This window comes from Streptomyces sp. NPDC001480 (assembly GCF_042894725.1).
Lineage (GTDB): Bacteria > Actinomycetota > Actinomycetes > Streptomycetales > Streptomycetaceae > Streptomyces.
The window spans coordinates 172589-228631 of record NZ_JBIAVX010000007.1 but is presented as its reverse complement, the minus strand read 5'-3'; the positions used below and the strand labels follow the sequence as shown (position 1 = coordinate 228631).

Below are 56043 nucleotides of genomic sequence, written 5' to 3'. Positions count from 1 at the left end.
GGCCTTCGTCCTGTGCGCGCTGCTGGTGATCGCCGCGTGGCACTCGCTCTCCTACGGCCCGCCGGACCGGCGCGCGCTGCTCACCGCGAGCGCCCTGCTTCTGCTGGTCGTGGCCGTCGCGAGCCGGAGCCATCTGGTACGCCCGTACGCCTGGCCGGTGCTCCTGCTCGCCGCCGTGGGCGCGCTGGGCGGGCTGGCCCTGCTCGCCGGCACGCACGGCGGGTGGCTCGCCGGCGGCACGCGCCGCACCGTGCTGACCGGGCTCACCGTCGCGCTGCTCGTCGGGGCACAGTTCGGGGAGGCCACCGCCAACTCCGCCGCGACCACCCGGCAGCGGTACGCGAGCATGGACCACTACGCCCCTTGGGGGAAGCGGCAGCGGCAGCAGTCGGAGGCGGTCACCAGGGCCGACGGCTGGCCCCGCTACCGCACGGACCCGGGCCGGGAACAGACCGTCGGCAACGACCCGTTGCTGCTGGGCGGCCAGGGCGCCCAGTACTACAGCAGCCACACCTCCGACGTCCTCTTCCGCACGCTCACCGCCCTCGGAGCCGGCTGGACCTCGGGCGGCCGTAGCCCGCAGAGCCTGGACAACGCCGTCACGGACGTGATCTTCTCCATCGGCGCGCGGGTGCACTCTCCGCCGGACCCGCACCACAAGTGGCCGCCCCAGGACGGCAGCCGGCTGACCGTGTCCCGACGGGACGTACCTCCCCTGGTCACGGTGCGACCGTCCGGCACCGCCGCACACCGGCACACAGGTGTGTCCGCCTTCGGGCCGTCGCCGTACCGCAACCAGGAACTACTGCTCGGCACCCGCGTCTACACCGTGCCCCGCCTCACGGTGCGGACCGCCGCCGGCGAGCCCCCGCACGGCGGCGACGCCGGGCATCCCGGACTGCTCGTCGGTGCCCCGGCCCCCGGGACCGCACGGAAGCCGACGATCACGGCCCGGTGCCCGGCCGGCAGCGAGGTGTACCTGTGGGCACCGCGCTACTCGGGCACCGCCCGGCTGGCCGGTGACTTCGCCGGACGGCCGGCCGCGCGGTTCAGGTCCGAGCCCTCCGGCGCCAGGATCGCCGCCATGCAGCCGCTCGGCAGGGTCCCGTCCTCCGGACGCCTCCGCGTCGACCTGGCACCCGAGCGGGCCGGCCGCATACCCGACGGCGCGGTCGGCTGCCTGGACACCGCCCGGCTGCACGACGCCGTCGCACGGCTCTCGACCACCGGCGCCACCCGGGTGCGCGTCTCCGACGGCACCGTGCGGGCCGAACTCCCCGCGGGCAGCACGGGCACCGCGGTCGTCGCGGTCCCCCGGACAGCCGGCTGGCGCTGCGCCCTGGGCGACGCCGCCGCCGTACCGGCCAGGAACTACTACGGCCTGATCGGCGTCCCCCTCGACGGCTCCTCGACGAGCCTCACCTGCACATTCCACCCGCCCGGCCTGCGCCTTGGAACGGCCGTCGGGGCCGCCTCGCTCCTCACCCTGGTCCTGCTCGCCGTCCTCAGCGCCATCCGCGGCCGGCGGCGTGCCACAAAACCGCCGTTGCCGACACCCACGCCCGCCCGACCGCGTGCGCCGATGGCCGACGCCCGCTGACGCCTTCCGGCTGCCGATGCCGCGGCGGTGGCGCCGGACCGGGTGGTGGCGATCAGCTGGATCGACGTGGCGGACGGTGAACACCGGGGGAAGATGTCATAGATTCGCCGGTTCATCCCGATTAGCATGCTGACTGCTCACGGGTTCCGCGGACAGGACGGGGTTGGCGAGGTGTCTTGCGCGGAATCGGCCGGTGGTCCTGAACCGGGGTCCCCGGAGCCGGACCCGGTGGCCGCGCGGCGCTCCGTGGCGCCGCTGCTCGCCGTGTGTGCCGGTTACTTCATGGTCATCCTGGACGTCACGGTCATCAACGTCGCCGTGCCCGCGGTGGGCCGGGACCTGTCGGCCTCGCTCACCGGCATCCAGTGGATCACGGACGGGTACACCCTGGTCTTCGCCGGGTTCCTGATGACCGGAGGCGCGCTGGGTGACCGGCTGGGCAACCGGCGGGTCTTCTGCTCGGGCGTGGTGGTGTTCACGGTGGCCTCGGCCGCGTGCGCGTTCGCGCCGAGCGCCCCCTTCCTCGTCGGGGCCCGTCTGGTCGAGGGGCTCGGCGCGGCGCTGATCGTCCCCGGCTCCCTCGCCCTGCTCCAGGAGGCCTATCCGGCGCCGGCGGCCCGCTCGCGCGCCTTCGGCCTGTGGGGGTCGATGGCGGGCATCGCGGCCTCCGCCGGGCCGCTGCTGGGCGGGCTGCTGGTGTCCACGGTGGGCTGGCGGTGGGTGTTCCTCATCAACCTGCCGGTCGGCGTGGCCTGCCTGGTGCTGACCTCGCGGCACGTCGCTCCCTCGCCGCGGCACCCCGACCGGGCCCTGGACTGGCCGGCCCAGTGCGCCGTGGTGGCGGCCGTGGCCCTGCTGACCGCCGCGCTGAACGAGGCCGGGCGGCGCGGCTGGTCCGACCCCGCCGTTCTCGCCGGGCTGGGCCTGGCCGTCCTGGCCGTCGCCGCGTTCGCGCTGCGCGAGCGGCTCGCCCGGTTTCCCGCCCTGCCCCTGCGTCTGCTGCGCTCACGCACGATGAGCGGCGGGGCCGCCATCGGCCTGCTGTTCAACTTCGGCTTCTACGGCATGGTCTTCACCGCCAGCCTGGACTTCCAGCACCAGCGCGGTTTCAGCGCCCTGAAGACCGGGCTGGCGCTGTTCCCGGCGGTGGCGATGACCACGTTCGCCTCCGTCCTGTCCGGGCGGCTGACCCGCCGCACCGGTGACCGTCCGCTGGTGGTCTCCGGCATGCTCCTGGGTGCCCTCGGGCTGGCCGGCTGGGCCGCGGCGGGCCTGGATCCCGCATATCCGCTGCTGGTGCTCCCGATGATGGCCACCGGCTTCGGTACGTCCTTCGCGCTCACCGGTTCCACCGCCACCGTGATGGGCGCCGCGCCCCCGGCGTACGCGGGGGCCGCCTCCGCCCTGTTCAACACCACCCGCCAGATCGGCAGCGCCATGGGCGTGGCCCTCGGCGGCAGCCTGCTCGCCACCAGCACCGACTACGGGGCCGGACTGCGCACCAGCATGATCATCGGGGCCCTCGCCTATCTGACGGCCGCCGCCCTCGCCTGGCGGTGCGTGCCGGCCGAGGCCCGCAGCGCGTGAACCCGCATCGCACGAACCCCCGCATTGCATAAACGTGCAGCGAAACGTATAGTCATGCCATCCAGAGGAGGGTGACATGGCGGTACGTGCGGCGGTGGCCGGAGCGAGCGGGTACGCGGGCGGAGAGGTCCTGCGGCTGCTCCTCGCGCACCCCGAGGTCGAGATCGGTGCCCTGACCGGCAACTCCAACGCCGGGCAGCGGCTCGGCGCGCTCCAGCCGCACCTGCTGCCGCTGGCCGACCGGGTGCTGACCGAGACCACCCCCGAGGCCCTCGCCGGGCACGACGTCGTCTTCCTCGCCCTCCCGCACGGGCAGTCCGCCGCTGTCGCCGAGCAGCTCGGACCCGAGGTGCTCGTGGTCGACATGGGCGCCGACTTCCGGCTGAAGGACCCGGCCGACTGGGAGCGGTTCTACGGCTCCCCGCACGCCGGAACCTGGCCCTACGGCCTCCCCGAACTGCCGGGTGCCCGCGCCGCGCTGGAGGGGTCCAAGCGCATCGCGGTACCCGGTTGCTACCCGACGGCCGTCTCCCTCGCGCTCTTCCCGGCCTACGCCGCCCACCTCGCCGAGACCGAGGCCGTGATCGTCGCCGCCTCCGGCACCTCGGGCGCGGGCAAGGCGCCCAAGCCGCACCTGCTGGGCAGCGAGGTGATGGGCTCCATGTCGCCGTACGGCGTCGGCGGCGGCCACCGGCACACCCCGGAGATGATCCAGAACCTCAGCGCGGCGGCGGGGGAGCGGGTCACCGTCTCCTTCACGCCCACGCTCGCGCCGATGCCCCGCGGGATCCTCGCCACGTGCAGTGCGAAGGCGGTCCCCGGCGTGACCGCCGAGTCCCTGCGTGCCGCGTACGAGAAGGCCTTCGCCGACGAGTCGTTCGTCCACCTCCTGCCCGAGGGACAGTGGCCCGCCACCGCGTCCGTCTACGGTTCCAACGCCGTTCAGGTGCAGGTCGCGTACGACGAGGCCGCCGGGCGCATCATCGCGATCAGCGCCATCGACAACCTGACCAAGGGCACCGCGGGCGGTGCCGTGCAGAGCATGAACCTCGCCCTGGGGTTCCACGAGACCACCGGGCTTTCCACGATCGGAGTCGCACCGTGAGTGTCACGGCAGCCAAGGGATTCACGGCAGCGGGCATCGCCGCCGGGATCAAGGAGAACGGCAACCCGGACCTGGCCCTCGTGGTCAACACCGGGCCACGCCGCGCCGCCGCGGGCGTCTTCACCTCCAACCGCGTCAAGGCGGCACCGGTGCTCTGGTCCGAGCAGGTACTCAAGGCCGGACAGGTGTCGGTGGTCGTCCTCAACTCCGGTGGCGCCAACGCCTGTACGGGGCCGAAGGGCTTCCAGGACACCCACGCCACCGCCGAGAAGGCCGCCGAGGTACTGGGAAGGGGCGCCATCGAGGTCGCCGTCTGCTCCACCGGGCTCATCGGTGTCCTCCTGCCCATGGACAAGCTGCTGCCGGGCGTGGAGAAGGCCGCCGCGCAGCTCTCCGAGCACGGCGGTGAGAAGGCCGCCATCGCCATCAAGACCACCGACACCGTCCACAAGACGTCGGTCGTGACCAAGGACGGCTGGACCGTCGGCGGCATGGCCAAGGGCGCGGGCATGCTCGCCCCCGGCCTCGCCACCATGCTGGTCGTCCTCACCACCGACGCCGACCTGGACGACGCCGGCCTGGACCAGGCCCTGCGGGCCGCCACCAAGGTCACCTTCGACCGCGTCGACTCCGACGGCTGCATGTCCACCAACGACACCGTGCTGCTGCTCGCCTCCGGCGCCTCCGGAATCACCCCGGAGTACGAGGAGTTCGCGGAGGCGGTACGACAGGTCTGCGACGATCTCGGCCAGCAGCTGATCCGGGACGCCGAGGGTGCCAGCAAGGACATCAAGGTCGAGGTGGTCAACGCCGCGACCGAGGACGACGCGGTGGAGGTGGGCCGCTCCATCGCCCGCAACAACCTCCTCAAGTGCGCCATCCACGGCGAGGACCCCAACTGGGGTCGCGTCCTGTCCGCGATCGGCACCACGTCCGCCGCCTTCGAACCCGACCAGCTGAACGTCGCCATCAACGGCGTCTGGGTCTGCAAGAACGGCGGAGTCGGGGAGGACCGCGACCTCGTCGACATGCGCTACCGCGAGGTGCACATCGTCGCCGACCTCGCCGCCGGCTCCCAGGCCGCCACCATCTGGACCAACGACCTCACTGCCGACTACGTCCACGAGAACAGCGCGTATTCCTCATGAGCAACGTGACCAGGAAACACACCGCTCTGCCCAAGGCCCAGATCCTCATCGAGGCACTGCCCTGGCTGGTCCGGCACAACGGCAGGACCGTCGTCATCAAGTTCGGCGGCAACGCCATGATCGACGAGGAGCTGAAGGCCGCGTTCGCCCAGGACGTCGTCTTCCTGCACCACGCCGGCCTCAGGCCCGTCGTCGTGCACGGCGGCGGCCCGCAGATCAGCGCCGCCCTCGACAAGCACGGCATCGTCAGCGAGTTCAAGGCCGGCCTGCGCGTCACCACCGAGGACGCCATGGACGTCGTACGCATGGTGCTCGCCGGACAGGTCCAGCGCGAACTGGTCGGGCTGCTCAACCAGCACGGGCCGCTCGCCGTCGGCCTCACCGGCGAGGACGCGCACACCATCACCGCCACCAGGCACCAGCCCGAGATCGACGGGGAGTTGGTCGACATCGGGCGGGTGGGCGAGATCACCGAGATCGACACGGGCGCCATCGAGGCGCTGCTCGCCGACGGCCGCATCCCGGTCGTCTCCTCGATCGCCCGATCCCAGGACGACGGACATGTCTACAACGTCAATGCTGATACGGCGGCTGCGGCTCTCGCTGCGGCACTGGGCGCCGAAACCCTCATGGTCCTCACGGACGTCGAGGGCCTCTACGAGGACTGGCCGCACAGCGACGAGGTGATCAGCCGCCTCACCGCTTCCCAACTGGAGAAGCTGCTGCCGGAGTTGTCCTCCGGCATGGTGCCGAAGATGGAGGGCTGCCTGCACGCCGTGCGGGGCGGGGTGCAGACCGCGCGCGTCATCGACGGCCGGGTCCAGCACTCGATCCTGCTGGAGATCTTCACCGACGAGGGCATCGGCACGATGGTCGTGCCCGACGAGCACGAGGGGGAGTCATGAGCAACGAGGAACTGACCGCACGGTGGCAGGGCGCGCTCATGAACAACTACGGCACGCCGCGACTGCCCCTCGTGCGCGGTGCGGGCGCGAAGCTGTGGGACGCCGACGGCAAGGAGTACGTCGACTTCGTCGGCGGTATCGCGGTCAACGCGCTCGGCCACGCCCACCCCGCCGTCGTCAAGGCCGTGAGCGAGCAGATCGCCTCCCTCGGCCACGTCTCCAACCTTTTCGTCGCCGAGCCGCCCGTCTCCCTCGCCGAGCGGCTGCTCCAGCTTTTCGGCCGGGACGGCAAGGTCTTCTTCTGCAACTCCGGCGCCGAGGCCAACGAGGGCGCCTTCAAGATCGGCCGGCTGACCGGGCGGACCCACATGGTCGCCACCCAGGGCGGCTTCCACGGCCGGACCATGGGCGCGCTCGCGCTCACCGGCCAGCCCGGCAAGCAGGAGCCGTTCCTGCCGCTGCCCGGCGACGTCACCCATGTGCCGTACGGCGACGCGCAGGCGCTGGCCGCCGCGGTCACCGAGGAGACGGCGCTCGTCGTCATCGAGCCGATCCAGGGCGAGAACGGGGTGGTCGTCCCGCCCGCCGGGTACCTGAAGGCGGCCCGCGCGATCACCGCGGCCACCGGGTCGCTGCTGGTCCTCGACGAGGTGCAGACCGGTGTCGGCCGCACCGGCAACTGGTTCGAGTACCAGGCCCACGAGGGCGTCCTGCCGGACGTCGTGACCCTCGCCAAGGGGCTCGGCGGCGGACTGCCGCTCGGCGCCACCGTCGCCTTCGGCCGCGCCGCCGACCTGCTCCAGCCGGGCCAGCACGGGACGACCTTCGGGGGCAACCCGGTCGCCTGCGCCGCCGGACTCGCCGTCCTCGACACCATCGCGAACGAGGGGCTGCTCCAGAACGTCAAGCGGCAGAGCGAGAAGTTGCGTGATGGAATCGAGGCGCTGGGCCACTCATTGATCGACCATGTCCGGGGTGCGGGCCTGCTCCTGGGTATCGTGCTCACCGAGCCGCTCGCGCCCCAGGTGCAGCAGGCGGCTCAGGAGGCCGGATTCCTGGTGAACGCGCCCGCCCCCGACGTCGTCCGGCTGATGCCGCCGCTGAACCTCGGCGACGACGAGGCGGACGCCCTTCTCCGGGCACTGCCCGGCATCCTCGACGCAGGTGACGGGGACGGACGAGCCGGAGAATGAGGCGACGATGAGTCAGGCGCAGGACCACGAGCAGCCCGGGGGGCCTGCCGTGCCGCAGACCCGAACCGCCCGCCACCGCCGGATCGTGGACATCCTCAACCGGCAGCCGGTGCGCTCGCAGAGCCAGCTGGCGAAGCTGCTCGCCGACGACGGGCTGAGCGTCACCCAGGCGACGCTCTCCCGGGACCTCGACGAGCTGAACGCGGTGAAGATCCGCAACACCGACGGTGACCTGATCTACGCGGTGCCGAGCGAGGGTGGCTTCCGCACGCCTCGCGCTCCGCTCGGGGGGTCGGCGAAGGAGGAGCGGATGCGGCGCCTGTCGCAGGAACTGCTGATCTCCGCGGAGGCTTCGGCGAATCTGGTGGTCCTGCGCACCCCGCCCGGCGCGGCCCAGTTCCTCGCCTCGGCGATCGACCAGGCCGAGCTGCACGACATCCTCGGGACGATCGCGGGCGACGACACGCTGCTGCTGATCAGCCGGGAGGCGACGGGTGGGCAAGCCCTGGCCGATCATCTGCTGAGGCTGGCTCAGAACGGCCACTGAGAGGGGTGGTGGCCTAGGTTTGCCGACTGCGGGTGCGTGGGGGCTGGTCGCGCCCACGCGGCGGAGCCGCACATCGGCACAGCCCCGCGCCCCTGGGTCGGCCTGGCTGCGGGCAGTCGTGCCGCTGACGGGCGAGTGAAACCCCCGGCCGGCTGGGAATCCCGCTCAGCCCAGCCGCGCCGCCAACCCCCCGGTGCACCGCACCTCGTCGCCCGCCGTGATGAGTAAGGCCTCCACCCCCGGCAGCGACTCCAGCCAGGCCAGCCCCTCCCGCGACCCCATCGCGAACGCGGCGGTGGCCCAGGAGTCGGCCCAGGTCAGCCGGCGCCCGACCACGGTCACCGCGACCAGGTCGGTGACCGCTGACTTCCCGGTACGCGGGTCGACGATGTGCGCGCCCCGCTCGGCCGTACCGGACGTGGCCACGGCCAGCTCCTCCACCCCGGTGGAGGAGATCACCGCCGCCAGACCACCGGGCCGCAGCGGGTCCGACACCCCGACCCGCCAGGGCCGGTGCGGCTCGGGCGCGCCGAGCATCTGGACGTCTCCGCCGCCGTTGACGCTGACGCCGGTCACCCCGGCCGCCTCGGCGATCCGCCGCGCGCAGCGCTCCGCGGCCCAGCCCTTGACGATCCCGGTCGGGTCCAGCCGACCCCCGTACGTCATGCTGAACCAGCCGCCGCTCTCCCGCTCCGCCACGGCGCCCAGTTCGAGCACCTCGGCGACCTCGGGGTCGCAGTCGGCCACGGTCACCTCGCCCCGCGCCAGCCGTGACACCTGGCTGTCCTCGCGGTAGGTGCTGAACACCTCGTCGACCCGGTGCAGCCCGGCGACCGCCTCGTCGAGGGCCGCGCGCACGGCGTGCGGTTCCCCGCCGCGGACGTCGAAGGAGAAGACCGTCCCCATGACCTCCTCCGCGTGACGCACCGCGGCGGGAGCTTCCGGTGATTCCGCCACCGTGTCAGCCACCGGCCTGGTCCAGCGCGGACTGGAGGGACTGTTTGTAGCCGGTGCTGGTGTACGTGGCCCCGGACACGGAGTCGATGTCGGCGTTCCCGGCCGCCACGGCCTCCTGGTTGAGCTTGGGCACGGACAGCGCGGTCTTCTGGTCGCTGGTGCCGCCCTTGGGCGCCTGCACCGCCTCCGCCTTGGTGATCTTGCCGTTCGCGACGGTGATCCGGACCTGGACCGGCCCGTACTGGGTCTGGGCGACCTTGCCGGTGAGCACACGGCTGGCCTGGGCCGCACCGCCGGACGACGACGACCCGCCGCCGCTCTGCGAGGAGGACGCCTTCACCTTGTCCAGCGCCGACTGGAGCGACTTCTTGTACCCGGTGCTGGTGTACGTGGCCCCGGACACGGAGTCGATGTCGGCGTTCCCGGCCGCCACGGCCTCCTGGTTGAGCTTGGGCACGGACAGCGCGGTCTTCTGGTCGCTGGTGCCGCCCTTGGGCGCCTGCACCGCCTCCGCCTTGGTCACCTTGCCGTTCGCGACGGTGAGGCGCACCTGCACCGGGCCGTACTGGGTCTGGACCACGTCACCCGTGACGGCGCCGGTCCCGGCGGCCGCCGCCCCGCCCTGCGGGGACTCCTGCCCCGCCGCGGTCTGCTGCGGCGCCGCGCCGGCCGCCGACGCGGAGGCCGGGTCCGAGGCCGGCTTCAGCGACAGCAGCAGCACGACGCCGGACACGGTGGCGGCGGTGGCGAGCACGACGCGCCGAATGGGGTGGCTCTTCCTCATCGTTCCTGAGCTCCTGATTTCCCGTGGGTTTCCCGACGATTCCCGTCGCTCACATCTCGAACGACTCGTGATGGATGCGGCGGGCGGGAACCCCCGCGCCGCGCAGTGCTTCGTACACTCCCTGCGCGAACCCGGGCGGGCCGCACATGAAGACGTCGTGGTTCTCGACGTCCGGGATCTTCCGCTGGAGGTTCTCCGCGGAGATGTCCGGCCGCTCGCCCTCGGGGCTGTTGACCGCGTACATCAGCCGGGCGCCGCGTTCCTGGGCGATGGCGGCCAGCTCGTCCCACAGGGCCAGGTCCTGGGTGGTGTTGGCGCGGTAGAGGAGCGTGATGTCCCCGGCGCCGCCCGGCAGCGTCTCGAACAGCGTGCGCATCGGCGTGATGCCGACCCCGCCCGCGACCAGCAGCACCTTGCCGCGGCTGCGGCGCTGGGCGGTCATCGCGCCGTACGGGCCCTCGGCCCACACCCGGGTGCCGGGCGTCAGCTCGCGCAGCCGGGCGGTGTGGTCGCCGATCGCCTTCACGGTGATCCGCAGCATGTCCGGGCGGGGCGGCGCGGACAGCGAGTACGGGTGGGAGCTGAACCGCATGCCCGGCGCCAGGAACCGCCACCGGAAGAACTGTCCGGCCTCGGCACCCATCCGGTGCAGCTTCCGCCCGCTGATCAGCACCGACACGATGCCCGGCGTCTCCTCGATGACCGCCTGCACCCGCATGCGGTGACGGAGGTTCAGCCGGATCGGGACGAGGATCCGGTACCAGATCACCAGCGCGGTGACCGTGCCGTACAGGCCGTACCAGAAGGTCTTCGCGGTGGGCTCGACGGCGAAGTCGTTGCCGGTGGTGATCTGGTGCCAGAACGTCAGGTACACCGCCGCGTACGTGAGCAGGTGCACGTGGTACCAGCCGTCGTACGGCAGCCTGCGGCGGACCACGCCGATCGAGGTCAGCCCGATGACCAGGAACAGGCCCGTGCCGATGGCGGCCTTGCCCATGTCCGGCAGCTGGTTGATGGAGTCGATGGTCTGCTGGACGATGTCGCCGAGCGACTTGCCCGCCTGGAGCGCGTAGCCCCACATGATCAGGAAGACGTGGGCGAAGACGAGGCAGAGCGTGTAGCGGCCGCTCATGGCGTGCCAGCGGGCCACCCGGTCGGACCCCACCCGGCGCTCCAGCGCGGGCACCCGGGCCATCTGAAGCACCACCAGGGCCATCAGGTACCCGGCGAGCATGCCGGTGATGCGGCCGGCGTTGAGGATCTTGCTGTTGTCGTCGGCGATGGACGGCGTGTTGTGCCACCACAGCCACAGCACGCCCGCCGCGCCCGCCCAGACGGCGAGCAACAGCGGGACGGCCGGGGAGCGGCGCGGACGGATGCGGCGCATCGTCTGGCGGCGGGCGGCACGTCCGCCTGCGATCGTGGTGGTCACGGTTCCTCCGTGGGGACTTGACCCTTGGCGCCCACAGATACGTGCCATGACACGGGATTGTTCAGAAACCCGCCGAGTCCAGTGCGGACTGGAGTGACTGGCGGTAACCGTCACTGGTGTACGTGGCTCCCGAGACGGTGTCGATGTCGGCGCTCTGCGCGGCCAGCGCCTCGCGCCGCAGCTGGGGGATGGCGTAGCTGTTGATCTCCTGGTCGCGCGGGTTCTCCGTCGGGTAGGTGACCGCGGTCACATCGCTGAGCTTGCCGTCCTTCACGGTGATCCGCACCTGGACGGGGCCCCAACGGGTCTGGATCGTGTCGCCGGTGGCGGACTTGGTGCCGGCGGAGCCCGATCCACCGGACCCGCCCGAGCTCGATCCGCCGGACCCGCCGGGTGCCGCGCTCGCGCTGCTCGACGGCGCCGGGGACGACGCGTTCACGGTGAGGCCGGGGCTCTCGTGCGGCTTCAGCGACAGCAGCAGCACCATCCCGGAGACGGTGGCGGCACTGGCCAGCACGATGCGGCGCAGGGGGCGGTTCTTCTTCAACGCGTGCACTTCTACTGCCTCACAGCTCTTTTGGCGCTCACAGTTCGAACGACTCGTGGTGGATGCGGCGGTCCGGCACCCCGGCGGCGCGCAGCTCCCGGTACAGCTCCTGGGCGAAGCCGTGCGGTCCGCAGATGTAGACGTCGTGCTCGGTCAGCCCGGGGACCGTCGCGGCCAGCGCCGCGGCCGTGAACCTCGGGCGCTCGCCCCGCGGCCCGTTGAGCGCGTACAGCACCTTCGCCCCGCGCCAGTTCGCGATCTGCTCCAGCTCGCCGCCCAGGGCGAGGTCCTCGGCCGTACGGGCCCGGTACAGGAGGGTGACGTCGCCGGGCAGCGTCTCGAACAGCGCACGCAGCGGGGTGATGCCGACGCCGCCCGCGATGAGCAGCGACCGGTGGGTGGTGGCCCGGTCGGCGGTCAGCGAGCCGTAGGGGCCCTCCGCCCACACCCTGGTGCCCGGACGCAGCAGGGGGACGGCCGCGCTGTGGTCGCCCAGCGCCTTGACCGTGATCCGCATCAGGTCCGGGCGGGGCGGCGCGGACAGCGAGTACGGCGTCGACGCCCAGCCCATGCCCTCGCCGAGGAACCGCCACCGGAAGAACTGCCCCGGCCGCGCGCCCAGTTCGTCCAGCCGCCGCCCCCGTACGACGACCGAGTACACGCCCGGCGCCTCCTTGTGCACCGACTCCACCCGCAGCCGGTGCCGCCGGTTCAGCCGTACCGGCGCGAGGACCCGGTACCAGACCACCAGCGCGGCCACGCCCAGGTACAGGACGTACCAGGCGGCCGTGGACACCGGCTTGCCGTTGAAGTCGTTCCCCAGCGACAGCTGGTGGAAGAAGGCCAGGAAGACGGCGGCATAGGTGAGCAGGTGCACGTAGTACCAGAACTCGTAGCTGGTCCGGCGGCGCACGGCCCGCGCGGAGGTGACGCCGACCGCGAACAGGATCACCGTGCCGGCCGTCGCCTTCAGCATGTCCGGATAGTCCAGGACCACGGTGAGCGTCTCGTGCACGAGCGAGGCGCGGTCCTGGGCGGCGTACCCGGCCAGGATCAGCACGACGTGCGCGACGAGCAGGCAGACCGTGTACCGGCCCGCCATCGCGTGCCAGTGGGCCACCCGGTCCGAGCCGATCCGCCGCTCCAGCAGCGGCACCCGGGCCATCAGCCCGACCAGCACCGCGCAGGAGTACCCGCACAGCAGCCCGGCGATCCGCCCGGCCCCGGTCAGCCACCCCTCGGTGCCGACCACCGAGCCGGTGTCCGTCCACCACAGGACCAGCACGGCCGCCGCCCCCGCCCAGAGCAGGGCGAGCAGCGGGCCCGCGGGGGAGCTGCGGGGAGCGGGCAGCACGGGCGGTGCCGTCCGCCGCTCGTACACGGTGGTCATGAGGGGGGTCCTTTCTGCCGTTCGGTACGCAACTGTGCGCCCCGGACCTCTGAGCCGGCTCTGAGCGGGCCCGCTCCCAGCCCACTCAGAGGAAACTCAGAGCTTCGGCGGACACCGGGCACCCTGGGCAGGGGTGATGCTGGAATGGCGATGAACACGACCCGTTCCGGCCGCCCGGCCCTCACCCGACCCGACGGCACTCCGCTGCGCGTCCTCGTCGTCGACGACGACCCCGACCTCGCCGAGGTGCTCACCGGCGCCCTGCGCTACGAGGGCTGGGAGGTGCGCGCGGCCGGGGACGGCGCATCGGCGCTCGCCGCCGCGCGCGAGCTGCTGCCCGACGCCGTCGTCCTCGACGTGATGCTCCCGGACACCGACGGCTTCGCCGTGCTGCGCAGCCTGCACCGGGTGAAGCCCGACGTCTGTGTGCTCTTCCTCACCGCCCGGGACGCCGTGGAGGACCGCATCGCGGGCATCACGGCGGGCGGCGACGACTACGTCACCAAGCCGTTCAGCCTGGAGGAGGTCGTCGCCCGGGTGCGCGGCCTGCTGCGCCGTGCCGGCATGGCCCGGCAGCTGGACGAGGGACCGCGGCTGATCGTGGGCGACCTGGTCATGGACGAGGAGTCCCACGAGGTGACCCGGGGCGGCGAGCTGATCGAGCTGTCCCCGACCGAGTTCGAGCTGCTGCGTTTCCTGATGCGCAACCCGCGCCGGGTGCTCAGCAAGGCGCAGATCCTCGACCGGGTGTGGTCGTACGACTTCGGCGGCCGGGCCCACGTGGTCGAGCTGTACATCTCCTACCTGCGCAAGAAGGTGGACGCGGGCCGCGAGCCCATGATCCACACGGTGCGTGGCGCGGGCTATGTGCTCAAGCCGGTGATCAAGTGAGGTACCCGCGCCGCCTGCCCCGTCCCCGAACCCTGCGGGCCCGGCTCACCGTCGGTCTGGTGGTGCTGCTGGCGGTCAGCTGCGCGGCGGTCGGGCTCGCCGCGGTGGTGGAGCTGAACGGCTTCCTCACCCAGCGCCTCGACGAACAGCTCGAACAGGTCGGCACCCGGTTCCCGCAGAGCCTGGAGCACGGCGGCAAGCTGCCGAACGATCACGATGGCGACAACGAGCACGGCGACGACCGCAGGCAGGCGACGGGCACCTTCGGCGCGCGTCTGGTGGACGGGAGGGTCACCAACGCGGCCGTCGTCCGTACCGGCGGCATCGAGAACGTGATGGGCAGGCTGACCGACAGGGACAGGAAGCAACTCGCGGCGGTCGACACCGACGGCAGAGCCCACAGCGTCGAACTCGCGCCGCTGGACGACTACCGGGTCCACGCGACCCAGGGCATCGACGGCGACGTCCTGATCACCGGCCTGCCCCTGGAGCCCGTGCAGGCCACCGTGCACCGGCTGGAACTGGTCGCCGGGATCGTCTTCGGCGCAGCCCTGGCCATCACCGGCGTGGCCGGCGCGCTCTGGGTGCGCTGGTCGCTCAGGCCGCTGAGCCGGGTCGCCGCGACCGCCGCCCGGGTCAGCGAACTCCCGCTCGCCAGCGGGGAGGTCACCCTGCCGCCGCGCGCCCCCGCGTCCGACCCGCGCAGCGAGGTGGGCCGGGTGGCGGCGGCCTTCGACCGCATGCTGGGGCATGTCGAGGACGCCCTGACCAAACGGCACGCCAGCGAGGAGCGGTTGCGGAGTTTCGCGGCCGACGCCAGCCACGAGCTGCGTACTCCGGTGGCCTCGGTGCGCGGCCACGCGGAGCTGGCCCTGCTGCACCCCGGGCCGGTGCCGGCGGAGGTCGAGCGGGCCCTGGTGCGCATCGCCGCCGAGTCCTCCCGCATGGGCGAGATGGTCGACGACCTGCTCCTGCTCGCCCGCCTGGACGCCGGCCGCCCGCTGGAACGCCGCCCCGTCGACCTCACCCACCTCGTCCTCGACGCCGTCACCGACGCCCGGGCGGCCGGCCCGGGCCACCGTTGGACCATGGAGCTCCCCGAGGAGCCGGTGACCGTGACCGGCGATGCCCACCGCCTCCAGCAGGTGCTGGCCAACCTGCTGGCCAACGCCCGGCTGCACACCCCCGCCGGCACCAAGGTGTCGGTGTCCCTGGAGACCGACGGCGCGGAGGCCCGCCTGGAGGTCCACGACGACGGCCCCGGTGTCCCGGAGGAAGTGCGGCCCGGCGTCTTCGAACGCTTCACCCGGGCCGAACACCGCCGCCGCACGGACGCCTCGGGCGGCGGAGCGGGGCTGGGACTGGCGATCGTGGCGGCGGTGGTGGAGGCGCACGGGGGCGCGGTGGGGCTGGAGAGCCGGCCCGGGAGCACGACGTTCACGGTGCGGTTGCCTGCCGCCGGGTGACGTCAGTACCGGGTGAGGGCCAGCTCCCCGCTCTCCGTGCCCGTGGCGATGTGCGGCCCGCGGGCCGGATCCACCCACGTCAGGATCCGCCGCATGGCGTCCTGAGGCACCGACACACAACCGGCCGTCGCCCCGGCGCCGTCGACGTGCAGGAAGATGCCGGCGCCGCGGCCCCGCTCGGGGTGCTCGTAGTTGAAGCCGATGACGAGCGCGTGCGCGTACTGCGTCCCGTAGTCGACGAGGTGCTCGGACTCGGTGGCCCGGCAGTCGGCGGGCAGGGGCTCGGTCCAGCGGTTGTAGGCGCTGGAGTCGTTGTCCTGGCACCACCAGGAGTCCGCGTGGACCGGGCGGTAGGGCATCCTCGTCCCGTCCGGCGCGGCCTTGTTGCCGAAGGCGAACGGCAGGTCGTAGAGCCCGGTGGGCGTCGTGTTCGTGCCCTGGGTGCGGGTGGCTCCCTCGACGAGTCCGCGCGCGCCGAAGCGTGCCGGTGCGGAACCCGCCTGTTCCCACCGCCCGTCCCGCAGGTCCCACCAGACGAGCGTGCCCGTCGTGGAGCCGGCGTCCGGCGCCTGGGCCGTGATCAGCTGGGTGCCGCCGCCGGTGTCCGCCATCCGGGCGGGCAGCGGGTCCGGGTCGCCGCGGGGCGCGGCACCGAGCAGGAGGAGGGACGCGGACGCGAGGGCGACGACACCGGGGCGCATGGCTCAGACGGTAGACGGGGGCAGCGGCAACGGCAGCCCGGGTAGGCCGTCCAGGCTGCTTGCCACGTGCTCCTTCTTGCTGAAGTACTCGCTCAGCGAGGCGTCGTCCTCGCGCGCGAAGCGCTTTCCGTGCAGGTCGCGGTCCGTCTCGTAGGCCATGAAGGGCACCGCGTACCCGCAGGTGTCCCGGACGAGCTCGGCGTGCACGACGATGATCGCGCGCAGGCCGTGCCGCATCGGGTCGATGTCGGGGAAGTGGGCGAGCAGTTCACGGAAGCGGGGGGCGTCGCGGAAGACCGGCTCGCCCCGGCCGTGCACCCGCACGATGTTCGGCGGGCCCTGGAAGGCGCACCACATCAGGGTGATCCGCCCGTTCTCCCGCAGATGGGCGATGGTCTCCGCGTTGGACCCGGCGAAGTCGAGATACGCCACGGTGTGCTCGTCGAGCACCGCGAAGGAGCCCTTGAGGCCCTTGGGGGAGAGGTTGACCGTGCCGTCGCCGGAGAGGGGAGCGGTCGCGGTGAAGAAGAGGGGCTGTTCCTCGATGAACGTACGGAGTCTGCCGTCTATGCGCTCATAGGTCTTTCCCATGACCGATGATTATCGGCGGATTCCTTTCGACTGTCTAAGGATTTCGCCCTTCGGTCGCCGTTCGGTCGCGGCACGACCGTGGCCGCCCCGGCCGGCGCTCACTCGGGGCGGCCACGGCTGCCTGTCACGTCACTTGTTGAGCGTGCAGGCAGCCAGGGAGTCGAGGCCGGCCGGCTTGGCCGCGGTGCGGCCGATCGCCGTGGCGATGCGGTCGACGGTGGACTTCCGCTTGTCGGCCAGCGGGCCGAGGATCGCGTTCTGCACGAAGTTGGGACCGCCCTGGCCGACCGTGTCCTGGAGCCGCTTGTTGGCCTCGTCGATCTGCGTCTGGAGCAGGGTGAGGTTGCGGTCCACCTCGGCCTGCGCGGACGCCGGGATCGCCGGGAGCTGCGACTTCACGTCGGGGCACGTGATGGTGCCCACCGCGCCGGCGGCGGCGTTGCCCGCGTTGCCGCCCGCCTTCTGGGAGGCGTTGGCGCCGTTGTTGGCCTGGGCACCGCCCTTGTTGCCGTTCGCGTTGGCGTTGGCGTTCGCGTTCGCGTTGGCGTTCGCGTTCGCGTTGCCGTTCGCGTTGGCGCCGCCCGCGTTCAGCGTGCACGGCGCGAGGGCGTCGAGACCGGTCGGCTTGGCCGCGGTGCGGCCGATCGCCGTGGCGATGCGGTTGACGGTGGACACGCGCTTGTCCTTGAGCGGGCCGAGGATGGCGTTGTTCACGAAGTTCGGCCCGCCCTGGCCGACCGTGTCCTGGAGCCGCTTGTTGGCCTCGGCGATCTGCGTCTGGAGCAGGGTGAGGTTGCGGTCCACCTCGGCCTTCGCGGACGCCGGGATCGCGGGCAGCTTCGAGGCGACGTCCGGGCAGGTGATGGTGCCGGGGCCGGCGGCGAGGGTGCGCGCGTTCGTGGCGTCGTTGCTCTTGTCGGGCGTCCCGGCGAGCGCGGTGGTGGCGATCACCGCGCCGGACAGCACCACGGCGGCAGCGCCGCCGATGATCGCCACGCGACGCTTGTTGTACTTCGGAAGAGCCCTGGACATGCGGATGCCTCACTCGGGTCAGAGGTGGGTGTACCAACGCGGGGTGTACAAACGCGGCGCCAGCGTTCGGAGTTGAGTACGGGAAAGCGGTTTCGTCCGTTCAACGCGCCCAACAGAATCTTCTGAGATTGACGAATCATGCAGAGTGCTGCATACTCATGCATGTCAGCGAATGCACTGTGAGGAGAAACCCGTGACCGAGCGCGTCGTACTCGCCTACTCAGGCGGTCTGGACACCTCCGTCGCCATCGGCTGGATCGCCGAGGAGACGGGCGCCGAGGTCATCGCCGTTGCGGTCGACGTCGGCCAGGGTGGCGAGGACCTGGACGTCATCCGCAAGCGCGCGCTCGCCTGCGGTGCCGTCGAGGCCGAGGTCGCCGACGCCAAGGACGAGTTCGCCGACGAGTACTGCCTCCCGGCGATCAAGGCCAACGCCCTCTACATGGACCGCTATCCGCTGGTCTCCGCCCTCTCCCGGCCGACGATCGTCAAGCACCTCGTCGCCGCCGCCAAGAAGCACGGCGCCACCACGGTCGCGCACGGCTGCACCGGCAAGGGCAACGACCAGGTCCGCTTCGAGGCCGGCATCGTCGCCCTCGCCCCCGACCTCAAGTGCATCGCCCCGGTCCGCGACTACGCCATGACCCGGGACAAGGCGATCGCCTTCTGCGAGGACAAGCAGCTCCCGATCGCCACCACCAAGAAGTCCCCCTACTCCATCGACCAGAACGTCTTCGGGCGCGCGGTCGAGACGGGTTTCCTGGAGGACATCTGGAACGCCCCGATCGAGGACATCTACGAGTACACCTCCAACCCCGCCACCCCGCGCGAGGCCGACGAGGTGGTCATCACCTTCAAGGAGGGCGTCCCGGTCGCCATCGACGGCAAGCCCGTCACCGTCCTCCAGGCCATCCAGCAGCTCAACGAGCGCGCCGGCGCCCAGGGCATCGGCCGGATCGACATGGTCGAGGACCGCCTCGTCGGCATCAAGTCCCGCGAGGTCTACGAGGCTCCCGGCGCGATCGCCCTGATCACCGCCCACCAGGAGCTGGAGAACGTCACCGTCGAGCGCGAACTCGCCCGCTACAAGCGGCAGGTCGAGCAGCGCTGGGGCGAACTGGTCTACGACGGCCAGTGGTTCTCCCCGCTCAAGCGCGCCCTCGACGGCTTCATCAACGAGGCCAACCAGCACGTCTCCGGCGACATCCGGCTGACCCTGCACGGCGGCCGCGCGGTCGTCACCGGCCGGCGCTCCGAGTCGTCCCTGTACGACTTCAACCTCGCCACCTACGACACCGGCGACACCTTCGACCAGGCCGCGGCCAAGGGCTTCATCGACATCTACAGCCTGTCGTCGAAGATCGCCGCCAAGCGGGACCTGGCGTAACGCCGGCCGAGCGGGACCTCGCGTAACGCCAGCGGTCACCTCGCACGCACTAGCCTGACAACCGCCTCCCCATTCACGTCGTGGGGAGGCGGTGGCACATCCACACCTCCGAGGAGCAACCCAAGTGAGCAGCAACAGCGGTGACGTACGGCTCTGGGGCGGCCGTTTCGCCGACGGCCCCGCCGAGGCCCTGGCGAAGCTGTCCGCGTCCGTCCACTTCGACTGGCGGCTCGCGCCCTACGACATCGCCGGATCCCGCGCCCACGCGCGCGTGCTGCACAAGGCGGGGCTGCTCACCGAGGACGAGCTGACCCGGATGCTCGCCGGGCTCGACCGGCTCGAGGCGGACGTGGCGTCGGGCGACTTCACGGGCACCATCGCCGACGAGGACGTCCACACCGCCCTGGAGCGGGGCCTGCTGGAGCGCCTCGGCCCCGACCTCGGCGGCAAGCTGCGCGCGGGCCGGTCGCGGAACGACCAGGTGGCGACCCTCTTCCGGATGTACCTGCGCGACCACGCCCGCGTCATCGGCGGCCTGATCGCCGACCTCCAGGACGCCCTGATCGGCCTCGCCGAGGCCCACCCGGACGTGGCGATGCCCGGCCGCACCCACCTCCAGCACGCCCAGCCGGTGCTCTTCGCCCACCACGTCCTGGCCCATGTGCAGTCCCTGTCCCGGGACGCCGAGCGGCTGCGCCAGTGGGACGAGCGGACGGCGGTGTCGCCGTACGGCTCCGGCGCCCTGGCGGGCAGCAGCCTCGGCCTGGACCCGGAGGCGGTCGCCAAGGACCTCGGCTTCGAGCACGGCAGCGCCGGCAACTCCATCGACGGCACGGCCTCCCGGGACTTCGTCGCCGAGTTCGCCTTCATCACGGCGATGATCGGCGTCAACCTCTCCCGGATCTCCGAGGAGATCATCATCTGGAACACGAAGGAGTTCTCCTTCGTGACCCTGCACGACGCGTTCTCCACCGGCTCGTCGATCATGCCGCAGAAGAAGAACCCGGACATCGCGGAGCTGGCGCGCGGCAAGAGCGGCCGGCTGATCGGCAACCTCACCGGACTCCTGGCCACCCTCAAGGCCCTGCCCCTCGCCTACAACCGCGACCTCCAGGAGGACAAGGAGCCGGTCTTCGACTCCTGCGACCAGCTGGAGGTACTGCTCCCGGCGTTCACCGGCATGATCGCCACGCTCACCGTCAACCGCGAACGCATGGAGGAGCTGGCCCCGGCCGGCTTCTCGCTCGCCACCGACATCGCGGAATGGCTGGTCAAGCAGGGCGTGCCGTTCCGTGTCGCGCACGAGGTGGCCGGCGAGTGCGTGAAGGTCGCCGAGGCCGAGGGCAAGGAGCTCGACGAGCTGACGGACGAGCAGTTCGCCAAGATCAGCGCGCACCTCACCCCCGAGGTCCGCTCGGTCCTCAATGTCCCCGGTGCCCTCGCCTCCCGCAACGGCCGTGGCGGTACGGCACCCAGCGCGGTCGCCGTCCAGCTGGCCGAGGTCAAGGCGGACGTGTCGGCCCAGCACGCGTGGGCGGACGCCAAGAAGTAACGGGCGCCGGCAAGCCGCGGGCGCCGAGAGCAGCAGGCCGTCACGCATACCCGGGGCGTCGCGGGTTAGGTTGGTCCGGAGCCGGATGGAGCCGACCGAACGGAGCCCGCGATGCCCTTCGCCCGACTGGCCTCAGCCACGACTCCCACCTGCCACATCGGCCTGGGCCTCGCCGCCGTCGGCCGGCCCGGCTACATCAACCTCGGCCGTGAGCAGGACCTCCCCGCGGACCGGACCGTCGAAGCCCTGCGCGAGCGCACCCACGAGCTCCTGGACGCCGCCTACGCCCAGGGAGTCCGGTACTTCGACGTGGCCCGCTCCTACGGCCGTTCCGAGGAGTTCCTCGCCGGCTGGCTGAGCGCCCGGCCGGACGTCGCCGACGTCGTCGTCGGCAGCAAATGGGGCTACACCTACACCGCGGGCTGGTCCACCGACGCCGAACGGCACGAGGTCAAGGACCACGGCCTGGCCACCTACGAGCGGCAGCGCGCCGAGACCGCCGAGCTGCTCGGCGACCGGCTCGACCTCTACCAGATCCACTCGGTGACCCCGGACAGCCCCGCCCTCACCGACAAGGAACTGCACGCCAGGCTCGCCGAGGCCGCCACGCAGGGACTCACCGTCGGCTTCTCCACCAGTGGCCCGGCCCAGGCCGACGCCATCCGCGCCGCCCTCGCCGTGACCGTCGACGGCGAGCCCCTCTTCCGTACCGTCCAGTCGACGTACAACGCGCTGGAGACCTCCGCCGGACCCGCCCTCGCCGAGGCGCACGAGGCCGGGCTCACCGTGATCGTCAAGGAGGGCATGGCCAACGGCCGGCTCGCCGAGCCGCACGCGCCCGCGGAGCTGAAGGCCGTGGCCGCGGAGACCGGCCTGGGCTGCGACGCGGTCGCTCTGGCGCTGGTCCTGTGCCGGCCGTGGGCCGGGGTGGTCCTCTCCGGCGCGGCCACCCTGAACCAGCTCGCCTCCAACCTGCACGCCGCCGCCGTGGACCTCGACGAGGACCAGCTCACCCGTCTCGCCACGCTCGTGGAGGAGCCGCGGGCGTACTGGGAGCGGCGCGGAGAGCTGCCCTGGCACTGAGCGAACCCCCTGCCTGACCAGCGGCTACGAGAAGCCGCCATGAAGCACGCGTGCCTCGTGTGAGACATTCATGTCTCACATGGGCTATTCTTGTCTCATGGCTGTCGATCGTGCCCACGTGCTGCGCAGCGCGGCCGCGCTGCTGGCCCGCAAATCCACCGCGACCATGGACGAGGTCGCCAAGGCGGCCGGGATCAGCCGGGCCACCCTGCACCGCCACTTCGCCGGGCGCGACGCGCTCGTCCGGGCGCTGGAGGCGCTCGGCATCGAGGAGTGCGACGCCGCGCTGGACGGCGCACGGCTCGACGAGGGGCCGGCCCAGGACGCCCTGCGCAGGTTCGTGAAGGAGATCGAACCGGCGGCCGGGCTGCTCGCCTTCCTCTACACCGAGAACCAGCTTTTCGAGGGCGAGGAGCAGAACGAGGGCTGGACCCGGCTCGGCGACCGCGTCTCCGGCCTGTTCCGGCGCGGCCAGCTCAGCGGCGAGTTCCGCATCGACCTCACCCCCGCCTGGCTGACCGAGGCGCTCTTCGGCCTGCTGGCCTCCGGCGTCTGGGTCGTACAGAGCGGCCAGGGCGCCCCCAAGGACTTCCACCACATGATCGTCGAGCTGCTGCTCGGCGGTGCGCTACGGAGAGAGGAATCATGACCAGCACCCTGCGGCCGGCGTCCATGACGCGGGAGGCGGACAAGCGCCCGGGCCGCTGGCTCGCGCTCTCGGTCCTCGTGCTCGCCGTGCTGCTCGTGGCCGTCGACGCGACCGTCCTCGGCCTCGCCACCCCGTACATCAGCGAGGACCTCCAGCCGACCGGCACCCAGCTGCTGTGGATCGGTGACGTCTACTCCTTCGTCATCGCCGGGCTGCTGGTCTCCATGGGCAGCCTCGGCGACCGCATCGGCCGCAAGCGGATCCTGCTCTGCGGCGCGACCGCGTTCGGCGCGATATCCGTCCTCAACGCCTACGCCACGACGCCGGAGCTGATGATCCTGGCGCGGGCGCTGCTCGGCGTCGCCGGTGCCACCCTGATGCCCGCCACGCTGGCCCTGATCCGCAATCTCTTCCACGACCCGCGCGAGCGGAGCCTCGCCGTCGGCATCTGGGGCGCCACCGCCTCCGCCGGCACGGCGGTCGGCCCCATCGTGGGCGGTTTCCTGCTCGAGCACTTCTGGTGGGGCTCGGTCTTCCTGATCAACCTGCCCGTGATGGCGGTCCTGGTCCTGGTCGGCATCCGCACCCTCCCCGAGTCCCGCAACCCCGACCCCGGCCCCTGGGACCTGACCAGCGTCGTCCTGTCCCTGGTCGGCGTGATCGCCCTGGTGTACGCGGTGAAGGAGGCCGCCATCCACGGCCTGACCAGCGTGACGCCAGGCGTGGGCCTGCTGGGCGCGGTGGCCCTGTACGGCTTCGTGCACCGCCAGCTCACGCTCCCGGTCCCGCTGCTGGACATGCGCCTCTTCCGCAACCGAGGCCTCAGCGGCGCGGTCCTGGCCGACCTGCTCACCATCCTCGGCCTGTCGGGGCTGGTGTTCTTCCTCTCCCAGTACCTGCAACTCGTACAGGGCAGGAGCCCGTTCGAGGCGGGGCTCGCGGAACTGCCCGCCGCCGTGGGCGCGGTGGCGGCCGGCCTGGTCGCGGGCCACGCGGCCCGGCGCTTCTCGGTCCGGTCCGTGGTCTCCGGCGGCCTCGCGGCCATGGGCCTCGCCCTGGCCGCGCTGACGACGCTGAGCCGGTCGACCGGCTACCCGGTCCTAGGCGCCGCGCTCCTGGTGGTCGGCGTCGGCGCGGGCTTCTCCTTCACCGTCACCGCCGACGTCATCCTCGCCGGAGTCCCCAAGGAACAGGCGGGCGCCGCCTCCGCGGTCTCCGAAACGGCCTACGAACTCGGCGCCGCCCTCGGCATCGCCCTGCTCGGCTCGATCATGACGGCCGCGTACCGAGACTTCACCGGCCCGGCCGGCACCCCCGAGGGGGCACACGAGTCACTGGGCGCGGCGGTCGAGGCCTCGACGAGCATGCCCCCGCACACAGCGCACGCCCTACTGGACGCGGCCCGCGACTCCTTCGTCCACGGCCTGCACCTGGCATCGGGCGCGGGCGCGGCGGTGCTGCTGGCGACGGCGGTGGGCGCGTGGTTCCTGCTGAAGGGGCAGAGACTGGGAAACGCCGGGTAACAGAAGCGCCCCGTCAGGGGCGCGGGGCTGTGTCGATATGCGGCTCCGCCGCGTGGGCGCGATCAACCACAACGCACCCGCGCCCGCTGGACGACAGCAAACCCCTACGGCGACTAGGCGGCCTTGGCCTTCGTCGCGTACATGTCCACGTACTCCTGCCCGGAAAGCCGCATGACCTCGGCCATCACCGAGTCGGTCACGGCCCGCAGCACATACCGGTCCCGGTCCATCCCCTCGTACCGCGAGAACTCCATCGCCTCACCGAAGCGAACCGTCACGCGCCCGGGCCGCGGCATACCCCGCCCCCCCGGCTGCAACTTGTCCGTGCCGATCATCGCGAAGGGAACCACCGGCGCCCCGGTCATCAACGTCAGCCGCGCGATACCGGTACGCCCCCGGTACAGACGGCCGTCAGGCGACCGCGTGCCCTCGGGGTAGATCCCGAAGATCTTCCCCTCCTCCAGCACCCGCCGCCCGGTCATCAGCGCGGCCACGCCACCGCGCCCGCCGTCACGGTCCACGGGGATCATGCCGACGCCGGTGAAGAACCACGCCATCAGCCGGCCCTTGAGGCTCTTGCCGGTGACGTACTCGTCCTTGCCGATGAAGAAGACCTGACGGTCGCACACCAGGGGCAGGATCATCGAGTCGATGAAGGTGAGATGGTTGCCGGCCAGGATGACCGGGCCGTCGCCCGGGATGTGCTCCACGCCCTCCACCTGTGGGCGGAACATCAGGCGCATGATCGGTCCGAGCACTGCCTTGATGAGCGCGAAGCGGGACAACGGGTCCTCCGATGTCAAAGGGGTCGGTATGTGTATGTGCAGGTGAGGACGATACTCGCGGCTCGCTGCGAAACGCACATCGGGGGCGTCCGGTTCACCGATGTCTTACGCACTGTTGACGCGGGTTTACCTGCGGCACCGCACCGACGGCTGCCCGTAACGCCACCGCGACGATGTGACGGACCTCGCTCCAGAGCCTTGTTCCGGCGGGTACCCGGGGCTCGCCGACCGAAGCAGACGGTTCGTCACATCTTGCCCTCCATAGGCCATCTGGCGTCACCCACCTGTTCGGACCAGCGACTCCCGCGGGTCATGTCCACGCACCTACCATCGGCCCGCACCGACGGCGCACGGCAGGAGGGCCCTCATGGAAACCCGGGACTCGAACGGTCAGGTCTCGAACGAGCGGGACGCGAACGCGCGGCCGCACGGCACCGGACGGCGGGCGCTGCTCGGCGCCGCGGTGCTCGGCGCGGGCGGAGCGGTCCTCGGGCTGCCCGGCGCGGCCAGGGCCACGCAGGAGAAGGCGAGCGGGGGCCGGGGCCTCAAGAGCCTGCCCGTGCCGACGATCATCGGACACCGGGGCGCCAGCGGCTACCGGCCCGAGCACACCTTCGGCTCGTACCAGCTGGCCCTGGACCTCGGCGCGGACGTCGTCGAGGCGGGCGACCTGGTGCCCACCAAGGACGGTCACCTCGTCTGCCGCCACGAGCCGGAGATCGGCGGCACCACGGACGTCGCCTCCCATCCCGAGTTCGCCGGCCGCAGGACCACCAAGGTCCTCGACGGGGTCTCCACCACCGGCTGGTTCACCGAGGACTTCACGCTCGCCGAGCTGAAGACGCTGCGCGCCGTCGAGCGCATCCCGGCCAACCGCCCGCACAACACCCTCTACAACGGGCGCTGGGAGATTCCCACCTTCGAAGAGGTCCTGAAGTGGCAGGACGAGCAGACCCGCAAGCGCGGCAAGCAGGTGTTCATCTACCCCGAGACCAAACACCCGACATACTTCCGCAAGCTGGGCCTCGGCCTGGAAGAGCGGGTGGCCAAGCTGCTGCGCAAGTACGGCAAGGACAAGCGGAACTCGCCGGTCATCCTCCAGTCCTTCGAGCCGGGCAGCATCCAGCGTCTGAACAAGCTGGTCGACAACCCCCTCGTCGTGCTGCTCTCCACGGCGGACAGCCGCCCCTTCGACTTCGTCGAGGCGGGCGACCCGCGCACGGTGGCCGACCTCATCACGCCGAAGGGCCTCAGGGAGATCGCCGGTTACGCGCAGGGCATCGGCCCGACCCTGGACCTGGTCATCCCCAAGGACGCGAGCGGCAGGCTCACGACGCCGACCACGCTGGTCGAGGACGCCCACGCGGTGGGCCTGATCCTGCACCCGTACACCATGCGCAACGAGAACCCCTTCCTGCCGGCCGAGTTCCGCAAGGGCACCGACGCGGACGCCTACGGCGACGCCTTCGGCGCGTTCAGGACGTACTTCGCGACCGGCATCGACGGTGTGTTCACCGACAACGCGGACACCGGTGTGCTCGCCCGCGCGGACTTCGTCAACGGCTGACCCGCCCGGCCCCCCGTTCGAGGGGACTCGCGGCCGCCCCGCAACCCGCCCCGGGGGCGGCCGCGTCGCACCGCATATGACGCACGACCTGGTTGCCTCCCTGCGCCCGCTCCTGACCGCCGAAGCCTCCGCCGAGGCATATGCCGCCGGGGCCGAACCGGGAGACCTGGAGCAGGCGGTCTGGCTCCGCCTGCTGGAGCGGCTGGAGTCCGACGGGCCGCCGACCGATCCGCCGGGCTGGCTGCGCAGGGCCGTCCGCGCCGAGGCGCGCCGCAGCCGTCGTACGACCCGTCGTGAGCGGCCGTACGACGGCGATCCCGCCGACGACCGCGACCGCGGCCCGGAGCAGCTTGCCATCGCCGCCGCCCGGCGCCGTGCCCTGCGCGACGCGGTGCGCCGGCTGCCGGGCCGCTGCCCGCGGCTGGTGGAGGCCCTGCTGTCGTCGCGGGACCTCACCTACCGGGAGATCGCGGGGGAGTTGGGTATCTCACAGGGCAGCCTTGGCCCGGAACGTTCCAGATGCCTGGGATGTCTTCGGCGATTGCTGGCACCGGAGGTTGCGGCCCGCGAAGTGCGGGGATAGGAGTGGGGAACGACCGGTGATCAGGTGAGCGGGAGGCGTGCGCACATGGGCATGAGCGTGACCATCTCGGTGGCTACCGAGCAGGATGCGGAGCAGATCTTCAAGCTCCAGTACCTGTCTTTCCAGAGCGAGGCCGCGCTGTACGGCAACTACCGCATCGACCCGCTCGTTCAAACCCTTGAATCGGTCCGCCAGGAGGTCGCCTCCGACTGCGTCTTCGTCGCCCGGCTCGGCGAGGAGGTGGTCGGCTCGGTGCGCGGCCGGATCACCGAGGACGGCGCTGCCTGCATCGGCAGGCTCTGCGTCCACCCGCGCCTCCAGGGCCACGGCATCGGCGCCCGCCTGCTGCGCGCTGCGGAGGAGGCCCTGGCGCAGGAGCGCGGTGTCAAGAGGTTCCGTCTGCACACCGGACACCGCAGCGAGGGCAACCTCCGCCTGTACCGCCGGGTCGGCTACCAGACGGTGGGCACGTCCAGGGGCGCCGACGGCGTGGAGATGATCGTCCTGGAGAAATCGGCCGGAACGTATGCGGCTACGGCATGATGACCAACCTACGGGGCGCGGGGCGGCATCACCATGCGGCTCCGCCGCGTGGGCGCGACAAGCCACGACGCAGCCGCGCCCGCCCACATGCCTCAGCCGTCCTGCTGAACAGGCGCCTTCCGCAGCCAGTAGATCGCTGAGAGCGGCAGCAGCACCGGAATGAACACGTAGCCCATGCCGTAGTCGGACCAGACGGTCGCGTCCGGGAAGGCCGACGGCTCGACCAGGGTCCAGGTACCGACGACCAGTACACCTGCCAGCTCGGCGGCACAGCACACCAGTGCCGCCCTGCGGGCGGTCTCCCCGCCGCGCACCAGCGTGTACGTGATGAAGCCGTAGACCACGCCCGCCACCGCCGACAGCGAGTAGGCGAGCGGTGCCCGGCCGAAGTCCGTCGCGATCTGGTAGGCGGAGCGGGACACGGCTCCGACGACCATCACGCCGTAGAACCAGACGAGCAGCATTCCCGGCCCGCTGATGAGCCGCGTCCGCGCAGGCTTGTCCTCCACGGTGGCCATTGTCACCTTCCCCAGATGTCATAGAGCCGCACTTCGAGCACGGCCAGCACCACACCGCCGGCCGCGGCCGTCACCGAGCCCCAGCGGGTCCGCTCCGCCAGCGACATGAACCCCGCCGCCGGCACGCACGCGAACGCGCCCAGCAGATAGGCCACGAAGATCGTCGTACCCTGCTCCGGCTTCTCGCCCCGCGCCAGCCGCACGATCCCGATCACCAGCTGCGCCGCGGCCAGCAGGGAGACCACGGCCATCCCGATGAAGTGCCAGTCCTTGGTCGGCTGGTCCCGGTAGGCGGCCCACCCGCACCAGGCGGCGAGCAGCAGCGCGGCGACGCCGGTCACCAGCGTCAGGGCAGTGAGCATGCGGTGACCCTATTACGGACCAAACGGCCCGATGCGCGCGGGCCCGCCCGTCGGCCGGGGCGCGCGGGGCCCGTAGGGTCCGGACCATGACGATCGACGCGCAAGCCCTCCTGTTCGACAACGACGGAACCCTGGTCTCCTCCCTCGACTCCGTGGAGCGCTGCTGGACGCGGTGGGCCGGGGAGTACGGGATCACGGCCGAGGAGTTCGGGCGGGTCGAGCTGCACGGGCGGCCCGCGGTGGAGATCGTCGCCGACCTGCTGCCGGCCGGGCTCGTGCCGGAGGCCGTCGCCCGGGTCGAGCAGCTGGAGGTCGAGGACGTACCGAACGGCGGTGTCCACCTGCTGCCCGGCACCGAGAGGTTCCTCGGCTCGCTGCCCGCCGACTCGTGGGCCGTCGTCACCTCCGCCACCCGGCGGCTCGCGGAGGCCAGACTGGACGCCGTCGGCATCCGGCCCAAGACGCTGATCGCCGCCGACGACATCACACGCGGCAAGCCCGACCCCGAGCCCTACCTGCTCGCCGCCCGCCGGCTGGGCGTGGACCCGGCCCGCTGCGTCGTCTTCGAGGACGCCCCCGCGGGCCTCCAGGCGGGCCGCGCCGCAGGGATGACCACCGTGGCATTGACCACAACGCACCAGGCCCACGAGCTGGTCGCAGACCTGGTGGTCGAGAACCTGTCGGCCCTGTCCGCACTGGTCACCGATGAACGAATCCGGATATCCGCCCGCGGCTGACCCCGCGCCTGCCCCTGTCCGCGACTGTCCAGCATGCGGACAGCCGCGGCCTGTCAGGACCGTACGTCTGGTTTACTGATCGCATGACCACGACGAGCTGCCGCATCCCTGCGACCGAGGCGACCATGACGCCCGGTGCTCGTTGTATGTGTCGCATGTGCCGAATGTGCGCCTTCTAGAGGGCCCCCGCACCACCCCCGAGCTCGCGCCCCGAAGCGAGCCGCCGTGGCACGTCCGTACGCCGTGAGCCGTACGTGACCTGAGCCGCGCGTCGCGCACATGTTCTCCCCCGGTTCCATCGCCACCGCGAGAACCGTGCCGCGTCCCTGAACGAACGCACCCGTGCCCGGGCACATCCACGCCCGCGGCACTCGACAGTGACGGAAACCCACGTGATCACCACATCGGGCCTCACCAAGGTCTACCGATCCCGCGGCCGCGAGGTCACCGCCCTCGACGGCGTCGACCTGCACGTCCGCGAAGGCGAGGTGTACGGCGTCATCGGACAGTCCGGCGCCGGCAAGTCCTCGCTGATCCGCTGCGTCAACCTGCTGGAGCGTCCCACCGCCGGCACGGTCACCGTCGCCGGGCAGGACCTCACCGCTCTCGCCGGGCGCGGCCCGCGCGCCGGCAAGGAGCTGCGCCAGGCCCGCAGCCGGATCGGCATGGTCTTCCAGCACTTCAACCTGCTGTCCTCCAGGACCGTCCAGGACAACGTCGAGCTGCCGCTGGAGATCCTCGGCAAGTCGGGGAAGGAACGTTCCCGCAAGGCGCTGGAGCTGCTCGACCTGGTGGGCCTCGCCGACAAGGCCAAGGCCTACCCCGCCCAGCTCTCCGGCGGCCAGAAGCAGCGCGTCGGCATCGCCCGTGCCCTGGCCGGCGACCCCAAGGTGCTGCTGTCCGACGAGGCCACCAGCGCCCTCGACCCGGAGACCACCCGCTCGATCCTGGCGCTGCTGCGCGACCTCAACCGGCAGCTGGGCCTGACCGTCCTGCTCATCACCCACGAAATGGACGTCGTGAAGTCGATCTGCGACTCCGCCGCGCTCATGGAGAAGGGCCGTGTCGTCGAGTCCGGCACGGTCAGCGAACTCCTGGCCACCCCGGGCTCCGAACTCGCCGCGGCGCTGTTCCCGGTGGGCGGCGAGGCCGCCGGCGCCGACCGCACCGTCGTGGACGTCACCTTCCAGGGCGAGGCGGCCACCCAGCCGGTCGTCTCCCAGCTCGCGCGCACCTACAACATCGACATATCGATCCTCGGCGCCGCCATCGACACCGTCGGCGGCCTCCAGATCGGCCGGATGCGCATCGAACTGCCCGGCCGCTACGAGGACAACGTCGTGCCGATCGGCTTCCTGCGCGAGCAGGGACTCCAGATCGACGTCGTCGGCAACGAGGGCGATGAGCTCGCACTTGTGAAGGAAGGTGCCAAGTGACCTGGTCCGAGATGCAGCCCCTGCTGTCCCAGGCGTGTTGGGACACCCTCTACATGGTCGGCTGGTCCACGCTGATCGCCATCGTCGGCGGGCTTCCGCTCGGCATCCTGCTCGTCCTCACGGACCGGGGCGGACTGCTCCAGAACGTCGTCGCGAACAAGGTCATCGGCCAGATCGTGAACGTCGCCCGCTCCATGCCGTTCATCATCCTGATGGTCGCGCTGATGAACTTCACGCGCTCGATCACCGGAACGACCATCGGCCGTGAGGCAGCCATCGTGCCGCTCGCCATCGGCGCCATCCCCTTCTTCGCGCGCCTGGTCGAGACGGCTGTCCGGGAAGTGGACGGCGGGCTCGTCGAGGCCGTGCAGTCGATGGGCGGCAACACCTGGACGATCGTCCGCAAGGTGCTCGTACCGGAGTCCCTGCCCTCCCTGATCTCCAGCACCACCACCACGATCGTCGCGCTCATCGGTTACTCCGCCATGGCCGGCACCGTCGGCGCGGGCGGCCTCGGCGACATCGCCATCCGCTACGGCTACCAGCGCTTCGAGACCCAGATGATGTGGATCACCGTGGCGATCCTCGCCGTCGTCATCTCCCTCATCCAGTTCGCCGGCGACTACGCGGCCCGCTCCCTGCACCACCGGGGCGGCCGCTCCGGCCCCGCGCCGAAACTCCGCCTGCTGAAGGCCAAGGAGCCCGCGGCCGCCGACGTCAGCAAGGTCGCCTGAACACCCCCCCGAGACTCCCCGCACACCCACAGCGGGGTCGCACCACCATAGGAAAGGCACTTTTCGTGCGTAACACCGCCAAGATCACCACCGCCGTCCTCGCCGCCGGGGCCCTCACCTTCGGGCTGACCGCCTGCGGCTCGGGCGACTCCTCCGCCTCCGCCGGCGACTACAGCGGCCCGCTGGTCGTCGCCGCCAGCCCCACCCCGCACGCCGAGATCCTGAACTTCGTCAAGGACCACCTGGCGAAGAAGGCGGGCCTCGACCTCCAGGTCAAGGAGTTCCAGGACTACATCGTGCCGAACACGGCGACCGAGGACGGCTCGGTCGACGCCAACTACTTCCAGAACCAGCCCTACCTGGACGACTTCAACAAGAAGCGCGGCACCCACATCGTGCCCGTCGTCACGGTGCACCTGGAGCCGCTCGGCCTGTACTCCCACAAGGTCAAGAAGGCCGACGCGCTCAAGAGCGGTGCGACCATCGCCGTACCGAACGACGCCGTGAACGAGGCGCGCGCCCTGAAGCTGCTCGCCGCCAACGGGCTCATCACGCTCAAGGACGGCGCGGGCAACGAGGCGACCCCGCAGGACATCTCCAAGAACCCCAAGAACCTCAAGTTCAAGGAGGTCGAGGCGGCCCAGACGGCGCGCTCCCTGGACGATGTGGACGCCGCCGTCGTCAACGGCAACTACGCCATCTCCGCCGGGATCAAGCCCGCCAAGGAGGCCCTCGTCCTGGAGTCCGCGAAGAACAGCCCGTACGGCAACTTCCTCGCGGTGAAGAAGGGCAACGAGAAGGACCCGCGGGTGAAGAAGCTCGCCAAGCTCCTGACCTCGCCCGAGGTGAAGAAGTTCATTGAGGACAAGTACCAGGGTTCGGTCATCGCGTCGTTCTGATGCCATATCGCCACGCACGGGGTCCGCTCCCTCACACCGAGTGGACCCCGTTGTGCGGTTCGGTGCTTTCATGCTGCATGCTGGGCAGTTCAGCAGGTCCTGAAGGTTTTCCGAAGGTTACGGAGCGGCGCATGACGAGCACCTTCCCCAACATCTCCATCAGCACGGAGCGGTTGGTGCTGCGGCCCCTCGACGAGGACGACGTGGCCGCCCTGGCCGAGATGATGAACGACGAGCAGGTCGGGGCCTGGACCGATGTGCCCCAGCCCTACACCGAGGACCAGGCCCGCCGCTGGATCACCCGGTACGCCCCAGCCGAACGCGCCGCGGGGCGCGGCCTCGACCTCGCGGTCACCGAGTTCCTCACCCAGCGCCTGGTGGGCATCGTCCAGCTGGCCAAGACCAACTGGCACGTACGGTCCACCGAACTGTCGTACATCATCGCCCCCTGGGCCCGAGGCGAGGGCTACGCCTCCGAGGCCGCCCTCGCCACCGCCCAATGGCTGCTCGGAAACCAGAAGTTCGAGCGCATCGAACTGCGCACCGCCGCCGACAACACCGCGTCCCAGCAGGTCGCGCAGAAGATCGGCTGCATCAGCGAGGGAGTCCTGCGCAATGCCTGCATAGCCCACGTCCGCGCCGAGGACGGCACCTGGACCGACGTCCGCACCGACTTCATCGTGTGGAGCCTGCTCCCGGAGGACCTGGAGGGCGCGGGCGAACAGCTCGCCGACACCAGTGGTTTCACGTCATTCCCCGACTGGAACTGACGCGAACAGACCGGACGGGACCTACGGCGCCACCGCCCACTGCGCGCCCGACAACTCCACCAGGTACTCTCACGGGACCCGCCCGTGGGCACCCGTACGCTGACGACCTGCGAAAACCTGGAGACTGACGACGATGGCCGACCGGGTCACGGTGATCGGCTGGGACGGCTCGCCACTGACCGACGCGGCACGTTCCGCGCTCGGCGCCGCCTCCCTCGTGGCAGGCGCGGCCCACCACCTGGCGCTCCCCGAGGTCCCCCGCACCGCCGAGCGCGTACGCCTCGGCAGCGTGGCCCTGGCCGCCCGCCGCATCGCGGCCCACCGCGGCACCGCGGTCGTGCTCGCCGACGGCGATCCCGGCTTCTTCGGCGTCGTACGGACCCTGCGCGCACCGGAGTTCGGCCTGGAGGTCGAGGTCGTGCCCGCCGTCTCCTCCGTGGCCGCCGCCTTCGCCCGCGCGGGCATGCCCTGGGACGACGCCCAGGTGGTCGTCGCACACCGGCGCACCCTGCGACGCGCGGTGAACGTGTGCCGCGCCCACACCAAGGTCGCCGTCCTCACCTCACCCGGCGCCGGCCCCGCCGAACTCGGTCTGCTCCTGGAGGGCGTCCACCGCACCTTCGTCGTCTGCGAGGAACTGGGCACCGAACGCGAGCAGGTCTCGGTCGTCACCTCCGACAACGCCGCCGACCACACCTGGCGCGACCCGAACGTCGTCATCGTCATCGGCGGCCCGGCGGGTCCCGCCGCCCCTGGTGACAGCTGGATCGCCGGCCGGGGCCCGGGCGCCGGCCCACGAGGCTGGGTGCTGCCCGACGAGGCGTACGGCGGCGGACTCGGCGAGGGCGAGACGGATCTGCTCCGCGCCGCCCAACTCGCCCGCCTGGGGCCGCGCGTCGGCGACCTGGTGTGGGACATCGGCTGCGGCAGCGGCGCGTTCGCCACGGAGGCCGGGCGCGCCGGCGCCGCCGTCATCGCGGTCGACCGGAACCCGGAGGCCTGCGCCCGCACCGAGGCGGCCGCACGGCGCTTCGGGGTGCAGCTCCAGATCGTGCGCGGCACCGCCCCGCACGTCCTGGAGAACCTGCCCGAACCGGACGTGGTCCGCGTCGGCGGCGGGGGAGCGGCCGTGGTCTCCGCGGTCGCCGACCGCCGGCCGCAGCGCATCGTCACGCACGCCTCGACCCGCGACGCGGCCGAACTCGTCGGCCGGGACCTGACCGAGCACGGCTACCGGGTCGAGTGCGCCCTCATGCAGTCCGTCGAACTCGATACGAGGGCCTGGACGGAGACGGAACGGAGTGTCGCGTTCCTGCTCAGCGGGGTACTCCCCGAGCGCGCCCCGTGATCCGCTTGTCGTACCGCGCGCGGTAGGCTGGCCGATCGTTGTACCGCATCGGGTGGCCCGGACATTCGTTCGCCAATGTCCGGAAAACCCGCCCGGTTTGGGGTGGGTGTGGTACGGCAGAACCGGAGGACGCGCAACGTGGCGCAGTCCACAGCGGCCTGTCGCGGATCACGCTGTCACGACGGCGGCATGCCCGCGACAATAGCCACTGAATGGCTTTGTCGCCTTTTCCGGGCGGGCCGTTCGTGCCGCTGGGCACGCACGCTCGTTCTTCACTACGGGGCGGTCGGTGCGCCGTTCCCGGTGAGCTGGTCGTAGGAGCACTAACCGATGGGCGAGGGGTACGCATGACGGACACCGGCCAGGTCCCGGCCGAGGGACTGCCGGAGAGCGCAGGCATGGTGGAGCAGCCGGGCGTCCCCGCGCACGGCGCGTACACCTACCTCTCCGAGACCACCGCCGAGGACGAAGACCTGCTGCTGCCCGGTGCCCAGGGGGCGTGGGGCAACGAGGTGCCGCCGCCTCCCCCGGAGCCGGTCCTGGAGACCGTCCACCAGCCGGGCCCGCACGAGACGGACGGGCGCGACAGCGGCTCCGTCGACCTCGGCGGCGTCCGCCCGCTCGACCCGGGGCCCGTCTCCGTCCCGCCGTCCCCGATCCTCTCGGTGCCGCACGACCCCGCGGCGGCCCCGGCGGTCCCGCGACGCCCGCTGCACCTAGGGCCGCCGATCCCCGACGCCTCCGCCAGCCCGGTCCGCTCCCTGGCCGACCGCGGCCCCGCCGGTGCGCCGGTACGGCAGCCCGGGCCGGCGACCCCCGGCCCCGAGTACCTCGACGCGCAGCCGCTGCGCGACCTCGCTCCGCAGGGCGCGGTGCCGTGGGGCGCGGCGCAGGGGGCGCCCGGGGCACAGGTGAGCGCACCGGCCCCGGCTGCCGAAACGGTTATTCCGGCGCCCGAGCCTGCGACCGAGCAGGTGGCGCCCGAGCCGGCCACCAGCCCTGCCGACGCGGCCCAGGCCGCAGTGGCGCGGCTCGCCACGCAGGCCGCCATGGCGGGTGCCACGACGGAGGTCGCCGCTGCCGCCGTCCAGGCGGCGGCGCAGGAAGAGCAGGAAGCGGCCGCCGGGGTCGTCGCCCAGACCCCGGTCACGGCGCAGGACGTCCCGGGGCACGATCCGGCGTACGCCGTGGCCGAGGAGCACGGTGGTGAGACCGCCGTCGCCCCGGAGGCCGAGCAGGGCCCCGAGAGCGTCCCGGCCCCGGAAGGCGCGCAGGCCCCCGACGGCGTGCCGGACTCCGCGACCCCGGAGGCCCCGGAGACCGTGCTCGCCCCGCAGGCTGACCACGAGCCGCAGGCGGCCCAGGACCCGGAGGCCGTGCCGGGCCCGGAGGGCGCGGAGGCGTCCGGCGAGGCGGCCGTGGAGGTCCAGGAGGCCGTGCACGAGGAGCCCGCGCACGCCCCGGCGACCGCTCAGGCCCCGGCGGAGACGCAGATCCAGGAGGCTCAGGCCCAGTCCCCTGAGACCGAGCAGGCCGCCGGGGCCGGCGAGCCCGCCGAGGCCACCGAGCCCGCGGTCCAGCAGACCGCCGAGGCCCGCGAAGACGCCGACGTCGCGCAGACCGCCGACGGTCCCGGAGTCCCGGAGGATGTTCAGCCGCTCGACGGCACGGAGGCGCCCGAGGCGGGTCAGGTCCAGGCCGCTCCGTCGGCCGAGGAGGCCCCGCAGGCCCCCGCCGACATCCCGGAAGGCGAGCCCGCCACGGAACCGACCGCACCGACCGCACCGACGGAACCGACCGGGCCCACCGAGCCCGCCGCTGTTCCCGTCCCGGAGCCGGTGCGGGCCGAGTCCGTCCCGGCCGCTGCGGAGGCCGCACCGGCCGAGCCCACCGGCGCCGACATCCCCGCGCAGGTCCAAGGCCCGCAGCTCGGCCACCCCCAGGCCGGCGACCAGGCGCAGCCCGCCACACTCGTACCCGAGCAGCCGCAGGCCGTCCAGGCGGCGGAGCAGCAGCCCGACCGACTCCCGGACGCGCAGCCGCAGGAGGAGCCCCAGGCCCCGGAGCCGGGCACCCCCGACGCCGTCACCAGCGCCGAGGGCACCGCCCACGCCGAGGACGGGGCCGGCCCGGAGACGGCCCCCGCCCAGCCGGTGGCCGACCCCGCCGCCCCGCATGCCCAGGCGCCCGAACCCGTCGCCGAGCCCGTCGCCCCGGCCTCCGGCGACCCCGCCGCCGTGCCGCCCGGCAGCGTGCCGGCGCAGGCCCAGCCGGACCAGCCGCTGGGCCGGTTCGTGCCCGTGCAGGGCTCGGTGCCCACCACCCCGCACCTCGCCCCGACCCCGCCGCACCCCCTCGTCGTACCGCAGGACGGCCCGGCGGCCCCGGTGGAGCCCGTCGCCACGGTCCCCGCACCCCGAGAGGCCGACTCCGCGCCGGCCCACCCGGCCGGGGCGCCCGACCACGAAGTCGTACAGCACGCGGAGGACCTGGACACCAGGGCCGCCGACCAGGAAGAGAGCACGGCCGAAGTGGCAGAAGCACGACAGTCCACCGGCCCGGCCGCGCCCGGCTACGACGACGCCGAGCGTGAGGCCGTGCTCAGGGTGATGCGTGAGCGCCGCGACATCCGCAACGGCTTCCGGGGCGACCCGATCCCGCACGAGGTGCTGCTCCGCGTCCTGGAGGCGGCCCACACCGCGCCCTCCGTGGGCCACTCGCAGCCCTGGGACTTCGTCGTCATCCGGTCCGCCGAGACCCGGCGCAGCATGCACGAACTGGCCATGCGCCAGCGCGACGCCTACGCCAAGTCCCTCCCGAAGGGCCGGGCGAAGCAGTTCAAGGAACTGAAGATCGAGGCCATCCTCGACACGCCGGTGAACATCGTCGTCACCGCCGACCCGACCCGCGGCGGCCGCCACACCCTCGGCCGGCACACCCAGCCGCAGATGGCGCCGTACTCCGCGGCGCTCGCCGTCGAGAACCTCTGGCTCGCCGCCCGCGCCGAGGGCCTCGGCGTCGGCTGGGTCAGCTTCTTCGACGAGCGCGAGATGGTCCGCGCCCTCGGGCTGCCCGAGCACCTGGAGGTCATCGCCTACCTGTGCGTCGGGTACGTCGACGAGTTCCCGGACGAGCCCGAGCTGATGCAGGCCGGCTGGTCCAAGCGGCGCCCGCTGTCCTGGGTCGTGCACGAGGAGACGTACGGCCGTCGCGCGCTGCCCGGCGAGGACCCGCACGACCTGCTCGCCGAGACCGTCTCGCAGATCCGCCCGCTGGACGCCAAGGCGCTCGGCGAGGCCTGGGAGCGGCAGAAGCGCATGACCAAGCCGGCCGGTGCGCTCGGCATGCTGGAGATCATCTCCGCGCAGCTGTCCGGCCTGTCCCGACAGTGCCCGCCGCCGATCCCCGAGCCCGCCGCCGTGGCGATCTTCGCCGGTGACCACGGCGTGCACGCCCAGGGCGTCACCCCCTGGCCGCAGGAGGTCACCGCGCAGATGGTGGCGAACTTCCTCGGTGGGGGAGCGGTCTGCAACGCCTTCGCCGGCCAGGTGGGCGCCGAGGTCTGCGTCGTCGACGTCGGTGTGGCCGCCGACCTGCCCGCCACACCCGGCCTGCTGCCCCGCAAGGTCCGCGCGGGCACCTCGGACATGACCACCGGGCCCGCGATGACCCGCGAGGAGGCCAAGCAGGCCGTCGAGGTGGGCATCGAGACCGCCCGTGACCTCGTCGCGGCCGGCAACAAGGCGCTGCTCACCGGCGAGATGGGCATCGCGAACACCACCGCGTCCGCCGCGCTGATCTCCGTCTACACGGGCGCCGACCCGGCCGAGGTGACGGGCCGGGGCACCGGCATCAACGACGAGACGCTGGCCCGCAAGACCGAGGTGGTCCGCCGCGCCCTCGACCTGCACAAGCCGGACCCGGCCGACCCCATCGGCGTCCTCGCCGCGATCGGCGGCTTCGAGCACGCGGCCATGGTCGGTCTGCTGCTCGGCGGCGCCTCCCTGCGTACGCCGGTGATCCTGGACGGCGTCAGCGCCGGTGCCGCCGCGCTGGTCGCCCGCGCGATCGCCCCCGAGGTCCTCGCCGCCTGCATCGCGGGCCACCGCAGCGCCGAGCCCGGCCATGTGGCCGCCCTCAACAAGCTGGGCCTGCGCCCCCTGGTCGACCTCGACCTGCGGCTGGGCGAGGGCACGGGCGCGCTGCTCGCCCTGCCGCTGGTGCAGAGCACGGCACGGGCGATGCACGAGGTGGCGACGTTCGACTCGGCGGGGGTAACGGAGAAGTAGGGGGACCAAGCGGAGGTGGTCCGGTGTTCAGCTGCCGGACCACCCGCGCCGCATGACCCGCCCGCACCTTAAAATCCGCACGTCAGGGCCGCTCCGATGGCGCAGCGCCCACTGCACGCCCGTACGAGGAGCCGCAGCCTCATGGCCGAACACCCCGCCTACCCCGTAGGCCTCCGTCTCTCCGGCCGCCGCGTGGTCGTCCTCGGCGGCGGCCAGGTCGCCCAGCGCCGTCTGCCGGCCCTCATCGCGGCGGGCGCGGACATCCGCCTCGTCTCCCCAACGGCCACGCCTTCGGTCGAGGCCATGGCGGACGCGGGCGAGATCACCTGGGAGCGGCGCCCCTACGCCGACGGTGACCTCGCCGACGCCTGGTACGCCCTGATCGCCACCAGCGACCCCGAGGCCAACACCGCCGCCTCCGCCGAGGCGGAGCGCCACCGCGTCTGGTGCGTCCGCTCCGACGACGCCGACGCGGCGACCGCCTGGACCCCGGCCACCGGTCACAGCGAGGGCGTCACCGTCGCCGTGCTCACCACGGACGCCCGCGGCCGCGACCCCCGGCACACCGCCGCGATCCGCGACGCGGTCGTCGAGGGCCTGCGCGACGGCACCCTGGTCGCCCCGCACCACCGCACCCGCACCCCCGGCGTCGCCCTGGTCGGCGGCGGCCCCGGCGACCCGGACCTGATCACCGTGCGCGGCCGCCGTCTGCTCGCCGAGGCCGACGTCGTCATCGCCGACCGGCTCGGCCCGCGCGATCTGCTCGCCGAACTCCCGCCGCACGTCGAGGTGATCGACGCGGCGAAGATCCCGTACGGCCGTTTCATGGCCCAGGAGGCCATCAACAACGCGCTGATCGAGCACGCCAAGCAGGGCAAGTCCGTCGTCCGGCTCAAGGGCGGCGACCCCTACGTCTTCGGCCGGGGCATGGAGGAGGTCCAGGCGCTCGCCGAGGCCGGGATCACGTGCACGGTCGTGCCCGGCATCTCCAGCTCGATCTCGGTGCCGTCGGCGGCGGGCATCCCGGTCACCCACCGGGGGGTCGCGCACGAGTTCACGGTGGTCAGCGGCCATGTCGCCCCCGACGACGAGCGTTCCCTGGTCGACTGGCCGTCGCTCGCCAAGCTGACCGGCACCCTCGTGGTCCTGATGGGCGTCGACAAGATCGGGAAGATCGCCGAGACCCTCGTCGCCCACGGCAAGTCCCCCGAGACGCCCGTCGCCCTGGTCCAGGAAGGCACGACCGCCGCTCAACGCCGGGTGGACGCGACGCTCGCGACGGTCGCCGACACCGTCCGCGCGCAGGAGGTGAAGCCCCCGGCGGTCATCGTCATCGGCGAGGTCGTCGCCGTCGGCCCGGACCCCTCCACACCTCCTCCTGCGTAACCGCGGGTAACACAACCCGTTCCGAGCCGTTGGCACCACACCCAGGACAAGGCAGTATCACCCTGTGGCCGATCTCATCACCGTTGAGGACCCAGCCGACCCGCGCCTGCGCGACTACACGGGCCTGACCGACGTCGAACTGCGGCGCAGACGAGAACCGGCCGAGGGCCTGTTCATCGCCGAGGGCGAGAAGGTCATCCGGCGGGCCAAGGAAGCCGGCTACGAGATGCGCTCGATGCTGCTCTCGGCCAAGTGGGTCGACCTCATGCGCGACGTCATCGACGAGCTCCCCGCCCCCGTGTACGCGGTCAGCCCCGAACTCGCCGAACAGGTCACCGGCTACCACGTGCACCGCGGCGCCCTCGCCTCCATGCAGCGCCGGCCGCTGCCGACGGCGGCCGAACTGCTGCACGACGCGCGCCGGGTCGTGGTCATGGAAGCCGTGAACGACCACACCAACATCGGCGCGATCTTCCGCTCGGCCGCCGCCCTCGGCATGGACGCGGTGCTCCTCTCCCCGGACTGCGCCGACCCGCTGTACCGCCGCAGCGTGAAGGTCTCGATGGGCGCCGTCTTCTCCGTGCCGTACGCCCGCCTCGACACCTGGCCCAAGGGCCTCGACTCGGTCCGCGAGGCCGGCTTCACCCTCCTCGCGCTCACCCCCGACGAGAAGGCGAAGAGCCTCGACGAGGCGGCCCCGCACCGGATGGACCGCGTCGCCCTCATGCTCGGCGCCGAGGGCGACGGCCTGTCCACCCAGGCCCTGGTCGCCGCCGACGAATGGGTACGCATCCCCATGTCCCACGGCGTCGACTCCCTCAACGTGGGCGCGGCGGCCGCGGTCGCCTTCTACGCGGTGACCACCGGCCGCCCGAACGCGTAACCCGAGGGCGCGGCCCGCTCTTATCAGCCCGTCTGGGGGTGCCCCCCTCTGGGGGAGTTTGAGGACGAGGCCGTTCAGGCCGAAGCGGGGGTCCGGGGGGCGCAGCCCCCTGGCGGGGTCGAAGGGGCGGAGCCCCTACCCCACGGGATCCGTCGGCGGCAGCGCCCCACCCGCGCGCTCCGCGTGCACGACACCCCCCGCACCGCCCAGCCCATGCGCGGGCCCCTGACACCCCTGGGCCGCCGCGATGCCGAGCGCGACCAGCAACGTCACCACCACGAACACGAACAGCCGCTGCCGCAGCAACCGCGGGTTGGCGGGCCGCAGCCCGGTCCCCGTGGGCCGCTGCCGCTGCCCGGCCCCGCCGCGCGGAACGGGACGGCCCCCGCCGCCGGTCCGGGAGGTGTTGCGCGAGGCAGGCGTCGTCCGCGCGGAGCCCCCGGTCCGCGACGCGCCGCCCGTGCGTGCCGCGTCCGGCCGCGACGGCACACCACCGGACCGCGGCGCACCGCCACCGCGCGACGGCGTGGCGCCCCGCACGGGAGCCCCACCGCGCGGCGCCGGAGCGCCCGGCGAGGACTGCGGACGCCGCTGGACGCGCTGCGGATCCGGATAGGTCTCGGTGAGCCGCCCGGTGGGCCGGTCCGCCTCGGCGGCGCGCGGCGCGGGCGGCCGGACGTCGGCCAGGCCCTGGGCCTCGCGCGCCGCGATCTCCTTCAGCCGCAGCGACAGCTGGAGCGTGCTCGGCCGGTCCTCGGGGTCCTTCGCCAGACAGGCCCGGACGAGCGGCGCGAGCGCGTCCGGGACGCCGTGCAGGTGCGGCTCCTCGTGCACCACCCGGTACAGCATGACCTCGGAACTGCCGTGTCCGAAGGGGGAGTCACCGGCCGAGGCGTACGCCAGCGTCGCCCCGAGCGAGAACACGTCCGTGGCCGGGGTGACCGCGGCACCGCGCACCTGCTCGGGCGCGAGGAAGCCGGGGGAGCCGACCGCCGTGCCGACGTGGGTCAGCGTCGAGGCACCCGTGGACCAGGCGATGCCGAAGTCGATGATCCGCGGCCCCTTCGGGGACAGCAGGATGTTGGAGGGCTTCAGATCCCGGTGCACCACACCCGCCTCGTGCACGGCGACCAGTCCCTCGGACAGGGCGGCCCCGATCGAGGCGGCCTCCGCCGCGCCGAGCGGGCCCTCGTCGGCGACCTTGTCGTGCAGGGAGGGCCCGGGCACGTACTGCGTGGCGAACCACGGCCGGTCCGCCTCCAGGTCCGCCGCCACCAGCCGGGCCGTACACCCGCCCCTGATCCGCCGGGCCGCCGAGACCTCACGCGCGAACCGGGACCGGAACTCCTGGTCCTCCGCCAGATCCGGCCGGATGACCTTCAGGGCGACCCGCTGCCCCTTCTTGTCCGAGCCCAGATAGACAACGCCCATCCCGCCCGCGCCGAGCCGTCTGTGAAGCCTGAACGAGCCGACGACGCGCGGGTCCTCGCGCCTCAGGCGCATCATCGCCATGTTCATCCCCGCTGCCCGGTCCGTGTGACGTGGCACAGCTTACGTTTCCACGGCCCGCTGCGCGCAGAGGCCGCGCCCTCTCGCCTCGATGGATTGTCAGTGCCGGATGGGAGACTTGAAGAGTGGTCAGGGAGGCGTCGCGCTGTGCTCCCTTGGCCGCCCTGTGACCTCAACCATCCATCCCGGAAGGGGGATTGGACGCGTGAAGGGTGACCGCGTGGAGATAGTCGTGGACGCGGGGGACACGACACGGACGTACGAGGTGGTGGCCGGCCGGGCGGGCCGCCGTGTGGAGACGGCGGTACGACGGGGCGTGGTCGAAGTGAGCGAAGTCACGCGCAACGGAACGGTGGTCCGCACCGCCCGTTTCATGGCCAACCGGGTCCTGGCCCTGGTCGAGCAGCCGGTGCCGCGTGAGGACAGCTCGGAAAAGCGGGGGCACTCCGGGCGCCCCCTCAGGGAAGACCCCGAGACCTAGGACCGCTTCTCCACCCAGGGGAGTACGTCGCAGGTCATGGCTCATCCTCCGGGAGGCCCGTCATTCGGTACGAAGGCATGACGCCCGCCGCCGCCCGTCCGCCTAGATTTGAGGTCAAGCGGCGGGTGCAGCACTCGTCCCCCGAGGTCAAGACACCCGCCGCTGCCAACGACAACTGAAACGGTCAGGAGAGGGACCATGGCCCACACGGCTCCGCGGACGTTCATCCGCACACAGGCACGCACCGCGCGCTCCCGCCGTACCGGCCGTCGCCACCCCTTGGTGGCGACCGCGATGGTCCTCCCCCTGGCGGCCCTGCTCGTGTACGCCTTCGGCGGCTGGGAAGCAGTGGTCACACAGGCGTCGTCCGTGGGCGTGATGCTGGGGCGCTGAGCGGCGACCCCAGGCCCGGAAGAGCGGTCCGGGCGGGGACATCCACCCATGAAACCCCGTGGGGACGGGGGTGCGGCGGACGGCACAAATGCCGGCGCAGCTGGGGAGCTGCGCCGGCATTGCTGTGCCCGGCCTCTGAGCCACGCCCGACCGCAGCGGCGCCCCGTAACGCCGGGCTGCGAGCCCCGCCCAGCTGCGACCCCGGCCCGCGTGGCACCCGGGCCCACCGCACCCGCGTACCCTCGCCGAAACACCCACCCGCACCCGAAGGACCCCGTGACCGCAGACACCCTGCTGCCGCAGCTGACCGCGCACGCCGGAGCCGTCGCCCACCCCGACGGGGAGCCCTGCGGATGCGGCCCCGTGTCCGGCACCCTCGCCGACCGCCCCGACGCCACCGTCGTCCGCCACGCCGGCACCGTCGCGAAGGCACACGCCCCGGACACGGACCCCGCCGAGCTGACCCTGCGCCTCGAGACGGCCGCCCGCCTCGCGGACGTACTCCTCGCGCCGATCGCAAGGTCTCCCGTCACCGTCGACGACCGGCTGGTCACCTTCTGGCCGTACGGCACCCCCGTGGACCGGGACGACCCGGACGCCGCTCCCTGGGAAGCCGCCGCCACCCTCCTCGCCCGTCTGCACCGCGCGCCCGCCCCCGCCTCCACACCCCTGATGCGCGGCCCCGCCAAGGCCGTCCGTGCGCTGACCCGGCTGCGGCGGGCCCTGGCGGGCGAGGACCACCCCGCCGCGGGCCCCGTCCTGCGCGCCTGGGCCGCCCTGCCCGCCTGGGCCCGCGCCGAGGCACCCATGCCCGGCGCCGGCACCCTCTGCCACGGCGACCTCCACCTCGGCCAGCTCGTCCGCCACCCCGCCCCGGACGGCCCCTGGCGGCTCATCGACGTCGACGACCTCGGCGTGGGCGTCCCGGCCTGGGACCTGGCCCGACCCGCCGCCTGGTACGCCTGCGGGCTCCTCCCGCCCGACGAGTGGATGCGCTTCCTCACCGCCTACCGCACGGCGGGCGGCCCGGCCGTGCCCCCGGACGGCGACCCCTGGCCCGCCCTGGACGTCCCGGCCCGCGCCCTCACCGTCCAGACCGCCGCCCTGGCGATCACCAAGGCCCGCGCCGCGGACCGCCCCCTGGACGAGGTGGAGCGGTCCGTCGTCGACGCCTGCGCGCGGATGGGTTCCGTACCGCCCGAGTTGTCGCACGGATTCCCGAAGTAAGGTGCAACCGACCAGGGCCGCACGGAGTCTGTCCTGGGGAAACGCGAAGCAGGACCGACCGGCGAGGAGTTGAGCCGACCCATGCAGTGTCCCAAGTGCCATGCGCCGATGCACACGTACAACCGCAATGGCGTCCAGATCGAGCAGTGCAGCGGCTGCCGCGGCATCTTCCTCGACTACGGCGAGCTGGAGGCCCTGACCCGCCTCGAGTCCCAGTGGTCCCAGCCCGCTCCGCCGCCCCCGGCCGCCCCGCAGGCCTACCCGGCCCCGCCGGCTCCCGCCTGGGGCGCCCCGCACGGCGGGGGTCACGGCGGCGGCCACTACGGCGGACACGGCGGTCACCACCGTCACAAGAGCTTCGGCCACATGCTGTTCTCCAGCTGAGCCCAAGGGCCCTCTGGGTCCTCTGGGCCCACCGGACGCACGACAGAGCCCCCGGCCGTACGAGACGGCCGGGGGCTCCGGTGTGCGTGGACGATACTGGGATTGAACCAGTGACCTCTTCCGTGTCAGGGAAGCGCTCTCCCGCTGAGCTAATCGTCCGGGGGGTGCTGCGTGCGCGATACTGGGATTGAACCAGTGACCTCTTCCGTGTCAGGGAAGCGCTCTCCCGCTGAGCTAATCGCGCTGGGGCGGATCTCGCCGTAGGTGCTGGAAGATCCAGTGGACGATACTGGGATTGAACCAGTGACCTCTTCCGTGTCAGGGAAGCGCTCTCCCGCTGAGCTAATCGTCCTTGGAGGTGGAGACGGGATTTGAACCCGTGTAGACGGCTTTGCAGGCCGTTGCCTCGCCTCTCGGCCACTCCACCAGGAGTGTAAGGGGACCGGGAAGACCCCTCTCCTTCGAGCGGACGACGAGGCTCGAACTCGCGACCTCAACCTTGGCAAGGTTGCGCTCTACCAACTGAGCTACGTCCGCCTGTCCTTCCGGACCGCTTCCGCGTCCCGGCGACGTGTTGAACTCTAGCGGATTCCCGGGCCAGTACAAAAACGCGTTTGCGCAGCGTGCTGCGCTGCGCCCGGCGGGTGCCGTGGTCAGGGCACCCGCGAGGACACGCCCGGGTCACCCGTACGACACCCGCCATAGACTCGGCTGCGTGCTCCACCTGCCTCCTATCGCCCGTTTCGGCGACCGTCTCGCCACCGGCCTCCTCGACGTCACCAGTGATCCGGCGGCCCTGGACTCCACCGGTTTCTGGGCCGTCTGCGCCGACTTCGAGGGCCGTCTGACCTGCGCCCGCTTCGCGGACGTACGCGAACAGCCCGTGCCGGCTCCGGTGCCGGGGAGGTGGCGGGGCCCCGCCGTGGGCGCCTGGACGTCGTCGCTCGACCGCGCCGCCTACACGGAGGCGGTACGCCGGATACGCGCGTACATCGCGGCGGGTGAGGTGTACCAGGCCAACCTCTGCCGCGTCCTCACCGCGCCCGTCGCGCCCGACGCCGACGTGGACGCCCTGACCGCCCTGCTGGCACGCGGCAACCCGGCACCGTACGCAGGAACGATTCGGCTGCCCGGGCACGGCGTCGAGATAGCCACCGCCTCGCCCGAACTGTTCCTGCGCCGCCACGGGCGGACCGTGGACTCCGGACCGATCAAGGGCACCGGGCGCACCGAGGCCGACCTCCTGGAGAAGGACTACGCCGAGAACGTGATGATCGTGGACCTGGTCCGCAACGACATCGGGCGTGTCTGCGCCACCGGCAGCGTCACCGTCCCCGACCTGTGCGCCGTGGAGAAACACCCCGGCCTGGTCCACCTCGTCTCCACGGTCCGCGGCGAGCTGCGCGACGGAGCCGGCTGGCCGGAGCTGCTCGACGCCGCCTTCCCGCCCGGCTCGGTCACCGGCGCGCCCAAGTCGAGCGCCCTGAGGATCATCGAGGCCCTGGAGACGGCACCCCGCGGCCCCTACTGCGGCGGCATCGGCTGGGTCGACGCCGACCGGGGCGTCGGGGAGCTGGCCGTGGGCATCCGCACCTTCTGGATCGACCGCGCGGAGGGTGTCCTGAGATTCGGCACCGGCGCCGGCATCACCTGGGGTTCCGACCCCGAGGGGGAGTGGCGGGAGACCGAGCTCAAGGCCTCCCGGCTGCTCGCGGTAGCGTCGGGGGCGTACGAGGAGAGTGGAGGGGCTGTTTCATGAGGATCTGGCTGGACGGCGGATTGCAGGACGTCGAGACCGCCCGGGTCTCCGTCTTCGACCACGGGCTGACCGTGGGCGACGGCATCTTCGAGACGGTGAAGGCGGTCCGCGGCGAGCCCTTCGCGCTCACCCGGCACCTCGACCGGCTGACCCGCTCGGCCCGGGGCCTGGGCCTGCCCGACCCCGACCACGACGAGATCCGCCGGGCCTGCGCGGCCGTCCTCGAGGCCAACCCGATGCCGCTCGGCAGGCTGCGCATCACCTACACCGGGGGCCACGGCCCGCTCGGCTCCGACCGCGGCGAGCACGGCCCGACCCTGGTGGTCGCCCTCGGCGAGACCGCCCGCCGCGCCGACTCCACCGCCGTGATCACCGTCCCCTGGACCCGCAACGAGCGGGGCGCCCTCACCGGCCTGAAGACCACCTCGTACGCCGAGAACGTCGTCGCCCTGGCCCGCGCCCACGAACAGGGCGCCACCGAGGCGCTGTTCGCCAACACGGTCGGCCGGCTGTGCGAGGGCACGGGCTCCAACGTCTTCGTCGTCCTGGACGGCGAGATCCACACCCCGCCGCTCGCCTCCGGCTGCCTCGCCGGCATCACCCGTGCCCTGACCGTGGAGTGGACCGGCGCGAAGGAGACCGACCTGCCGCTGGACGTCCTGGAACGGGCCGACGAGGTCTTCCTCACGTCCACGCTGCGGGACGTACAGGCCGTGCACCGGGTCGACGGCCGGGAACTGCCCGGCGCCCCCGGTCCGGTGACCGCCAAGGCGATGCGGATCTTCGAGGAGCGGGCGGGGAACGACCTCGATCCCTGACGGGCGCGAACATCCGGCTGATCCCTCGCCGTGGTCCGGGTAGAACAGGTGTGATGACCACGACCCTGCGGCCGACCGAGCCGCTCCAGCGCGCCGCCGACGGGGCGTTGTCCCGCCGCTTTCGTGTGTGCGTGAACAGCCGCCCCGTCGGCGGGCTGCGCCTGTGCACACACCCCACTTTTCCCTCGGTGGCCCAGATCCACGACCTGAGCGTCGACGAACCGGACCGCCGGCGCGGCCGGGGCACGGTGGCCGCGCTGGCCGCCGAGGAGGTGGCGCGCGGCTGGGGCTGCGGGCAGATCGAGATGACGGTGCCCGCCGACGCCGAGGCCGCGCTGCGGCTGGCCACGGTGCTCGGCTACGTCCACCGCAACCGCGGCATGGTCAAGCCGCTCGGCGACACCCCGCCGGAGCTGCCCGCGGGCAGCCGGAGCAGGCCGATGACCGAGGCCGAGTACGGGCCGTGGCACGAGCACGGCGAGGTGGGCTACATCCACGACTGGACCAGCCGCGGTGTGCCCGAGGACGAGGCCGTGGCCAAGGCGCGCGCCGACTACGCGCGACTGCTGCCGGACGGGCTCGCGACCGAGGCCATGGTGCTGAGCGTTCTGGAACACGAGGGCACCAGGGTCGGCACCCTGTGGCTGTCGGTGTCCAGGGAGACCGCCTTCGTCTGCGACGTCGAGACGGACGAGGCCGCCCGCGGCCGGGGCCACGGACGCACCCTGATGCTGCTGGCGGAACGGCAGTCGGTGGCCGCCGGCCGACGCGCCCTCGGCCTCAACGTGTTCGCCGGCAACACACCGGCCGAGCGGCTGTACGACTCGCTCGGTTACCTGCCGGTGAGCCACACGCTGTACAAGCCCCTGCTCTGAGGTCAGGCCCCGCCGGCCAGCAACCGGTCCGCGATCTCCTCGACGCGCTCGCGCAGCCCCTCCTGGCTCTTGCCGCCGTCGAGGCGCTCGCCGCCGATGACGTAGGTCGGGGTGCCCGTGACACCGATGGCCTTGCCCTCGGCCTGGTCGGCGTCGACGATCAGGATGTGCCGGCCGTCGATCAGCGCGGTGTCGAACTCCTCGGCGTCCAGCCCCAGTTCCCGGGCGACCTCGACCAGGAAGGGTTCGCCCTCACGGTCCAGCTCGGCCACCCGGCCGAGGACGGCCTCGACGTACTCCCAGCCCCGCCCCTGCTCCAGCGCCTCCTCCGCGGCCTGGGCGGCGGCGAAGGCGTGCTTGTGCTTCTCCAGCGGGAAGTGCCGCAGCCGCAGCTCCAGCCGGTCGCCGTAGCGGGCGCGCAGGGCGCGCAGGTCGTCGAGGGCGCTGCGGCAGTCCGGGCACTGGAGTTCGCACCAGACGTCCAGCACGGGCACGGCGGTGCCGACGGGGGAGGAGTCGCTCATGCCACCAGTCTCCCAGGCCGGACCCCACCGACCCAATCCTGGGCCGGACCGGCCGGACCGGCCCCAAGGAGGAGGCGACCCGGAGATGTCCCTGATGTCGGGCCGGGGCATGGCCCCGCGGGTCCGCGACGGTGCACGATAGAGGTGCAGAGGGACGTGGTGCCCCGGTGGCGCCGTGCCGCGGTGACCGGCACGTTCCCCGCGCCCGCCCCGCCCGACCCAGCCGCCTGGAGGACCGGATGATCGCCGAGACAGTCTGTTCCGCCGTGTCCGCGGCCGGCCTGGGCATCGCGGCGGTCACGGCCTACCGCAGGCGCTTCCTGGCCGCGGCCCGGATCGCCGCGTACTCGCTCGTGCCGGTGGGGCTGGTGATGACCGGCATCGTCGGCTGGCTGGCCGACACCGCGTTCAGCCCGACCGCATGGGCGGGCTTCGTGGTGCTGGGCGTGGCCTGGGCCCTGTTCGCGACGACCCGGGCCGTGGAGCGCCGGCGCGGGGGCACCCGGGCCGAGCGCAAGGCGGCCGGGGCCGCCGGCCGCGAGGCGGCGGTCGCGCCGAAGGCTTCGGAGCCCTCCCTCGGCCCAGCCACGCGTCCGGCCGCCCCTCCCGCCACGGCACCCCGCGCCGGCGGCACCGCCGACGACTTCAGCGACATCGAGGCCATCCTCAAGAAGCACGGCATATGACCCGGCACTGGAGCCCCTGAGGGAACAAAGATCGTCTCCGGCCCGCCCGAAAACGATCACCGCCCAGCCGGAAGTGAACCGGAGATCAAGGATTTCGGCGAACTCCTGTTCATTCCGGGTGTGTTGATCGCGTACGGGGCGCCCCGTGGTCCATCATCGCCGCGAGATGCTGGACACGTCAGAGAGCGAGGCCGCGCCGCCGAAGGACGAGCCGCGCGGGTGCCTCTTCGCCCTTTCCCAGCCACCGCTGATGATCTTCCTTGCGGTGATCGGGTGTCTGCTCCTCATGGCTGCGCTGCACGATCTGCTGTTGCTGTGAGCCGTACACGCCCGTCCCCGGCGTCACCCGCCGGGGGCGGCGTCGACATCGACCGCGCCGGCACCGGACCGCGCCGGCACCGGACCGCGCCGGCACCGGACCGTGCCGGAGCTCAGCCCGTCGCCTCTTTCCGCCGGGCCCGGTAGGCGGCCACATGCAGCCGGTTCCCGCAGGTACGGCTGTCGCAGTAGCGGCGCGAGCGGTTGCGGGAGAGATCGACGAAGGCCCGCCGGCAGTCGGGCGCCTCGCAGCGCCGCAGCCGCTCCTGCTCCCCGGCCACCACGAAGAAGGCGAGCGCCATCCCGCAGTCCGCGGCGAGATGGTCGGCCATGGAGGCGCCGGGGGCGAAGTAGTGCACATGCCAGTCGTAGCCGTCGTGATCGGTCAGCCGGGGAGTGGTGCCCGCGGCGGCGACCAGATCGTTGATCATCCCGGCGGCCTTGCGGGCGTCCGGTGCGGCGAAGATGCCCGCGAACCGCCCGCGGACCTTGCGTACCGCGGAGAGGTCGAACTCCGAGAGCACCCCCACATCGCTGATCTCGTGCTTCCGTACGAAATCCGCCAGAGCCGCGACGTCCGGCAGCCCGTCCGCCGCCGAGTCGTCCTCCGGCGCGGTGTTCACCAGAGCCACCACGGTGTCGAGGGCGCACCGGGTGTCGTGGGTGATCAGCACGTTTCGCTCCCTGCCTGGGGGGTCGGGCGGACGCCCGCCGATGCTGGCCGATGGTAGCGACACTGCCGAAGGAACGGCTGCGCGCCCGCAGAGGTTCCCGTCATGCCCGCGGGACGGACGAGCGCGCACACCGACACCGCCCCCGTGAACACGCACGGTGACGGCGCCGGTCATGCCGTATGCGGTTGTCCTGGCCCGAGAGCCGACCGAACCGTCTCCCCGAGTGGACGGTGCCGGCCGGCTTCGACCCGCGACCTAGCTTTCCGCCAGGATGTGCGAGAGCTCCTGATCCAGATCGAAGTGCCGGTGTTCCGTGCCGGGCGGCACGGCCGCGTCCGTCCGCTTCAGGAAGGACTCCAGGGCCCGCGCCGGGGCCTCGAGCAGGGCCTCCCCCTCCGGGGAGCTCAGGGCGATGCACACGACGCCCTGACCATGGCTCCGGGACGGCCAGACACGGACGTCGCCGGTGCCCGTGGGACGGTGAAGCCCCTCGGCGAGGAGGTCGCGGGCGAACACCCACTCGACGGTCTCCTCGGCTCCGGTGTGGAAGGTGGCGTGCACGGCGTAGGGGTCGGCCGTGTCGTACCGCAGGCCTGCGGGGACAGGCAGGGAGGACTCGCTCGACACAACGAGGCGCAGGTGCAGCTCGCAGCTGACCGTGGTGTTCATAAGCGCCAGGGCCTTTCGCTCAGTGTGCGCTCGGGGATTCGCACGTCGGCGAAATCGACATGCCACCTACGGTGCCGTTGTAAACCCCTCTGAGGGTTTTGCGTGTGTTTACGTAACTCTTCCGGCCGAGAACCGATCCGCGAGGTACGTCCATTCCGGTGACAGGTTTCACTCCGGTAGTGTTTGGTCGTATGAATACGGGGAGTAACGATCCGGGCGAAGTCGCCATGGCGACGGACAAGGCGGAGGCGATGACGGACGGGGCGCGGGACGAGCGGGGACTCGGCTCGAAGGCGCCGGACTTCATCAAGGCTCGGCGCGCACTGCACCTGAGCTGGCAGGTCGGGGTCTTCGTCATCGGGCTCGCGGTCGTGGCGGCGGGGATCGTCATGCTGCCGCTCCCCGGGCCGGGCTGGGTCGTGATCTTCGCCGGCATGGCGATCTGGGCGACCGAGTTCGTCTGGGCCCAGCTGGTCCTCCGCTGGACCAAGCGCAAGGTCACGGAGGCGGCCCAGCGGGCACTCGACCCCAGGGTGCGCCGCCGGAACATCATCCTGACCTCGGCCGGCCTGGCGGTCGTGGGCGTCCTGGCCGGGATCTACCTGTGGAAGTTCGGCCTGGTGATGCCCTGGAAGATCAAGGACCAGTGATCCGCCACGGGACCCGGCCCGACCGCCGGTCCCCGCTGCCCATGGTCGGTCGCACCCCTGACATGGGGTAATGTTCTTCCTGCACCCGGGCGATTAGCTCAGTGGGAGAGCGCTTCGTTCACACCGAAGAGGTCACTGGTTCGAACCCAGTATCGCCCACCCCCGTAACCACGGCCCACCTGCGAGAGCGCAGGTGGGCCGTGGTCGTGTGCCCTGCGGCCGGGATGCCCCACCGGGCCCCGCCCGAAGAAAATCCTGTCCGAATCATTGACGCACCCTCAGCCCCTCCGTACCTTGTGCCAGCAAGCGCTTACTTGAAACGATTCATGAGCAGGGTGCGAGGCTGCGGGGAGGCCCAACAGTGGTGATCGGCAAGAACTTCGAGAGGCGTACGATCCTGAAGGCGGCCGGGGCGGGGGCGGCCGCCCTCGGGCTGGGGGCGACGGCGGGGTGCGGGGGCGACAGCGGCTCCGGGGACGGGACGGTGACACTCCGTTACGCATGGTGGGGTGGCGAGCCGCGCACCATCGCCATCAAGAAGACGATCGCGCTCTTCGAGAAGAAGTACCCGAAGATCAAGATCAAGCCTGAATTCACCGACTACGAATCGTTCTGGGAGAAGTTCCAGACCCAGGCCTCCGGTGGGAATCCGCCGGACGTTTTCCAGAATGCGGTCGGATTCCTGCGCAAGTACGACAAGCGCGGCGTTCTGATGGATCTCAAGACGCAGGCCGACGCGGGGAATCTGAGCCTGAAGCACTTCCGTAACAGCGTTCTGACGGCCGGTCAGGCCGACGGCAAGCAGCTCGGCGTTCCCGTCGGTGCCAACACCATGGCACTCGTCATCGACCTCAAGGCCTTCAAGAAGGCGGGCGTCGCGGCGAAGTTCGGCTGGACCTGGGACGACTACTTCGACGCGCTCCAGACGATCCAGGACAAGCTGAAGATCGCCGGTGACACCGGCTACTTCGCCATCATGTACCTGTACGACCTGTACCTGCGGCAGAACGGCAAGGCCTTCTTCACCGACAGCGCTCTCGGCTTCACCGAGGACGATCTGACGCAGTGGTGGGAGGACGGCTACAAGCGCGTGAAGTCCGGGCTCGTCGCCGACCCGAAGAAGATCGAGCAGGTCAAGCCCAAGTCCGGCCTCTCCGCGGGGCTCGCCGCGTCCGAGTTCACCTGGGACAACTTCTCCATCCGCTACGAGGGCGAGGGCGACTCCGACTACGGGCTCGCGCCGATCCCCACCACGAACGGCAAGGACACCGGCCAGTACCTCGGCTCGCTGATGCTCAGTGCCTTCGCCGGGACCAAGCACCCCAAGGAAGCCGCCCAGTTCATCGACTTCATGGTCCACGACCCCGAGGTCGGCAAGATCATGGGCTACGACCGCGGCATCCTCGCCACGACCGAGCAGTACGACGCGTTCAAGCCCACTGACGCCCAGAACAAGGGTGTCGCGGCGTACGAGGACGAGGTCGCCAAGGCCGGTGTCCTCGGGAAGATCACGCCGCACCCGTCCGGTGCCGACATCGTCGAGGCGGCGTTCCTGCGGATCGGCGGCGATGTCGCCCAGGGCAAGACCAAGCCGGCCGACGCCGCCAAGACGCTGTTCAGCGAGGCCAAGGCCGCGTTCGCGGGCTGAGGGGACGTACCACCATGACGCTCGTCAAGGAAGCGCCCGCGCGCCCGGCCGGGAAGCGGTCCGCCGCTCCCGCCGCCGGGCGGCGCGGGCGGCGCCGCGAGAACATCGCCGGCTATCTCTTCATGTCGCCGTGGATCGCGGGGTTCCTGCTGCTCACGGCGGGGCCGATGATCGCGTCGCTGTACTACGCGTTCACCAGCTACAACCTGTTCACGCCGCCGAAATGGGTGGGCCTGGACAACTTCACGACGATGTTCCACGACCCGCGCTGGCAGAAGTCGGTGCAGGTCACGCTGAAGTACGTGGTCGTGGCCACCCCGCTGAAGCTGCTGCTCGCGCTCGGCGTGGCGCTGCTGCTCGCGCAGGAGCGGCGCGGTCAGGCCCTGTACCGGGCCGCGTTCTATCTGCCCTCGCTCATCGGCGCCAGCGTCTCCGTGGGCTTCGTGTGGCGGGCGCTGTTCTCGGACGACGCGATCGTGGACCGTACGCAGAAGATCTTCGGTCTCCACGTGGGCGGCTGGATCGGCAACCCGGACTACGTGATCTACGCCCTGGTGGCCCTCAGCATCTGGCAGTTCGGCGCGCCGATGGTCATCTTCCTGGCCGGCCTCAAGCAGGTCCCGCGGGAGTTGTACGAGGCGGCCGAGGTGGACGGGGCCGGTCCCTTCCGGCGGTTCTGGAACATCACGCTGCCGATGATCTCCCCGGTGCTGTTCTTCAACGTGCTGCTGGAGTCCATCCACGCGTTCCAGGTGTTCGGCTCCGCGTACGTGGTCTCCGACACGCGCTGCGGGCCCGCCGACGCCACGCTCGTCTACACCTGTTACCTCTACCAGAAGGGCTTCAAGGAGGCCCAGATGGGCTTCGCCGCCGCGATGGCCTGGACGTTGGTGGTCGCGGTCGCGCTCGTCACGGCGGTCCTGTTCTGGTCGCAGAAGAAGTGGGTGCACTACGAGGAGGCCGCCAAGTGACCACCGCCACCAGTCCTGCTGGGCGCACCACGAACGAGCGGCGGCGCCTCGGGTCGTTCACCTGGCACGTGGGCGCGCTCGTCGTCCTCGCGGTCGTGCTCTACCCCGTGATCTGGGTGCTCGGTGCCTCGTTCAAGCCGAGCAAGGACATCATCGCCAGCCTCGACCTGCTGCCCACCAAGCCGGTCTGGGCGAACTTCTCCGGGCTCGCCGACGGTATCTCCGGCCTCTCCGTCAGCGGCTTCTTCGTGAACTCGCTGATGTACGCGGGCCTCGCCGTGGTCGGTGTGGTGCTGTCCAGCTCGCTGACCGCGTACGCCTTCGCCAAGATCCGGTTCGCCGGGCGGAACCTGCTGTTCACGCTGATGATCGGCACGCTGCTGCTGCCGTACCACGTGCTGCTCATCCCGCAGTACGTGATGTTCCGCAAACTGGAACTCGTCGACACGCTGGTGCCGCTGGTGGCAGGCAAGTTCCTGGCCACGGAGGCGTTCTTCGTCTTCCTGATGGTGCAGTTCATGCGCGGCCTGCCACGCGAGCTGGACGAGGCCGCCAAGCTCGACGGCTGCGGGCACCTGAGGACCTACTGGTCCATCGTGCTGCCGCTGAGCCGCCCCGCCGTCATCACCAGCGCCATTTTCACCTTCATCAACGCGTGGAACGACTTCATGGGGCCGTTGATCTACCTCAACACACCCTCGAAGTACACCGTTTCGCTCGGCCTGATGATGTTCCGCGACCAGGAGGGCATCTCCGACTACGGCAGCATGATCGCGATGTCGCTGGTGGCGCTGGTGCCGGTCATCGTCTTCTTCATGGCCTTCCAGCGGTACCTGATCGACGGCATGGCGACCTCCGGACTGAAGGGCTGAGGGGGCGCCATGGCCGAGGCACGCGTCAAGGCACGCAAGGAGTCCGTGTTCGGTGAGCGGTTCGCGGTCTTCGCCGAGTGTCTGCTGACCGGGGTGTGGATCGCGGTCGCCTCGCTCGGGGTCGTCACCTACCCGGCCGCCTTCGCCGCCGGGGCCCGGCACCTGCGGCGCCGTACCGCCCATCGCGGCGGTGGCTGGCGGGAGTTCACCGTGGACTTCCGGACGGCGTTGCGCGGCGGCTGGGCCGTCGGGCTCGCCGGGTGGGCCGCGGCGGCCCTGGCGTGGGTGGATGTCCAGGCGGTGCGGGCCGGGCTGCCCGGTGGCCCGCTCGTCGGGGCGCTGGGGCTGTTCGCGCTGATCGGCACAACCGTCGCCGGGATGCGCGCGGCGGCCGTCTGGGCTCCGGGCGACACCTGGCGGGCCCTGCTCGCCGCGGCCGGCCGGCGTACGGTCCTCGACCCCACCGGTTCCTTCCTGCTCGTCGGCGGCATCGTCCTCGTCGCCTGTTCCGCCCTGCTCGTCGCACCGCTGGCGGTCCCCGTGCTCGGGGCCGTCGCGGCGGCGGCCGTCGCCGTGGAGGAGCGGTACCGGCGCCGCTGACCGGCGGTGCCCCCGATCAAGGCCGGCGCCCTGGGCGCCGCGCCTCTCTGTCATGCCCCTGACTATCCGCACGCA

General features: G+C 71.9%; 55 protein-coding genes and 6 tRNA genes (1 of these 61 running past the window's edge). 41 read left to right on the top strand and 20 right to left on the bottom strand.

Translation table 11 applies throughout. The features are described 5' to 3' along the window. The 7 genes from ACFY01_RS19200 to ACFY01_RS19170 all read left to right on the top strand — a co-directional run. A protein-coding gene (locus ACFY01_RS19200; protein WP_390736895.1) for a YfhO family protein crosses the window boundary here: on the top strand, positions 1-1600 show its 3' portion. The gene continues 1070 nt to the left of window position 1, outside the view; only the last 1600 of its 2670 coding nucleotides appear in the window; its start codon lies off the left edge, out of view; its stop codon occupies positions 1598-1600. A 246-nt stretch (positions 1601-1846) separates the two neighbouring features. Next, positions 1847-3187 carry an MFS transporter gene (locus ACFY01_RS19195; protein ID WP_390737102.1) on the top strand — a complete coding sequence of 447 codons (1341 nt, stop codon included), beginning with the start codon at positions 1847-1849 and terminating at the stop codon, positions 3185-3187. 76 nt (positions 3188-3263) lie between these two features. Next, positions 3264-4292 (top strand): N-acetyl-gamma-glutamyl-phosphate reductase, encoded by a 1029-nt coding sequence (gene argC, locus ACFY01_RS19190; protein ID WP_390736894.1) that lies wholly within the window; start codon positions 3264-3266, stop codon positions 4290-4292. Further along, positions 4289-5440: a bifunctional glutamate N-acetyltransferase/amino-acid acetyltransferase ArgJ gene (argJ, locus tag ACFY01_RS19185; RefSeq protein WP_390736893.1), complete on the top strand. Its 1152-nt coding sequence runs from the start codon at positions 4289-4291 to the stop codon at positions 5438-5440. The genes argC and argJ overlap by 4 nt, the downstream gene beginning before the upstream one ends. Further along, on the top strand, positions 5437-6345 hold the full coding sequence (argB, locus tag ACFY01_RS19180) for an acetylglutamate kinase (protein ID WP_390736892.1): 909 nt from the start codon (positions 5437-5439) through the stop codon (positions 6343-6345). The genes argJ and argB overlap by 4 nt, the downstream gene beginning before the upstream one ends. Beyond that, positions 6342-7538 carry an acetylornithine transaminase gene (locus ACFY01_RS19175; RefSeq protein WP_390736891.1) on the top strand — a complete coding sequence of 399 codons (1197 nt, stop codon included), beginning with the start codon at positions 6342-6344 and terminating at the stop codon, positions 7536-7538. The genes argB and ACFY01_RS19175 overlap by 4 nt, the downstream gene beginning before the upstream one ends. A 7-nt stretch (positions 7539-7545) precedes the next feature. Next, entirely contained in the window at positions 7546-8085 is a 540-nt protein-coding gene (locus ACFY01_RS19170; protein WP_132853674.1) for an arginine repressor, read from the top strand. A gap of 165 nt (positions 8086-8250) precedes the next feature. Here ACFY01_RS19170 and ACFY01_RS19165 read toward each other — a convergent pair whose 3' ends face one another. The 5 genes from ACFY01_RS19165 to ACFY01_RS19145 form a co-directional block, all read right to left on the bottom strand. Further along, positions 8251-9054: an FAD:protein FMN transferase gene (locus ACFY01_RS19165; protein ID WP_390736890.1), complete on the bottom strand. Its 804-nt coding sequence runs from the start codon at positions 9052-9054 to the stop codon at positions 8251-8253. After that, a complete protein-coding gene (locus ACFY01_RS19160) occupies positions 9047-9826 on the bottom strand; it encodes an FMN-binding protein (protein ID WP_390736889.1) in 780 nt (259 codons plus the stop codon). The genes ACFY01_RS19165 and ACFY01_RS19160 overlap by 8 nt, the downstream gene beginning before the upstream one ends. 49 nt (positions 9827-9875) lie before the next feature. Then, entirely contained in the window at positions 9876-11258 is a 1383-nt protein-coding gene (locus ACFY01_RS19155) for a ferric reductase-like transmembrane domain-containing protein (protein WP_390736888.1), read from the bottom strand. Between the two features lie 61 nt (positions 11259-11319). Next, on the bottom strand, positions 11320-11814 hold the full coding sequence (locus ACFY01_RS19150) for an FMN-binding protein (protein ID WP_390736887.1): 495 nt from the start codon (positions 11812-11814) through the stop codon (positions 11320-11322). Positions 11815-11842: 28 nt separating this feature from the next. Further along, positions 11843-13195, bottom strand: a complete 1353-nt coding sequence (locus tag ACFY01_RS19145; protein ID WP_390736886.1) for a ferric reductase-like transmembrane domain-containing protein — start codon at positions 13193-13195, stop codon at positions 11843-11845. Positions 13196-13345: 150 nt separating this feature from the next. On the opposite strand from ACFY01_RS19145, the gene ACFY01_RS19140 reads away from it, so the two are divergent. Both ACFY01_RS19140 and ACFY01_RS19135 read left to right on the top strand, forming a co-directional pair. Further along, positions 13346-14086 carry a response regulator transcription factor gene (locus ACFY01_RS19140; RefSeq protein WP_390736885.1) on the top strand — a complete coding sequence of 247 codons (741 nt, stop codon included), beginning with the start codon at positions 13346-13348 and terminating at the stop codon, positions 14084-14086. Further along, positions 14083-15552: a sensor histidine kinase gene (locus ACFY01_RS19135; RefSeq protein WP_390736884.1), complete on the top strand. Its 1470-nt coding sequence runs from the start codon at positions 14083-14085 to the stop codon at positions 15550-15552. Before ACFY01_RS19140 ends, ACFY01_RS19135 begins: the two co-directional genes overlap by 4 nt. A gap of 2 nt (positions 15553-15554) precedes the next feature. On the opposite strand, the gene ACFY01_RS19130 is transcribed toward ACFY01_RS19135, so the two are convergent. From ACFY01_RS19130 to ACFY01_RS19120, 3 genes are all read right to left on the bottom strand, one after another. Further along, positions 15555-16253 (bottom strand): L,D-transpeptidase, encoded by a 699-nt coding sequence (locus tag ACFY01_RS19130; protein ID WP_390736883.1) that lies wholly within the window; start codon positions 16251-16253, stop codon positions 15555-15557. Between the two features lie 3 nt (positions 16254-16256). After that, positions 16257-16844 (bottom strand): pyridoxamine 5'-phosphate oxidase family protein, encoded by a 588-nt coding sequence (locus ACFY01_RS19125; protein ID WP_390736882.1) that lies wholly within the window; start codon positions 16842-16844, stop codon positions 16257-16259. A 129-nt stretch (positions 16845-16973) separates the two neighbouring features. Then, positions 16974-17876, bottom strand: a complete 903-nt coding sequence (locus ACFY01_RS19120) for a hypothetical protein (protein WP_390736881.1) — start codon at positions 17874-17876, stop codon at positions 16974-16976. Positions 17877-18069: 193 nt separating this feature from the next. Between ACFY01_RS19120 and ACFY01_RS19115 the strand changes: the two genes are divergently transcribed. The 5 genes from ACFY01_RS19115 to ACFY01_RS19095 all read left to right on the top strand — a co-directional run bounded on the left by ACFY01_RS19115 (position 18070) and on the right by ACFY01_RS19095 (position 24070). Continuing rightward, positions 18070-19263 carry an argininosuccinate synthase gene (locus tag ACFY01_RS19115; protein WP_361440948.1) on the top strand — a complete coding sequence of 398 codons (1194 nt, stop codon included), beginning with the start codon at positions 18070-18072 and terminating at the stop codon, positions 19261-19263. A 124-nt stretch (positions 19264-19387) separates the two neighbouring features. After that, entirely contained in the window at positions 19388-20815 is a 1428-nt protein-coding gene (argH, locus tag ACFY01_RS19110) for an argininosuccinate lyase (protein ID WP_390736880.1), read from the top strand. Between the two features lie 111 nt (positions 20816-20926). Further along, positions 20927-21898, top strand: a complete 972-nt coding sequence (locus tag ACFY01_RS19105; RefSeq protein ID WP_390736879.1) for an aldo/keto reductase — start codon at positions 20927-20929, stop codon at positions 21896-21898. 97 nt (positions 21899-21995) lie between these two features. Continuing rightward, on the top strand, positions 21996-22547 hold the full coding sequence (locus tag ACFY01_RS19100; protein WP_390736878.1) for a TetR/AcrR family transcriptional regulator: 552 nt from the start codon (positions 21996-21998) through the stop codon (positions 22545-22547). Next, on the top strand, positions 22544-24070 hold the full coding sequence (locus ACFY01_RS19095; RefSeq protein ID WP_390736877.1) for an MFS transporter: 1527 nt from the start codon (positions 22544-22546) through the stop codon (positions 24068-24070). The genes ACFY01_RS19100 and ACFY01_RS19095 overlap by 4 nt, the downstream gene beginning before the upstream one ends. A gap of 113 nt (positions 24071-24183) precedes the next feature. On the opposite strand, the gene ACFY01_RS19090 is transcribed toward ACFY01_RS19095, so the two are convergent. Beyond that, a complete protein-coding gene (locus ACFY01_RS19090) occupies positions 24184-24855 on the bottom strand; it encodes a lysophospholipid acyltransferase family protein (RefSeq protein WP_132853661.1) in 672 nt (223 codons plus the stop codon). A gap of 367 nt (positions 24856-25222) precedes the next feature. On the opposite strand from ACFY01_RS19090, the gene ACFY01_RS19085 reads away from it, so the two are divergent. The 3 genes from ACFY01_RS19085 (at position 25223) to ACFY01_RS19075 (ending at position 27548) form a co-directional block, all read left to right on the top strand. Beyond that, complete coding sequence (locus tag ACFY01_RS19085; RefSeq protein WP_390736876.1) at positions 25223-26422, top strand: glycerophosphodiester phosphodiesterase; 1200 nt, start codon at positions 25223-25225, stop codon at positions 26420-26422. A 76-nt stretch (positions 26423-26498) separates the two neighbouring features. After that, positions 26499-27005 carry a sigma-70 family RNA polymerase sigma factor gene (locus ACFY01_RS19080; RefSeq protein ID WP_390736875.1) on the top strand — a complete coding sequence of 169 codons (507 nt, stop codon included), beginning with the start codon at positions 26499-26501 and terminating at the stop codon, positions 27003-27005. A 45-nt stretch (positions 27006-27050) separates the two neighbouring features. Then, positions 27051-27548 (top strand): GNAT family N-acetyltransferase, encoded by a 498-nt coding sequence (locus tag ACFY01_RS19075; protein ID WP_390736874.1) that lies wholly within the window; start codon positions 27051-27053, stop codon positions 27546-27548. A 92-nt stretch (positions 27549-27640) separates the two neighbouring features. On the opposite strand, the gene ACFY01_RS19070 is transcribed toward ACFY01_RS19075, so the two are convergent. Both ACFY01_RS19070 and ACFY01_RS19065 read right to left on the bottom strand, forming a co-directional pair. After that, positions 27641-28066: a hypothetical protein gene (locus ACFY01_RS19070; RefSeq protein WP_390736873.1), complete on the bottom strand. Its 426-nt coding sequence runs from the start codon at positions 28064-28066 to the stop codon at positions 27641-27643. A 2-nt stretch (positions 28067-28068) separates the two neighbouring features. Beyond that, on the bottom strand, positions 28069-28428 hold the full coding sequence (locus tag ACFY01_RS19065) for a hypothetical protein (protein WP_390736872.1): 360 nt from the start codon (positions 28426-28428) through the stop codon (positions 28069-28071). A gap of 86 nt (positions 28429-28514) precedes the next feature. Here ACFY01_RS19065 and ACFY01_RS19060 point away from each other — a divergent pair, with 86 nt between their 5' ends. The 9 genes from ACFY01_RS19060 (at position 28515) to ACFY01_RS19020 (ending at position 40910) form a co-directional block, all read left to right on the top strand. Then, complete coding sequence (locus tag ACFY01_RS19060; protein ID WP_390736871.1) at positions 28515-29165, top strand: HAD family hydrolase; 651 nt, start codon at positions 28515-28517, stop codon at positions 29163-29165. A 392-nt stretch (positions 29166-29557) separates the two neighbouring features. Further along, positions 29558-30601, top strand: a complete 1044-nt coding sequence (locus ACFY01_RS19055; protein WP_390736870.1) for a methionine ABC transporter ATP-binding protein — start codon at positions 29558-29560, stop codon at positions 30599-30601. After that, positions 30598-31335 carry a methionine ABC transporter permease gene (locus ACFY01_RS19050; protein WP_390736869.1) on the top strand — a complete coding sequence of 246 codons (738 nt, stop codon included), beginning with the start codon at positions 30598-30600 and terminating at the stop codon, positions 31333-31335. Before ACFY01_RS19055 ends, ACFY01_RS19050 begins: the two co-directional genes overlap by 4 nt. A 65-nt stretch (positions 31336-31400) precedes the next feature. Further along, the gene (locus tag ACFY01_RS19045) at positions 31401-32234 is read left to right on the top strand and encodes a MetQ/NlpA family ABC transporter substrate-binding protein (protein ID WP_390736868.1); all 834 of its coding nucleotides are present in this window, start codon (positions 31401-31403) and stop codon (positions 32232-32234) included. A gap of 131 nt (positions 32235-32365) precedes the next feature. After that, positions 32366-33004 carry a GNAT family N-acetyltransferase gene (locus tag ACFY01_RS19040; RefSeq protein WP_390736867.1) on the top strand — a complete coding sequence of 213 codons (639 nt, stop codon included), beginning with the start codon at positions 32366-32368 and terminating at the stop codon, positions 33002-33004. Positions 33005-33137: 133 nt separating this feature from the next. After that, on the top strand, positions 33138-34352 hold the full coding sequence (gene cbiE / locus ACFY01_RS19035) for a precorrin-6y C5,15-methyltransferase (decarboxylating) subunit CbiE (RefSeq protein ID WP_390736866.1): 1215 nt from the start codon (positions 33138-33140) through the stop codon (positions 34350-34352). A gap of 347 nt (positions 34353-34699) precedes the next feature. Then, entirely contained in the window at positions 34700-38641 is a 3942-nt protein-coding gene (gene cobT / locus ACFY01_RS19030) for a nicotinate-nucleotide--dimethylbenzimidazole phosphoribosyltransferase (protein ID WP_390736865.1), read from the top strand. A gap of 141 nt (positions 38642-38782) precedes the next feature. After that, a complete protein-coding gene (cobA, locus tag ACFY01_RS19025) occupies positions 38783-40027 on the top strand; it encodes a uroporphyrinogen-III C-methyltransferase (RefSeq protein ID WP_390736864.1) in 1245 nt (414 codons plus the stop codon). A 64-nt stretch (positions 40028-40091) separates the two neighbouring features. Beyond that, the gene (locus ACFY01_RS19020; RefSeq protein WP_390736863.1) at positions 40092-40910 is read left to right on the top strand and encodes a TrmH family RNA methyltransferase; all 819 of its coding nucleotides are present in this window, start codon (positions 40092-40094) and stop codon (positions 40908-40910) included. Between the two features lie 135 nt (positions 40911-41045). Here ACFY01_RS19020 and ACFY01_RS19015 read toward each other — a convergent pair whose 3' ends face one another. After that, the gene (locus tag ACFY01_RS19015) at positions 41046-42428 is read right to left on the bottom strand and encodes a serine/threonine-protein kinase (protein ID WP_390736862.1); all 1383 of its coding nucleotides are present in this window, start codon (positions 42426-42428) and stop codon (positions 41046-41048) included. A gap of 196 nt (positions 42429-42624) precedes the next feature. On the opposite strand from ACFY01_RS19015, the gene ACFY01_RS19010 reads away from it, so the two are divergent. From ACFY01_RS19010 to ACFY01_RS18995, 4 genes are all read left to right on the top strand, one after another. After that, positions 42625-42900, top strand: a complete 276-nt coding sequence (locus tag ACFY01_RS19010) for a hypothetical protein (RefSeq protein ID WP_132853645.1) — start codon at positions 42625-42627, stop codon at positions 42898-42900. 198 nt (positions 42901-43098) lie between these two features. Beyond that, positions 43099-43293: a hypothetical protein gene (locus ACFY01_RS19005; protein ID WP_361441009.1), complete on the top strand. Its 195-nt coding sequence runs from the start codon at positions 43099-43101 to the stop codon at positions 43291-43293. 276 nt (positions 43294-43569) lie between these two features. Further along, on the top strand, positions 43570-44520 hold the full coding sequence (locus ACFY01_RS19000) for a phosphotransferase family protein (protein WP_390736861.1): 951 nt from the start codon (positions 43570-43572) through the stop codon (positions 44518-44520). A gap of 81 nt (positions 44521-44601) precedes the next feature. Next, positions 44602-44904, top strand: a complete 303-nt coding sequence (locus ACFY01_RS18995) for a zf-TFIIB domain-containing protein (protein ID WP_390736860.1) — start codon at positions 44602-44604, stop codon at positions 44902-44904. A gap of 87 nt (positions 44905-44991) precedes the next feature. On the opposite strand, the gene ACFY01_RS18990 is transcribed toward ACFY01_RS18995, so the two are convergent. The 5 genes from ACFY01_RS18990 to ACFY01_RS18970 all read right to left on the bottom strand — a co-directional run bounded on the left by ACFY01_RS18990 (position 44992) and on the right by ACFY01_RS18970 (position 45441). Continuing rightward, positions 44992-45063 (bottom strand) — tRNA-Val (locus tag ACFY01_RS18990). 13 nt (positions 45064-45076) lie between these two features. Further along, positions 45077-45148, bottom strand: a tRNA-Val gene (locus ACFY01_RS18985). A gap of 36 nt (positions 45149-45184) precedes the next feature. Then, positions 45185-45256: transfer RNA gene (locus tag ACFY01_RS18980), tRNA-Val, on the bottom strand. Between the two features lies 1 nt (position 45257). Next, a tRNA-Cys gene (locus ACFY01_RS18975) sits at positions 45258-45331 on the bottom strand. A 37-nt stretch (positions 45332-45368) separates the two neighbouring features. Further along, a tRNA-Gly gene (locus ACFY01_RS18970) sits at positions 45369-45441 on the bottom strand. 178 nt (positions 45442-45619) lie between these two features. Between ACFY01_RS18970 and ACFY01_RS18965 the strand changes: the two genes are divergently transcribed. From ACFY01_RS18965 to ACFY01_RS18955, 3 genes are read left to right on the top strand one after another with little or no spacing between them, the layout of a single operon-like run. Then, positions 45620-46663, top strand: coding sequence for a chorismate-binding protein (locus ACFY01_RS18965; protein WP_390736859.1), 1044 nt, complete (start codon positions 45620-45622; stop codon positions 46661-46663). Beyond that, a complete protein-coding gene (locus ACFY01_RS18960) occupies positions 46660-47481 on the top strand; it encodes an aminotransferase class IV (protein WP_390736858.1) in 822 nt (273 codons plus the stop codon). Before ACFY01_RS18965 ends, ACFY01_RS18960 begins: the two co-directional genes overlap by 4 nt. Before the next feature lie 53 nt (positions 47482-47534). Next, complete coding sequence (locus ACFY01_RS18955) at positions 47535-48356, top strand: GNAT family N-acetyltransferase (protein WP_390736857.1); 822 nt, start codon at positions 47535-47537, stop codon at positions 48354-48356. A gap of 2 nt (positions 48357-48358) precedes the next feature. On the opposite strand, the gene ACFY01_RS18950 is transcribed toward ACFY01_RS18955, so the two are convergent. Then, complete coding sequence (locus ACFY01_RS18950) at positions 48359-48880, bottom strand: DsbA family protein (protein WP_390736856.1); 522 nt, start codon at positions 48878-48880, stop codon at positions 48359-48361. Between the two features lie 239 nt (positions 48881-49119). Here ACFY01_RS18950 and ACFY01_RS18945 point away from each other — a divergent pair, with 239 nt between their 5' ends. Together ACFY01_RS18945 and ACFY01_RS18940 are read left to right on the top strand one after the other, a co-directional pair. Beyond that, a complete protein-coding gene (locus ACFY01_RS18945) occupies positions 49120-49566 on the top strand; it encodes a hypothetical protein (protein WP_390736855.1) in 447 nt (148 codons plus the stop codon). Between the two features lie 166 nt (positions 49567-49732). Beyond that, entirely contained in the window at positions 49733-49885 is a 153-nt protein-coding gene (locus ACFY01_RS18940) for a hypothetical protein (protein ID WP_167747935.1), read from the top strand. 112 nt (positions 49886-49997) lie between these two features. On the opposite strand, the gene ACFY01_RS18935 is transcribed toward ACFY01_RS18940, so the two are convergent. Together ACFY01_RS18935 and ACFY01_RS18930 are read right to left on the bottom strand one after the other, a co-directional pair. Next, a complete protein-coding gene (locus ACFY01_RS18935) occupies positions 49998-50558 on the bottom strand; it encodes a CGNR zinc finger domain-containing protein (RefSeq protein ID WP_390736854.1) in 561 nt (186 codons plus the stop codon). Positions 50559-50813: 255 nt separating this feature from the next. Continuing rightward, complete coding sequence (locus tag ACFY01_RS18930) at positions 50814-51227, bottom strand: SsgA family sporulation/cell division regulator (RefSeq protein WP_004002642.1); 414 nt, start codon at positions 51225-51227, stop codon at positions 50814-50816. A 191-nt stretch (positions 51228-51418) separates the two neighbouring features. On the opposite strand from ACFY01_RS18930, the gene ACFY01_RS18925 reads away from it, so the two are divergent. The 6 genes from ACFY01_RS18925 (at position 51419) to ACFY01_RS18900 (ending at position 55968) form a co-directional block, all read left to right on the top strand. After that, on the top strand, positions 51419-51877 hold the full coding sequence (locus ACFY01_RS18925) for a TIGR02611 family protein (protein WP_390736853.1): 459 nt from the start codon (positions 51419-51421) through the stop codon (positions 51875-51877). An 87-nt stretch (positions 51878-51964) separates the two neighbouring features. Next, positions 51965-52036, top strand: a tRNA-Val gene (locus tag ACFY01_RS18920). A 202-nt stretch (positions 52037-52238) separates the two neighbouring features. After that, positions 52239-53525, top strand: coding sequence for an extracellular solute-binding protein (locus tag ACFY01_RS18915; RefSeq protein WP_390736852.1), 1287 nt, complete (start codon positions 52239-52241; stop codon positions 53523-53525). Between the two features lie 14 nt (positions 53526-53539). After that, complete coding sequence (locus ACFY01_RS18910) at positions 53540-54496, top strand: carbohydrate ABC transporter permease (RefSeq protein ID WP_390736851.1); 957 nt, start codon at positions 53540-53542, stop codon at positions 54494-54496. After that, on the top strand, positions 54493-55368 hold the full coding sequence (locus tag ACFY01_RS18905; RefSeq protein ID WP_390736850.1) for a carbohydrate ABC transporter permease: 876 nt from the start codon (positions 54493-54495) through the stop codon (positions 55366-55368). Before ACFY01_RS18910 ends, ACFY01_RS18905 begins: the two co-directional genes overlap by 4 nt. A gap of 9 nt (positions 55369-55377) precedes the next feature. Next, on the top strand, positions 55378-55968 hold the full coding sequence (locus ACFY01_RS18900; protein ID WP_390736849.1) for a hypothetical protein: 591 nt from the start codon (positions 55378-55380) through the stop codon (positions 55966-55968). The last annotated feature ends 75 nt before the right edge of the window (positions 55969-56043 follow it).

Bases quoted from the DNA above. Each gene is read 5' to 3' on its own strand.
- argC (WP_390736894.1), top strand. From the start codon at position 3,264: ATGGCGGTACGTGCGGCGGTGGCCGGAGCGAGCGGGTACGCGGGCGGA.
- argB (WP_390736892.1), top strand. From the start codon at position 5,437: ATGAGCAACGTGACCAGGAAACACACCGCTCTGCCCAAGGCCCAGATC.
- ACFY01_RS19175 (WP_390736891.1), top strand. From the start codon at position 6,342: ATGAGCAACGAGGAACTGACCGCACGGTGGCAGGGCGCGCTCATGAAC.
- ACFY01_RS19170 (WP_132853674.1), top strand. From the start codon at position 7,546: ATGAGTCAGGCGCAGGACCACGAGCAGCCCGGGGGGCCTGCCGTGCCG.
- ACFY01_RS19160 (WP_390736889.1), bottom strand. From the start codon at position 9,826: ATGAGGAAGAGCCACCCCATTCGGCGCGTCGTGCTCGCCACCGCCGCC.
- ACFY01_RS19145 (WP_390736886.1), bottom strand. From the start codon at position 13,195: ATGACCACCGTGTACGAGCGGCGGACGGCACCGCCCGTGCTGCCCGCT.
- ACFY01_RS19140 (WP_390736885.1), top strand. From the start codon at position 13,346: ATGAACACGACCCGTTCCGGCCGCCCGGCCCTCACCCGACCCGACGGC.
- ACFY01_RS19130 (WP_390736883.1), bottom strand. From the start codon at position 16,253: ATGCGCCCCGGTGTCGTCGCCCTCGCGTCCGCGTCCCTCCTCCTGCTC.
- ACFY01_RS19125 (WP_390736882.1), bottom strand. From the start codon at position 16,844: ATGGGAAAGACCTATGAGCGCATAGACGGCAGACTCCGTACGTTCATC.
- ACFY01_RS19120 (WP_390736881.1), bottom strand. From the start codon at position 17,876: ATGTCCAGGGCTCTTCCGAAGTACAACAAGCGTCGCGTGGCGATCATC.
- ACFY01_RS19105 (WP_390736879.1), top strand. From the start codon at position 20,927: ATGCCCTTCGCCCGACTGGCCTCAGCCACGACTCCCACCTGCCACATC.
- ACFY01_RS19100 (WP_390736878.1), top strand. From the start codon at position 21,996: ATGGCTGTCGATCGTGCCCACGTGCTGCGCAGCGCGGCCGCGCTGCTG.
- ACFY01_RS19095 (WP_390736877.1), top strand. From the start codon at position 22,544: ATGACCAGCACCCTGCGGCCGGCGTCCATGACGCGGGAGGCGGACAAG.
- ACFY01_RS19085 (WP_390736876.1), top strand. From the start codon at position 25,223: ATGGAAACCCGGGACTCGAACGGTCAGGTCTCGAACGAGCGGGACGCG.
- ACFY01_RS19080 (WP_390736875.1), top strand. From the start codon at position 26,499: ATGACGCACGACCTGGTTGCCTCCCTGCGCCCGCTCCTGACCGCCGAA.
- ACFY01_RS19075 (WP_390736874.1), top strand. From the start codon at position 27,051: ATGGGCATGAGCGTGACCATCTCGGTGGCTACCGAGCAGGATGCGGAG.
- ACFY01_RS19070 (WP_390736873.1), bottom strand. From the start codon at position 28,066: ATGGCCACCGTGGAGGACAAGCCTGCGCGGACGCGGCTCATCAGCGGG.
- ACFY01_RS19065 (WP_390736872.1), bottom strand. From the start codon at position 28,428: ATGCTCACTGCCCTGACGCTGGTGACCGGCGTCGCCGCGCTGCTGCTC.
- ACFY01_RS19060 (WP_390736871.1), top strand. From the start codon at position 28,515: ATGACGATCGACGCGCAAGCCCTCCTGTTCGACAACGACGGAACCCTG.
- ACFY01_RS19040 (WP_390736867.1), top strand. From the start codon at position 32,366: ATGACGAGCACCTTCCCCAACATCTCCATCAGCACGGAGCGGTTGGTG.
- cbiE (WP_390736866.1), top strand. From the start codon at position 33,138: ATGGCCGACCGGGTCACGGTGATCGGCTGGGACGGCTCGCCACTGACC.
- cobT (WP_390736865.1), top strand. From the start codon at position 34,700: ATGACGGACACCGGCCAGGTCCCGGCCGAGGGACTGCCGGAGAGCGCA.
- cobA (WP_390736864.1), top strand. From the start codon at position 38,783: ATGGCCGAACACCCCGCCTACCCCGTAGGCCTCCGTCTCTCCGGCCGC.
- ACFY01_RS19015 (WP_390736862.1), bottom strand. From the start codon at position 42,428: ATGAACATGGCGATGATGCGCCTGAGGCGCGAGGACCCGCGCGTCGTC.
- ACFY01_RS19005 (WP_361441009.1), top strand. From the start codon at position 43,099: ATGGCCCACACGGCTCCGCGGACGTTCATCCGCACACAGGCACGCACC.
- ACFY01_RS18995 (WP_390736860.1), top strand. From the start codon at position 44,602: ATGCAGTGTCCCAAGTGCCATGCGCCGATGCACACGTACAACCGCAAT.
- ACFY01_RS18960 (WP_390736858.1), top strand. From the start codon at position 46,660: ATGAGGATCTGGCTGGACGGCGGATTGCAGGACGTCGAGACCGCCCGG.
- ACFY01_RS18955 (WP_390736857.1), top strand. From the start codon at position 47,535: ATGACCACGACCCTGCGGCCGACCGAGCCGCTCCAGCGCGCCGCCGAC.
- ACFY01_RS18950 (WP_390736856.1), bottom strand. From the start codon at position 48,880: ATGAGCGACTCCTCCCCCGTCGGCACCGCCGTGCCCGTGCTGGACGTC.
- ACFY01_RS18945 (WP_390736855.1), top strand. From the start codon at position 49,120: ATGATCGCCGAGACAGTCTGTTCCGCCGTGTCCGCGGCCGGCCTGGGC.
- ACFY01_RS18940 (WP_167747935.1), top strand. From the start codon at position 49,733: ATGCTGGACACGTCAGAGAGCGAGGCCGCGCCGCCGAAGGACGAGCCG.
- ACFY01_RS18930 (WP_004002642.1), bottom strand. From the start codon at position 51,227: ATGAACACCACGGTCAGCTGCGAGCTGCACCTGCGCCTCGTTGTGTCG.
- ACFY01_RS18925 (WP_390736853.1), top strand. From the start codon at position 51,419: ATGAATACGGGGAGTAACGATCCGGGCGAAGTCGCCATGGCGACGGAC.
- ACFY01_RS18910 (WP_390736851.1), top strand. From the start codon at position 53,540: ATGACGCTCGTCAAGGAAGCGCCCGCGCGCCCGGCCGGGAAGCGGTCC.
- ACFY01_RS18900 (WP_390736849.1), top strand. From the start codon at position 55,378: ATGGCCGAGGCACGCGTCAAGGCACGCAAGGAGTCCGTGTTCGGTGAG.